The sequence below is a fragment of the Aliiroseovarius sp. B-4 genome, from assembly GCF_056857795.1.
Map to the genome: position 1 here is coordinate 57,165 of NZ_JBSXNV010000035.1, position 56,709 is coordinate 113,873.

A 56,709-nucleotide genomic window follows, 5' to 3' on the forward strand; every position below is an offset into this window, starting at 1 on the left:
CACCTTGGCAAACGCCTATGTCGTGCTGGATGAAGCGCAGAACGCGACGACCATGCAGATGAAGATGTTTTTGACCCGGCTGGGCGAAGGCTCGCGCATGGTGATCACCGGCGACCGCACTCAGATTGATCTGCCACGTGGTGTCGATAGCGGGTTGCGTGACGCCGAGGGACTGTTGAAAGGCATCGACAAGATCGCATTCAACTACTTCACCTCGAAAGACGTTGTGCGCCATCCGCTTGTCGCCAGGATCATCGAGGCTTATGACGAGGCGGCGCAGAAAGCGATGGCCAAAAAGACAGAGCGCGAGCGGCGCGATCGCTGATATGAACGTTGAACTGGTGATCGAAGATGAACGCTGGATAGCGGCGGAACTGGACCTGTTGGCTGGTCAGGCAGCGCTGGCCGTGACCGATCATCTATCCCTGACGCCGCCCGACGGCGAGGTGTTCGAGGTCAGTCTGCTGGCCTGTGATGATACACGGATCGCCGCGCTGAATGGTGACTTTCGCAAAAATCCCGCGCCGACCAACGTTCTGTCCTGGCCGTCCGAAGATCGGGCGACCGACCAGCCCGGCGGCGCACCGCATCCGCCATCGGACCCGGAACTCGGCGATATAGCCATTGCATATGACACCTGTCAGCGCGAAGCTGCTGCTCAGGGTAAGAAATTCCCCGCTCATGTGACCCATTTGTTGGTCCATGGGATGTTGCATCTGTTGGGTTATGATCACATAGACGACAAAGATGCAGCCCTGATGGAGGGGCTGGAGGTTGAAATCCTTGGCAAGATGGGCATTTCAGACCCATATGAAGGATAACCTGCGCAATTTCGCGCGAATATGGAAAAGGAAAGATGGGCGACACCGAAGACGGTTCTTCTGAGGCAGCGCAGAGCGCGCCAAGTGAAACCGAAAGTAGCAGGACCGGTTTTTTCGGTCGTATCGTTGGGGCACTCAGCCCCTCGGATACGGTGAACGAGCCACCTCAGAACGCACCCGCTGTCGCAAACGGCGTGTCCCCATTTGTCACACCTGGCATGATGAACCTGCGCCGTATGCGGGTCGAGGATGTGATGGTTCCCAAGGCAGAGATCGTCTCGGCCCCGTTGGATATTGAAAAAGACGAACTGGTTGCGCTGTTTCGCGAAAGTGGTCTGACGCGACTGCCCGTGTTTGACGGCACATTGGACACGCCAATCGGGCTGGTTCACCTGAAAGACCTTGCCCTGAATTACGGCTTCAACGGCAATGCGGGTGTCAAGATACCGGTCTTCGCGTTGCGCAAATTGTTGCGCCCGCTTCTCTATGCGCCACCCTCGATGCCGATTGGTGTTCTGTTGCAGAAGATGCAGACAGAACGGATTCACATGGCATTGGTTATCGATGAATATGGCGGCGTCGACGGGCTTGTAACCATTGAGGACTTGATCGAACAGGTGCTTGGCGAGATCGAGGATGAGCACGACCTTGAAGAAGGCGCTTTGTGGATCGAAGAGAAACCGGGCTGTTATCTGGCCGAGGCCAAGACGCCTCTGGACGAATTTGAAGCGGAAATCGGGTTTGGCCTTCATGGCGAAGACATCGATGATGAAGAGGTCGACACGCTGGGCGGTTTGGTGTTTGTGTTGTCCGGTCACGTCCCCGCGCGCGGTGAGGTGATCGCACATCCAGCCGGACCCGAGATCGAGGTTGTTGACGCAGACCCGCGCAGGATCAAACGTCTACGCGTTCGGATCCCAGCGAAACGCGATGACTAAGCCCAGCCGTCTGGCATCTGTCCGGGCGGTGATCGCCACCAGCATCATGGGTGCTGTGGCTGCGCTGGGACACGCCCCGTTTGACTGGCCCATATTCACCCTGATCGGGCTTGCCGCTGCAACTTACATCATCCTGAAAGGCGACCGTCCGAAGCAAGCCGCATTACGCGCTTGGGGTCTGGGCATCGGCTATTTCGGCGTGACGCTTTCATGGCTTGTTGAACCCTTTTTGGTTGATGCTGCCCGGTACGGCTGGATGGCACCTTTCGCACTTTTATTCATGGCGGCGGGTCTTGCGCTTCTCTGGGCTATTGCGGCGGGCCTGTCGCATCGTATCGCACCGACTTCTCTGCACTGGTTGTCGCTTGCGCTGGCCCTGACCGGGGCCGAGATGATCCGTGGATGGCTGTTTACCGGGTTTCCCTGGGGCAATCCGGGGCATGTCTGGATCGAGACGCCGTTTGCTCAATTGGCCGCGTATATCGGGGCCAGCGGATTGGGGGCGTTGACCCTATTCATGGCGGCGTTGATGGCGAAAATTGTGGAGCAGGGACAGGGTCTCCGCGCGCGCCTCATACTGTTGACGCTGGGTGCGGTCATCGCGATGGGCGCTTTGACCATCGGCGTGTCTCGGGGGCAGAAGCAGTTACCCGCGGATCGCGATGCAACATTGCGACTTGTTCAGCCGAACGCGCCGCAACACCTTAAATGGGATCCCCGCTACGCCTATGATTTCGTCACTCGTCAGATTGATTTTACCGCTGCCGACCCGGCGCCCGGGCAACCTCGCCCTGATCTGGTGATCTGGCCAGAGACAGCCGTTCCTACCTTGCTGGAATGGACTGACACTCTGCGCGTCGATATTGCCGAAGCGGCAAAGGGTGCGCTGGTCATGTTCGGTGTGCAACGCGGCGATGGGTTGCAGTATTTCAACAGTCTGGCGCTTGTTGGCCCGACCGGCGAGGTTCAGGCGACTTATGACAAACATCATCTGGTGCCGTTTGGCGAATATATCCCGCTTGGTGATTGGCTAGAGCAATTTGGCATAAGTGCTTTCGCTTCGCGCGTCGGAAATGGTTATTCTGCGGGTCCGGGCGCGCAGGTGCTGGATGTTGGGGTGGCAGGCTCAGTCCTGCCGCTCATTTGCTACGAGGCGGTGTTTCCGCGCGATATCCGGTCGGCACCCGAGCGGGCCGACTGGATCTTACATGCGACCAACGATGCGTGGTTTGGCGACTATTCGATGCCCTACCAACACCTCGCTCAGGCCCGCTATCGCGCGATCGAGTTTGGCCTTCCCGTTATCAGGGTTGCCAATACGGGTGTATCGGCGGTGATCGACCCGCGCGGTCAGTTGCGCGCAACAATACCGTTGGGGCAAGCGGGCTTTCTGGATGCGCGCCTGCCGGGTGCCGAGCCACCGACGCCGTATTCTCGCTATGGTGACATACCATTGGCGGTGCTGATCATTGTTGCATTGTGCGGCCTGTTTGCGCGGCGCGTCGTAAAAGCGCGTTGACCGCAGTCGGTTTGCCATGTAACGCCAAGGCATATCCCGCCACAACGGCTTCCTGACGTGGTGTGGGCTTAACCATCGGAGCACTTTTCATGACACGTAAGAACCACGTTTTCACTTCGGAATCCGTATCCGAAGGCCATCCCGACAAAGTCTGTGATCGCATCTCGGACGCCATCCTTGACGCTTTTCTGACTGAAGACCCGCAAGCTCGTGTGGCCTGTGAAACCTTCGCCACCACTGACCGCGTGGTCATCGGCGGCGAGGTGCGCGGCCCGGCCAGCGTGATCCAGCGAGTGGAAGATATCGCGCGCGAATGTGTCCGCGACATCGGCTATGAACAGGAAGGGTTCCATTGGGCCAACCTGAACGTCGACAGTTTCCTGCATGCGCAATCCGCAGACATCGCCCAGGGTGTGGACGCCGCCCAGAACAAGGATGAAGGCGCGGGCGATCAGGGCATCATGTTCGGCTATGCCACGATCGAGACCGACGACCTGATGCCGGCACCGCTGCAATACAGCCACGCCATCTTGCGTCGACTGGCAGAACTGCGCAAAGACGGCACCGAAGGCTGGATGGGTCCGGACGCCAAATCACAGCTTTCTGTGCGGTATGAGAACGACCTGCCGGTCGAAGTCACATCGCTTGTTTTGTCCACGCAACATCTGGATGCCTCGATGACCCCGGATGACGTGCGCGAACGTGTGGCCCCGCATATTCGCGACGTGCTGCCCGAAGGCTGGTTGACGGATAATACTGTTTGGCACGTGAACCCGACCGGCAAGTTCGTGATCGGCGGCCCGGATGGCGATGCAGGTCTGACGGGCCGCAAGATCATCGTAGACACCTATGGTGGCGCGGCGCCACATGGCGGCGGCGCGTTTTCCGGCAAGGATCCGACCAAGGTCGACCGCTCGGCCGCTTATGCCGCGCGTTATCTGGCGAAGAACATCGTGGCTGCCGGCATGGCGAAACGCTGCACGCTGCAACTGTCCTATGCCATCGGCGTGGCCCACCCCTTGTCCATTCTCGTGGACACCCACCGCACCGGCGAGGTTGACGAAGCAGAGATAGAGAGGGCGATAGATCAAGTCATGAATTTGACCCCCCGTGGCATTCGCGAACATCTTGGCCTGAACAAGCCGATCTATGAACGTACTGCCGCCTATGGCCATTTTGGTCGCGCCCCCGATGCAGATGGCGGGTTCAGTTGGGAAAAGACCGATCTCGTCGATGCCTTGCAAAAGGCCGTATGACCGGGATCGCCATTGTGAATGAACGCCAAAGGGCGGCCCGTCTCTTGACGCGGCCGCCCCTTGCACGGCATAGCCGCGGCCATGACACAAGATGACCCCACACAGAACAAGCACCGCTCGGGCGCGCCGTGGCGCAATTTCTATGGCCGCCTGAAGGGCAAAGGCCTGCGTGACAGCCAGCAGGAATACCTGGACAAGGATCTCGCCGCCCTCAGTCCCGGCGCGGTCGATTGGGACGATAATCCCGACCGGACTCCGCTTAACCTGAATGCCCTTTTCGACGCCAAACCCGTCTGGCTGGAAACGGGCTTTGGCGGCGGCGAACATATGGTGCATCAGGCCGCCACCAACCCGGAGGTGGGGATTATTGGCTGCGAGCCATACATCAACGGCGTCGCCATGCTTTTGGGCAAGATCCGCAAGGCGGGATGCGAGAACATTGCCGTGCATCCCGGCGATGTGCGTGACTTGTTTGACGTGCTGCCAGAGCACAGCATCGACAAAGCCTTCCTGCTCTACCCGGACCCATGGCCCAAGAAACGACACCACCGCCGCCGCTTCGTCACGCCCGAATACCTCAACCCCTTCCACCGCGTGTTAAAACCGGGGGCCGAGTTTCGCGTGGCCACCGACATCCCCGATTACGTGCGCCAAACACTGGAAGAGGTTCCGCGCGCAGGCTTTGAATGGCTGGACGAACGCCCCTCGGACTGGCGCGATCCCTGGGACGACTGGATTTCGACCCGCTACGAGCAAAAAGCCCTGCGCGAAGGGCGCATCCCGCACTATCTGACCTTCCGCCGGCTCTGACCACCCCGGTGTTTCTTCTGGCCCAAAATATCCTGGGGTGAGGCCACTCGAATATCGAGGGGCCGAGGGGCAAGGCCCCTTTCGCTCTGGCTTCACCCAAATGTCTACGCTATCAGAATTCGCAGATTACAGGAGAAGACACATGTCCGGACACGGCCCTGCCATCCCCATGACCTCGCGCAAATGCGGCCCGCTGAAGGGCGAGGCGCGCGTGCCAGGCGATAAGTCGATCAGCCACCGTTCGCTGATCCTTGGTGCGATGGCGGTGGGGGAAACTCATATCACCGGTCTTTTGGAAGGCGAGGATGTGCTGGGCACCGCGGATGCAATGCGCGCCTTTGGCGCTGATGTCGAACGCGTGGGCGAGGGCGAATGGCGTGTGAACGGGGTGGGCGTGGGCGGATTTGCCGAACCTGAACAAGTCATTGATTGTGGCAACGCGGGCACCGGCGTGCGCCTGATCATGGGCGCGATGGCAACACAACCGATAACGGCTACCTTCACCGGCGACGCTTCTCTACGGGCGCGTCCGATGGGGCGTGTCACCGACCCGATCGCACTTTTCGGGGCGCAAAGCTACGGGCGTGACGGGGGCCGTTTGCCCATGACCGTCGTGGGTGCACGCCAACCGGTCGCGGTGCGCTACACCACGCCCATGGCGTCTGCGCAAGTAAAATCGGCTGTGCTGCTGGCCGGTCTCAACGTGCCAGGAAAGACGGTGGTGATCGAAAAAGAAGCCACCCGTGACCACACCGAACGGATGCTGGCAGGTTTCGGGGCCGAGATCACCGTGGAAGACACCGACGAAGGTCACGTGATCACCCTGACCGGCCAGCCGGAGCTAAAGCCGCAATCCATTGTCGTGCCGCGTGACCCCAGCTCGGCTGCGTTTCCGGTCTGCGCTGCGCTGATTGTGCCGGGATCAGAGGTGCTGGTGCCCAACATCGGGCTGAACCCGACCCGCGTCGGTCTGTTTTATACACTGCAAGACATGGGCGCGGACCTGACGTTTGAGAACGAGCGCACAGAGGGTGGCGAACCCGTCGCCGATCTGCACGCGCGCTATTCGCCCCATATGAAAGGCATAGTGGTGCCCCCGGAACGGGCCGCCAGCATGATTGACGAATACCCGATTCTGTCGGTCGTCGCGGCCTTCGCCACCGGCACCACCAACATGCCCGGCGTGCATGAACTGCGTGTGAAGGAAAGTGACCGGATCGACGCCATGGCCAAGGGTTTGCGCGCCGCTGGCGTCGTGGTTGAAGAAGGCGAGGATTGGTGGGCCGTGGATGGGATGGGACCGGAGGGCGTGCGTGGTGGGGCTACCGTTGCCACGGTGCTGGACCACCGCATCGCGATGAGCTTTGCCTGCCTTGGCATGGCATCGCAGAAACCCATCCATCTGGACGATGGCAGTCCGATCGCCACCAGTTTCCCGGGGTTCGAACCTCTGATGGCGGGTCTGGGTGCCCAATTGGTCAGGACGAACACATGACCCGGTTCACGGTTGCCATAGACGGACCTGCCGCTGCGGGAAAAGGCACAATTTCCAAGGCCGTGGCCGCGCATTTCGGGTTCGCTCATCTGGACACGGGGCTTCTGTATCGGGCGGTCGGGGCGAAAGTGCTGGCGGGCGGTGATCCGGTGCAGGCAGCGAAGGCGCTGACTCCAAAGGATCTTGAGGGCGATTTGCGCACTCCCGAGGTGGCGCAGGCTGCCAGCCGGGTTGCGGTCCTGCCTGACGTGCGCGCGGCGCTTGTCACGTTCCAGCGCGACTTTGCGGTCCGCGATGGTGGGGCCGTGCTGGACGGGCGCGATATCGGCACCGTGATCTGCCCGGATGCGCAAGCGAAGCTTTTTGTCACCGCCAGCGCCGAAGTGCGTGCCGAGCGACGTTATCTTGAACTGGCCGACAAGGGTCTGGACGTCACACGCGAAGACGTGCTGGCCGATGTGATCGATCGCGACAAGCGCGACAGCGACCGCGCCGAAGCGCCGCTGAAACCTGCCGATGATGCAATTACCATCGACACATCCGAAATGTCGATCGACCAAGCTGTCGCGAAAGCTGTGGCGGTGATCGAGGCATGCCGATAGCTCATAGCAGGCATGTGGGCGCGCTGGTTGCCACCGTTAATGTGGGTTCATAGCTGTCTTGTTCATCGGAATGTATCCGACAAAAAACGGACAGGTAAGACATGCTCGACAAATTGAACTGGCGCTATGCCACCAAGAAGATGGACCCCACGAAAAAGGTTTCGGAAGACAAGTTGAACAAAATTCTGGATGCCATCCGCCTTGCGCCAACGTCGTCGGGCACGCAGCCATTTGAAGTTCTGGTCATTACCAATGACGAGGTTCGCCAGAAAATTCGTCCCGTTGCGTGGGATCAGGCACAGATCACCGAAGGCTCGCACCTGTTGGTGTTTGCGGCGTGGGACAACTACACCGAAGACCGCATCGATGCCGTAACGGCCCAGATGGCGGAAGAACGCGGTGCCGAAAACCCGATGCTGAGCCAGTATTACAAGAAACTCAAAGCCACATATTTGCCGCGCGACGCGCAGACCAATTTCGAACACGCAGCCCGTCAAGCCTATATCGCGCTGGGTTTTGCCCTTGCGGCGGCTGCGGAAGTCGAAGTTGACAGCACCCCAATGGAAGGGTTTGACCCTGCCAAAGTCGACGAAATCCTTGGTCTGCGCGAACAAGGTCTGCGGTCTGTTGTGTTGCTGCCGCTTGGCTATCGTGACGAAAGCGGCGACTGGTTGTTGCCGCTGAAGAAAGTCCGCAAGCCAGACGAGCGTTTCCTGCGCCGGATCGACTGATCGCGCATTTGGGAACGCTCTGTAAAACAAGGGGGATCTTTGCAATCCCCCTTGCTTTATTGGCAGAATCCCCGTATTTCCCGCCTCTGTCGACAAGGTGAAAACACCGCGATAGCAGGGATACGAGCAGGGTCGGAGATGCCGGCCCTCTTTGTTTTGCGGCTAACCTGTTGACCAAATTGGAAAATCCAAGACCTGCGGAGCCAACCGCACGGCCCGAATAGCACTTGTAAAGGAACAAATCGCATATGTGCGCTAAAGCAACCATGGAGGAATTCGAAGCCCTCCTGAACGAAAGCTTCGAAATGGACACCCCCGAAGAGGGTTCGGTTGTCAAAGGCAAGGTCATCGCCATCGAGGCCGGCCAAGCCATCATCGACGTCGGCTACAAAATGGAAGGCCGCGTTGATGTCAAAGAATTCGCTAACCCCGGCGAAGCCCCTGAAATCGCAGTTGGTGACGAGGTAGAAGTTTACCTGCGTTCCGCCGAGAACGCGCGTGGCGAAGCCGTCATCTCGCGCGAGATGGCCCGCCGCGAAGAAGCATGGGACCGTCTGGAAAAAGCATATGCCGACGACGCACGTGTCGAAGGTGCCATCTTCGGTCGCGTCAAAGGCGGCTTCACGGTCGATCTGGGCGGCGCTGTTGCGTTCCTGCCCGGAAGCCAGGTTGACGTGCGCCCGGTGCGCGACGCTGGCCCCCTGATGGGTCTGAAGCAGCCATTCCAGATCCTGAAAATGGACCGCCGCCGTGGCAACATCGTTGTGTCGCGTCGTGCCATTCTGGAAGAAAGCCGTGCCGAACAGCGTGCGGAAGTCATCGGTAACCTGACCGAAGGCCAGGCAGTTGACGGTGTCGTCAAGAATATCACCGAATACGGTGCATTTGTTGATCTTGGCGGTGTTGACGGTCTGCTGCACGTCACGGACATGGCGTGGCGCCGTGTGAACCATCCTTCGGAAATCCTGACGATCGGAGAGACCATCAAAGTTCAGGTCATCAAGATCAACAAGGAAACCCACCGCATCTCGCTTGGTATGAAACAGCTGCAAGACGATCCTTGGGATCTGGTTGCTGGCAAATACCCGCTGGAATCGACCCACACGGGCCGCGTGACCAACATCACCGACTACGGTGCGTTTGTCGAACTGGAGCCGGGCGTTGAAGGTCTGGTGCACGTATCGGAAATGTCGTGGACCAAGAAGAACGTTCACCCCGGCAAGATCGTTTCGACAAGCCAAGAAGTCGAAGTCATGGTGCTGGAAATCGACAGCGCCAAGCGCCGCGTGTCGCTTGGTCTCAAGCAGACCATGCGCAACCCGTGGGAAGTGTTTGCAGAAACGCACCCCGAGGGCACCGAAGTCGAAGGCGAAGTCAAGAACATCACCGAATTCGGTCTGTTCATTGGTCTCGACGGCGAAATTGATGGCATGGTTCACCTGTCCGACATCTCGTGGGACGAACGTGGCGAAGACGCGATCCAGAACTTCAAGAAGGGCGACATCGTCAAGGCTGTTGTCTCGGAAGTGGACACCGACAAAGAGCGTATCTCGCTGTCGATCAAAGCGCTGGACGGTGATCCCTTCGCCGACGCGATTGGTGGCGTGAAGCGTGGTTCGATCATTACTGTTGAAGTGACCTCGATCGAAGATGGCGGTATCGAAGTGGAATATGAAGGCATGAAATCCTTCATTCGCCGCTCGGACCTGTCGCGTGACCGTGCCGAACAGCGCCCCGAACGTTTCCAGGTCGGTGACAAACTCGACGTTCGCGTGACCAACGTGGATTCGAAATCGCGCCGTCTGGGTCTGTCGATCAAAGCGCGCGAAATCGCGGAAGAAAAAGAAGCCGTCGCACAGTACGGTTCCTCGGATTCGGGTGCATCATTGGGCGACATTCTGGGCGCCGCACTGAAACAGGACAACTAAGTCCGGCCCTGAAGATCCAGAAGCAGCCCCGTGCTATGCGCGGGGCTGTTTTGCGTCGAATCAACGGCTTATGCTGCGCTGCAACAAAACGGCGGCTGCGACCCCGAAGTGATTTGCCACTGCGGCATCGGCCCGAAAATCCCGAAAAAATCGCGCGTTTCCCGCCAAAATTGCTCGTTCAGCATGGCAATGCTTGTATCTCGCGCGGCGGTTTGCTCCTATAATCCGTGACAGAATAAGGATGCAAAATCCATTACATAGCCAATTGGGGGGACCAGAATGATCCGGTCGGAATTGATCCAGAAGATCGCGGATGAAAACCCGCACCTTTATCAGCGCGACGTTGAGCGCATCGTCAACACGATCTTTGAAGAGATTATTGAAGCGATGGCCAAGGGGGACCGGGTTGAACTGCGCGGCTTTGGCGCATTTTCCGTCAAAAAACGGGATGCTCGTATCGGGCGCAATCCCCGGACGGGTGAGTCGGTCGAGGTCGAGGAAAAGCATGTTCCCTTTTTCAAGACCGGCAAGCTGCTCAGGGACCGTTTGAACGGCAAGTAAGAGGTATCTATGCGATACATCCGTTACGCATTTCTGGCGACCCTTGCGGTCGTCCTGATCACAGTCGCGCTGGCAAATCGGGCGACTGTAACTCTGAATCTGCTGCCTCAGGAACTTTCCGGGTTCCTGGGATATAGCTGGTCAATGACCCTGCCGCTTTTCGTCGTGATCTTCGCTGGCGTCATTGCGGGCGTGCTGATCGGCTTCGTCTGGGAATGGTTCCGGGAACACAAGATCCGCGCTGAAGGTGCCCGCACCCGCAAGGAACGGGATCAGTTGGCGCGCGAGGTAAAGACCTTGCGCGACCCCAAGACGCGCACGGGTGACGATGTGTTGGCCCTGATCGACGACACCAAGTGATCTGAACCTCATGTGCGCAAGTGTAAAAATCTGCGGGCTGTCCGACCCGAGGCATGTTGATGCTGCGGTGACGGCAGGTGCGCGCTATCTGGGGTTCGTGTTCTTTCCGAAAAGCCCACGCAATGTGTCGGTTGGACACGCCGCCGCGTTGATGGCCGATGTGCCGGTTGGTGTGGCGAAGGTCGCACTGACGGTAAATGCCGATGACGTGCTGCTGGACCGGATCGTGTCGGAAACCGTGGTCGACATGTTGCAGCTTCACGGGGCGGAAAGCCCGGAGCGTGTGGTCGAAGTCAAAGCCCGTTACGGTCTGCCGGTGATGAAGGCCATTGGAATTGCCGGGCCTGACGATGTCGGGCAGATAGAACTTTTTGCCGGGGTGGCAGACCAGTTGCTGATCGACGCCAAGGCCCCGAGGGGCGCGGACCTTCCCGGAGGCAATGGCATCTCGTTTGACTGGCGGCTCGTGCAACGCAAATACTGGCCGTGCCCGTGGATGCTGGCCGGAGGGTTGACGCCGGACAACGTCGCCGAGGCCATTCGGCTGACCGGGGCCAAACAAGTTGATGTCTCGTCGGGGGTTGAATCCGCGCCGGGGATCAAGGATGACAGGCTGATCGCGGCCTTCTGTGCCGCCGCACAAGCCGCCGCTTAAGGGGAGTGAGCCCATGGCCAACGATCTATTCAACAGTTTCATGAACGGCCCCGATGAAAAGGGCCGGTTCGGCGATTTCGGCGGGCGCTTCGTGTCCGAGACGTTGATGCCCCTGATCCTTGATCTTGAGGCAGAATATGAAAACGCCAAGACGGATGACAGTTTCTGGGCCGAGATGCAGCACTTGTGGACCCATTACGTGGGCCGCCCCAGCCCGCTTTATTTTGCTGAAGGTCTGACCAAGCACCTGGGTGGCGCAAAGGTCTATCTGAAACGGGATGAGTTGAACCACACCGGCGCGCACAAGATCAACAATGTGCTGGGGCAAATCCTGTTGGCCCGCCGCATGGGCAAGACCCGTATCATTGCTGAAACCGGGGCCGGGCAACACGGCGTGGCCACGGCCACGGTCTGTGCCAAATTCGGTCTGAAATGTATCGTTTACATGGGTGCCCACGACGTGCAGCGTCAGGCCCCCAATGTGTTTCGTATGCGCCTTCTGGGGGCCGAAGTTATTCCCGTCAGTTCGGGTCGTGGCACGCTGAAGGACGCGATGAATGATGCGCTGCGTGACTGGGTGACAAACGTGGCCGACACATTTTATTGCATCGGCACGGCGGCTGGGCCACACCCCTATCCCGCTATGGTGCGCGACTTCCAGTCGATCATCGGCAAGGAAGCCAAGGAACAGATGCAGGCTGCCGAAGGTCGGCTGCCTGATACGTTGATCGCGGCCATTGGCGGTGGGTCGAATGCCATTGGTCTGTTCTATCCATTCCTGGACGATGACAGCGTGCGGATCATCGGCGTCGAGGCAGGCGGCAAGGGTGTGAATGACAAGATGGAGCATTGCGCGTCCCTGACCGGTGGACGCCCCGGCGTTCTGCACGGCAACCGCACTTTCCTGTTACAAGACGAAGACGGGCAAATCCTGGACGGCTATTCGATCTCGGCAGGGCTGGACTATCCCGGCATCGGGCCGGAACACAGCTGGTTGCACGAGATCGGACGCGCCGAATATGTGGCGATCACGGATAAAGAGGCGCTGGATGCGTTTGAACTGTGCTGTCAGACCGAAGGGATTATCCCTGCGCTGGAGCCCTGTCACGCGCTGGCACATGTGATGAAGATTGCGCCAGATCTGCCCAAGGATCACATCATCTGCATGAACATGTGCGGCCGGGGCGACAAGGATATCTATACCGTCGCCAAATATCTGGGGTTCGACATGTCCGACACGGAAGGTCGCGACGCCGACTGATCCGGGTCAATCCAACGCAGCGGCAATCGTCCGAAACATGGCGATGTTGGCGTCGTTGACGCCCTCTTCGCGAAACTTGCGGTCGGCGCTGTTCAGTGCAATCACAACATCGCGCGATGTGTCGATGAAGATATACTGGCCATATATCCCGCGCGCGAAATACTCGCCGTCAGGCGCGTTGGGGGCGATCCACCACTGAAACCCATACCGCTGTTCGTCCGTCGGCGTCGGGGCAGAGGGAACGGTCGAGGCCGCAATCCAATCTGCCGGCACGATCTGTTGCCCGTTCCAATGTCCGTCCTGCAAGAACATCTGCCCGAAGCGGGCATAGTCACGCGTGCGCAGGTTCAGACCGCCCAGCACGAAGGCCACGCCATAGCCGTCGGTAACGTAATAAGGGTCGGCTTCGAAGCCCATTTTCTGAATGACATGGCGTTCCAGCAACTCGGGGATGGACTGACCGCTGGCGCCCCGGATCACCATGCCGATTACATGCGTGTCGATCGAAACATATTGCCAGGTCTCGCCCGGTGGCGCGAAGGTTTCGGTCAGGCTTGCGACAAAGTCATCCATCGACTGCCCCAGCGCCAACACACGGCCCATTCGGTTGATGTCGGAATTGAAGTCCAGATAATCCTCGTTGAAGACGACACCCGACGACATGTTCAACACATTGCGGATCGTTGCGCCTTCATATGCGCTGCCTTTCAGTTCTGGTGCGTAAAGTTCAACCGGATCATCCAGTGAGCCAATCGCCCCTTGCTCCACCACGATCCCTGTCAGCGCGGACAGAAAACTTTTGGCAACCGACCAGCTTATGCGGCGGTCTTCCGGGCCTGTGCCAAGGTGATAGCTTTCGTGCCGCACCGCGCCGTTTTTCAACACAACCAGCGCCGTCACAGACCGTTCTGCTATCCAATCCTCGGCCCCGTCAGGCAGTGTCAACGGTGTGCCCTGGGGCAACGCGGCAGGTTCTGTGCCGCCGCGCGACATCGTTCTGGTCAGAAACGCCTGATCCATGTTTGAAAAGTTGTGAACGATTTTGTCTTCTGAAAACAAGGAATTTACAGCGATAAGCCTGTTGATCCCATCCCGTTTCCAAATCGCCGCAGCACCGATCAGCACAACGATGACCAACAAAGCCTGCAACAGACGTTTCAAGACGGTGCGCATGTGACTCCACGATTTTTTTGGTCAGGGTGCCGCCCAATCGACCCAACGTCCATGGAAATCGACACGACCAAGCGTCAACGTGTGACCCTCGGGCCAAAGCGTCAGGTGAAGAGCTGCGCCTTTGCCAAGCTGGTCGTCGGCTTCCATGGCAAGATGTGCGACCGGGCCGTGTTGAGCCGCGGTTTCAATGGCTGCTTGGCAACGCGATTGCGTCTGCGGCGGGAAATATTGCCAGGCAATGGTGTGGTAGACGAGCGTGAGGTGATCAGGGGTGACAGTTATTAACTGATCCTCAAGCCAGTCGGCAGCGTCGCCTGCGTCCACCCGAGCCTCAAGCACATCCATCACAGCGCGGGTGTGCAACAGACGTTCGGGCTGATCGGACCAAAGATACGAGATCAGGCGCAGGGCATCGTCCGGCTCGTGCGCATTCATCGGCATCAGGTCCACGCCGCGCCGGTCGATGATAGTCGGAACCTTGCCTGTCGGCAGATCGCCCCGCCAGTCGGGTGTTAGGGTGATAACGGGGTCGGGCGGGCCAATCTGTCCATCCGGCAGGACCAGTGCAAACCGATCCCACATCAGGTTCAGTCCGGCGCTCGCGCCCAGTTCATACATACGGATCGGCAGGTCATAGCGTGCGGCCAGCCAATGTCCCGCGGCGATCAGAACGGCCGCGCGGCGCACTTCGTTGGTTTGCGGAGGATTGTCGAGCCATTGGTCCAGAAGCGCGGTGTGATCGTTCAGCGCCCCCTGGATCGCGGCCCAAAGGCTGGCGTCCGCGGGCGCGGGGTTCGGCGGGTACTTAGCTTTCAACGCAGGGCAGGCTCCGGTCAGCACCAAGGCGTGCAGCCCGGCCAGCAGGCGTAAAGGCACCGAATGCCCTCGAGGACCGATTTCACCGGGCCAGTTGAACATGCGATCTGTCAGCGGCGTGCCGGGCTGAATCCTCTCGGCAAGCAGGTCCAGCACGCGCGCGGTGAAGGGTGAACCAAGATGCCTGTTGCTGCCCGCCTGATGACGCAAAGCGTCGCGTAAACTCATGAAGACTTATCCATCAACCGTTGAAGCGGGCTGCGGGTTTCCTTGGGTTCAGCATTCGCATCTGGTTTGGATGGCGATGCTGGTGCGGGGGTGGATTTGGTGTCAGGTTTCGGTTGCGAAGTGGACGAGCGCGGCGGATTGACCCGCCGCCCGACGGCGTTCATGAACTTGCCGCTGTCCCCTTCTGCAAGGTCGGGAGCCCCGTCGGCACAGCCGCGCAGCACATCATCCAGCCAACCTTCATCCGCCTTGGCGAAATCGCGCAGAACATAAGAGGAAACCGCGTTCTTGTTGCCCGGATGCCCAATGCCCATCCGCACGCGGGTATAGTCTGGCCCGATATGAGCGTGTAGTGAGCGCAGGCCGTTGTGTCCCGCATGGCCGCCACCCTGTTTGACGCGCACTTTGCCGGGGGCCAGATCAAGCTCGTCATGGAAAACGACGATGTCATTCGGTGTCAGCTTGTAAAACCGCATCGCCTCGCCCACCGATTGGCCGGACAGGTTCATGAAGGTCTCGGGCTTCAACAGCAGCACTTTCTCGTGGCCCAGTTGCCCCTCGGAAAGTGCGCCTTGAAACTTGCCGCGCCAAGGGGCAAACCCATGGTCCTGCGCAATGCTGTCCAGCGCCATGAAGCCGATATTGTGGCGGTTGCCCGCGTATTTTGGGCCCGGATTGCCAAGCCCCACAAACATTTTCATCTTCGACCTTTCCTGCTGGACTTTCTACCCGCGCACCGGACATGGTGTGGCACTGTTAAACTAAAGATCACCCACACGGGTTGCAATCACCCCTGCGTATCGCGATCGGAGACCCCTTTGCCCCGGTATTCGATAGATGGAATTGACCTTGATATTCCGCTCCATTGTCTGAACGACAATCTTAAACAGCAGTTGCAGAATGAACATTACGAATGGAAAGAGGTCAACGGGCTGAAACGACACCTGAAGAAGGGTGATCGGGTGCTCGATTTGGGAGGTGGGGCTGGCTATATCGCCATTCAGGCCGCGCGTATTGCTGGGGCAGGAAATGTCGCGACGGTAGAAGCCAGTGCCGAGATGGTGCAAGCCATCGGCCGAAACCTTGTGCTGAACCACGCTGAAGCCGTTCGTGTTTTGCATGGGGCTGTGGTGCCTGACGACTTTTCAGGAGGAAGTGTCGAATTCGACGTCAAGCCAGCCTTCTGGTCCTCGGCCATTGCAGTGGGTCCGCGAAAAGGGGCGGCGCAACGGATTCAGGTGCCCGCCCTCAGACTAAGCGATCTGCTGCACGCGTTCGAACCAAATCTGGTGATCATGGATGTGGAAGGGGCGGAGCGGGACCTGGCACGCCAGGACTGGCCGCTCATGGTGCAGTTGGTGATCATGGAAATCCATCCACAAACTTATCCACCCGCTGGCATCCAAGAGATTTTCGATGGCATGTCGAAAGCCGGCTTTGCCTATATGCCGTGGGGGTCGCGGGGCAATCTGGTCGTGTTTCAGCGCTTGCCGGGTAAGGGTATGGGATGCTGAAGCAAAAAAGCGGGCCCCGCAGGACCCGCTTAACTGTCGTCCGGCTGGACTGATTTACTCTTCCGACTTCATTTCGGTTGCTTCGACTTCGTCGGCTGCGACCTCTTCGGTCTCTTCCGCTTCGTCATCTGCCGAGCGCAGTGAACTTGGGGCCGAGATGTTGGCAATCACGAAGTCACGGTCGACGGTGACTTTCGCGCCTTTCGGCAGGTCCACGTCCGAGATGTGGATGACGTCGCCCACTTCGCGGCCGGTCAGGTCAACAACGATCTGCTCGGGGATCTCACCCGCCATGACGTTCAGTTCGACTTCTGGGCGCACAACGGTCAGAACGCCGCCTTTTTTCAGGCCGGGGGCTTCTTCTTCGTTGGTGAACTCAACGTGAATGAACAGGCTGATCCGCGTGTTGCGGTGCAGGCGCATCAGGTCAAGATGGGTCGGCAGGTCTTTCACAACGTCACGCTGAACGTTCCGGCAGATGACACGAAAGTCATCTTCGCCCTCGACCTTCAGGTTCCAAAGGGTCGAAAGGAACCGACCAGCGCGCAGCTTTTTCAGCAGCTCGTTGAAAGGGATGTTAATCGGTAGCGGGTCTTCACCACCACCATACACGATACCGGGTACGAAGCCTTCGCGGCGAGCTTGACGAGCGGCCCCCTTGCCTGTCCCCGTCCGTACCGTGGCTACTAGATCAGGAATCTGTTTTGCCATGGAAATTCTCCAGTTTGTTGATGCGGGATTCCTCCAAGGGTGTAAGTCCCGCGGTTGAAGCCGTGCCTATAGACTGATGGCCGTCAAAAGAAAAGAGGATTCTTGCCCGGCGGGTCTTGTGAAATGGACTGCTCGTGCCGGTTCCGGGCCTGTGTCCGCTTCGCCTGCTTTGCCCGGCAGACCAATGCATCGGTTGCAGATTTCCGCCCGAAGGCCTGACGCGCATTGCGGACAAAGGTATCACGTTCTGCCCGCGCGCGTGCAAGGTCGGAATTGAGCTTCGTCAGCTCCCGTTCGACCCAGCGTTGCCAGGTGCCGTAATGCCCGCTGGCCAATGAGAGCGGCAGGGCGTCATCCGACCCGGATGCAGGCGCGGCATAAAGCCGACCGCGCAGGTCTGAAATGCAACTTTCCAGATCCTCAATGTCACGGTTCTGGCGTGCAAGCGCGGCCATCGCCGCGTCATGTTGCAGGGCGGCCAGAACCGCCAATTGCGTCAGTTGGTCAGTCATTTAGTAGCCCCGAACATGTCGCGCGCACGACTGCGCATCTTCTCGGCGAAACGGATCGCGGCGGCGACGGCCTTGTAGTGATCGGGTGGAACTTCGTCACCAATGTCGACCGTGGCATAAAGCGCCCGCGCCGTTGGCGGGTCACTGTGGATCGGCACGCCGTTTTCACTTGCCGTCTCGCGGATCCGCGCGGCAATCTCGTCAACGCCCTTCGCAATGCAGATCGGGGCGGCACCGGGCATCCGCGACCATTTCAGGGCCACGGCGTAATGAGTGGGGTTTACGACAACCACGTCAGCGTCAGGCACGTCGGCAAGCATCTGGTTCATGGCAATGGCATAGCCTTTCTGTCGTCGCTGCCCCTTCATGTGGGGGTCGCCCTCGTTCTGCTTGATCTCGTCCATCAGATCCTTATGGGACATGCGGTTCTTGCGCAGATGCTCCTTATGTTGCCAGAAATAGTCGATGCCACCGATGACCAGGGCGATCACAAGTACAAGCGCGAAAAACTCGACACTCAGATCAAGCAGGACGACCGTCGTCATTCCTGCACTCAGTGACATGGTGGACAGAATTTCGGGCAGCTTCACCCAGATGAACATACCCAGCATCAGCGCATAGATCGTCAGTTTCACAAAACTTTTGGCAAACTCAAACAGGCCGGATCGTCCGAATTTGTTCTTGGCGTTCGACAAAAGCGATAGACGATTCAGTTTCGGTTGGAGCTTTTCCGGTGAAACGATAAAGGTTCGCGTCGCGATGGCGAGCAAAAGAACTGCTGTTGCCGGGGCCAGAAACCACGGCGCAAGATGTTTGCCCAGCCCCACCAAAAGAGATGCGGAAAACGGTGCGCCACCGCGAAAGACCTCGTCCGCGATCTGGTCTGGCCGAGCAAGAATTCCAGCCAATAATTCGCCAATATCCTTCAGGCTTGTCGCCCCCAGTGATGTCGCGACCAGCAATATGGCAAGATATGACGTGGCTGTGTTCAACTCGGCGGATCGCGCCACCTCGCCACGCTTGCGAGCATCGTCCAGTTTCTTCTGCGTTGGTTCGTGCTGTTTGCTGTCGTCATCATCCGTCCCGGACATCACCGACCTCCGAACGGGTTAGCAAGTATTGTTTCAAGCGCCGCTTGCCAGACGGGCAACAACAGGGGTGCGGTCAGCAACAACAGGATCAATCCGCCTGCCGTGATCGCAGGGGCGCCAACAAAGGCCACCATCAACTGAGGCATCGCCCGGTTGATGACGCCAAGCGCCACATTATAGAGCAATGACGCGATGACGAAGGGCGCAGCGAGGGTAAAAGCCAGTGAGAATGCCCGCGCGATCTGCACAATTCCCCAGTCAGCGAACGCCTGTGTATCGGGAAACTGACCGATCGGAAAGACGCGATAGGTCAGGATCAGGCCCGTCGCCAGCTTGACATGCAGGCCGAGCATCACGGCCAGTGCCAGCCCTGCCACAACCAGAACATGCCCGATCGCAGGTTGCGGATCGGCATTCGCGCCCCCGATTAATTGCGCCAGCGATGTCGATTGTGCTGCGATGCTGCCCGCGACTTGAAGCGCCATGATCATCAGACGGATCGCAATGCCGAACCCCAACCCGATCACCGGTTCCGATATATAAACAAGCGGCTGAAGCGGCGGCGTGGTTCCGATGTCCGCCATGACACCGGGCGCGACGATCATCGTAAAGGCGAGCGACAGAAACAGACGCACCCGCGCCGGAACGGATTTTTCGCCAAACGCGGGCAGGACGGCCATCGCCGCCCCGACCCTGAGAAAAACCACCAGGCCCTGTTGCAAAAGCAGTGGCGCCAAGGTCGCGATTTGATCCAGTGCCGCGATCATGCGGGGATCATCCCAACCAGCGACGGTTTGGCTTCGGTACCGATTTCTTCGAATGACAGAACGGGGTTTGCGATACCTTTGGCAGACAGCACTGTTTTCAAGAACCGTCGTCGCCGGGACGAGGTCACGACGGCAGGGTATATGCCGTTCTCGCCAGCCCGCGCGATCTTGTCGGCCACGGAATTTGCAAGCCGGTTAAATTCTTCTGGCGGCAATGCGACATCGCTGCCAGCATCGCTGTCAAGCTGATGGGATTGAAACATAGCCTCCCATTCTGGTGCAAGTTGAACAAGCGGCACGGTTCCGTCGTCACGTTTCAATTCCGCGATCAGTTGAAACCCCAAGCGCTGGCGAACATGCTCACAAATGCTGTCTGGCGAGCCATAGACAGGACGTGCTTCGGCAATGGTTTCGATGATCAGGGGCAGGTTCCGGATCGAAACACGCTCTTCCAGCAATAACCGCAGGACGGTGTGAAGCAGGTCTAGCGGTACTTTTTCCGGCACCAGTTCGTCCAGCAGACGGCGATTGGCCTCGGCCCGGGTTGCGTCGGACAGGTTCACGAATTCGTCCAGCAGCCGGCGCAACGCCTTGAACCCGAGCAGCCGCGGGAAGTTGCGTTTCATCACCTCAAGTAAATGGGTCGCAAGAACTTCGGTTGGTGCAATGACGGCGCAGCCTGACAATGCGGCTTCTTCCTGTCGGTCAGTGCTGATCCAACGAGCGGGCGCGCCGTAAACCGGCTCTTTCACGTCGTCGCCGTCGGGCAGGTTGTCGTCTGGGCCGGACAATATGACCAGCGCGCGATGCGCTTGCAAGATATTGCGCGCCTGCTCGACCCCCTGAATCCTGATCGCATAGGTGCCAGCGGGAAGTGCGCTGTTATCCGTCAGCCGGATTTCCGGCAAGATCAGCCCGAATGAACTGGCAATGTGATTTCGAATGCTGGCAATTCGGGCGTCCAGACCGGTGGCGGGATCCAAGACCATCGACACAAGGTCAGGCGCAAATTCAACGTGGATATCATCCAGATCAAGAATGTCTCCCAGGCTTTCAACCGGGGTGGCCACGTCGTTGTCAACAAGGTTAGAGGTCGCTTTTTGCGCTTCCGCAAGCTGTATTTGGTGCCCCTTCCAACCGGCTGCCCCCAATGCGGACGCACCCAGAATGAACGGCAAGAAGGGCAGCCCGGGAACCAGACCGAACAGCGCCATCAGAACTGCCACAGTGACAAGCGCAGACGGATATCGCCCAAGTTGTGAAAACAGGGCCAAGTCTGTTGAGCCGGAGGTTCCACCGCGCGCCAGCAGCAGCGCCGAGGCAATTGATATGATCACAGCCGGGATTTGCGTCACCAACCCGTCGCCGACGGTCAGGATGGCATAGGTCTGAAATGCGTGTGCGACCTCCATGTCGTGAACCACCACGCCGATCACCAAGCCCATGACCAGATTCAGGAATGTGATCAATAGACCTGCCACCGCATCGCCTTTCACGAATTTCGAGGCACCATCCAAAGAGCCAAAGAAGGTGGTTTCTGCCTGCTCTTTTTCGCGCCGCGATTTGGCTTCAGCGTGGTCGATGGCGCCCGCGGACATGTCACTGTCGATTGCCAACTGCTTGCCTGGCATCCCGTCCAACGCAAACCGCGCGCCCACTTCTGCCATTCGCGCCGCGCCTTTGGTGATGACGATGAAGTTGACGATCAACAGAACGCAGAATACCACGAGGCCAAGCAGGATGCTGCCACCCATGACGAAGCTGGCGAACCCCTCGATCACGCTGCCCGCCGCCGACGTACCGGTGTGGCCCTGTCCAATGATCAGTTTGGTAGACGAGACGTTCAGCGACAGACGCAGCATCAGCGATGCCAGCAACACCGTGGGGAAGGCCGAGAAATCCAGTGGTCTTTCGATAAACAATGTGACCGTAAACATCAGAATCGCCAGTGCAAATGATGCAGCAAGCCCGACATCCAACACCCAGGCCGGCATCGGCAGGATCATCATGACAATGATCGCCATCAAGACCAGAGCCAGCAGGATGGTGGGGCGGAAGATGTCTTTGATAGTCAGCATGGGCGGGGCTTCCCGGTGACACAGGCAGACCGGCAGACCAGTTCAGAGACGCGGGTCAAGTTATCAGTATTGTGATGTGGTGCGGATTGGGCGAGAACTTTGCAATCAAGGGAAAGAGCTTGGTTGGGCGGGAAAACGAGCCCGCGCAGACAATCTGGGTCGACCGGAAGACGATCCGGTGTCACCCCGTGAACGAACCCGTCCAGCGGGTCACGGGACCTGACGTACCGTCGATCCACCTGCATTCTGATTGCAGACTGCTTCCCTGCGATGCCGCCCAGGGTCCGGTGCGGATAGGTGTCGTTCGGATTTGATTTAGGCATTGAGATGCAGGTCCTGCTTCTGTCTGCCACTCAAACTACTCAGCCATGCTTAACAAGCAGTAACCACGGCTCCACTTATGATGTTGGCGCGCGCTGCAAGGCTTCTTCGATGCGCGCGCGGATTGTCTTGCTGTCTTGGATCATGGTTTCATAGGCTTCAAGAGAGATTTCTGCATCAGGGTCATCTACAAAGCTATGCGAAAGACGATCCGTAGGGACGCCGCGCGCGGCCTTCTGGTCGGTTGCCAGCTGCGCGGTTTCGCGAAGCTTTTGCGATTCGGCGTCATTCAGTCCAATCAGATAACCAAGCGCGACTTTGGCCTGCCCATCGCTTAGGGCAGCCTTGGCGATCAGCACGCGGGCCTCGCGCCCCGGCGGGGTGGGCTGGTTGGTCAGTATATCTTTCGTCGCCGCTGTAAACCCCAAGCCAAGCAACCTGTCCGCAATCGATATCCGCGTCTCTTCATCGGCGTCCGCCCACATGGATGACCCAATGATATTTCGAAGGAAAACGCCGTCGGCAGCGGAGTTGGTCAATGCCATGCCGAACTCATTCAAGATTTGAAGATGGCGGTCATTGTTGCGGTCTGGGAAACGGTCGAACGTGCGCAATTTCGCCTGAACATCGCCGAAACGCGCGCTGTGGATAAGCCCCCGGACCTCCGCAATCGCCAGGTCGACACCCTTGGCCGACGCCTTGTTTTCATGCGCCAATGAGGTGAGAAGCTCCAGCGTTCGGTCTGGAATGCCCGTCTGCGTTGCAATGTGGTTTTCGATCAGCAAAAGAATAGCATCGACGGCGTTCTGATCATCCGTTTCGACGATTTCGGTCAGCCGATCACGAGCCTCAGAGTTTTGCCCGGTTTCCAGCGACAGTTGAGCCTCCGCGAGTGTATTGTCGGTGTTGGACGTTTCGATGCCGCGTTGAGTGATGCGATTAATCTCGATTGACGTGTCGGTGTCCCCGATGGCCAGGAATTTTCGCATCGCCATTGGCCCAAGAAGAGTCCGAAGATGGCGCGGTAGGATCGAAAACTCGGAAATCACAGCCGCGGTGTTGATGGGTAGATCTCGGGGCAGGCGAGGCTGTGAAAGCACCGCCCACAAGGCTACCGGTCCGTCGCATGTCAGCTGTGTTGCCATTCGGGCGTGTCCCGCTGCACTGCCGGTATCGACGATCTCGGCCATCAATTGCAGGTCATCATCATCGGTCAGAATACCCCGATATCTTTTCAGATAGGATTGCGCTTCCGCCCCGAGGGTCAAATAAATCTGATGCTGTATGAACGACCGGAAGATGTCAGGATCCAGCCTGTCGAGTTCGGTCGTCAGCTTGTCCCGATAAGTTGCGAAGTCCAGCTTTTCTTGATCATTTCCGCCCCAGTCGGCGATCGTAAAGGATTGAGCCGGGAGACAAACCGAGCTGTTATCCGGCGCGTTCGAAATCGACGTCGATCGATCAGCGTCGCGGTCGACCGAAGTTTGAATGCTGATATGGTCCGTGGCTGACGGAGGTTCGAACTCAAGCGCTGGGGTTTCAACTGCGGCAAGAGGTTGTGTCTCACGTGGCGTGCTTTCGCTTTTGTCTGAAACTGGAGGGTCCGGGATCAAGGGCGCATCCAAAAGACCTTGCGATGCGGCCCGAGCCAGTTGTTCGAGAAGGGATTTTTCGGTCAATGGGCGCAGACTGACGGGGGCTGGACCCGAATGTGAAGGATCGCCTGCACCTTCGAGGGCAGGCTGTTTGAGCGTTTCAAGCGCCTCGCTTCCGTCCGACACACCGGCGATCACTCCGGCAATCGGAAGCCCGCGGCGAGCGTGCAGTGCGCTGGGTTGATTGTCTAGTTTCGGATTTTCAAGACCAAACAGCCCATTCTGCGAGGGAATCGGCTCCTGGCGTTCGGGGGCGTCGACAATATCAATCACAAACTGCCCACCTGGCAGTGTTTGAGTGACCGCATCACAAGGGCAGTTGACAATGATATCCAAACCGCCGCCATCACGTGACGTCAGATCGGCGATCCTATCGCGCGGAATCATGTCAAAAACGCTGTTGGTCCTGAATCGATCCGCATCATTCCCGGACGTAACCCGAAAGCCTTCTGCGGTTCGTGTCAGTGCTGGCCTGTCAGACCGGCTCGTGTACACCACCAATCGCGAGAATTCCTCGTGTTCACCTGCTTTGACCTTGATGTCTTTTGCCGCCAAGATTGTCGGCCAACAAATCAGCAGGGAGAGCAAGATGAGACGTTGGGACATCAGGCGACCTGCTTGACCTCTTTCAAGGCCTCCTCAAGTTCGGTGAAACTGGGGCGGTGGTGCCCGGGTGTGTTCTGTCTGCCTACCTCGATACAGATATTGACGGAATGATTGTATAAGTTGGCGACCAGCACCTCGCGGATCAGCTGATAGAAATGGGCGTCTTCCTCGACCACGGTTTTGACCTTCGTCGAAAACGGCCCGACCAAACCGTAGGCCAGAAAAACGCCCAGAAACGTCCCAACCAGAGCGCCACCGATCATCTTTCCCAAGATTTCAGGTGGTTGGTCAATTGACCCCATCGTCTTGATGACCCCCAAAACGGCCGCGACAATGCCAAGGGCAGGCAACCCGTCGGCAACGGTTTGCAATGCGTGACTGGAATGCAGTGCGTGATGCAGATTGGCGTCCATCCGTTTTTCAAGAACTTCCTCGACCTGGTGAGGGTCATCGTAGTTCATTGTCGCCGAGCGGAGCGTGTCGCATATAAGATCCACGGCCTCACGATCTTCAAGGATCTTCGGGTAGCGACTGAAAATGGCACTGTCCTGCGGATTTTCGACATGTTCTTCAAGGGCGACGGCGTTTTGCCGGGCCTGTCGGATCAGTTCGAACAAGAGGCACAGAAGATCGCGATAATCGCCTGGCTGCCATTTCGGGCCTTTGAAGACCTTTCCAATGTCTTTCATTGTGTGTTTGATTGCCGCCATATCGTTCGAGATAACGAATGCACCGGCAGCCGCCCCGCCGATCATGGTAAACTCGAACGGCAAGGATTTCATGATGATCCCCATCTTTCCGCCAGCGGCCAGATAGCCACCAAACACCATCACGAAGATCAATGCGATACCAACAAATCCGATCATCTTGTGCCTCTTGAACTGGTTACTTTGCGGTCATGTCTTCATCACAGATAAGAGTTAACAAACCCCCGCCGCTCTCTAGTTTGTCGGCGCATCCGAGTTGCGACCAGCAAACACAACGCTGATGGCATAGGCGGATTGTGGATCAAGGCCTGCCAATATCTGTGCGGCGATGGGTGGTTTCATACGTGACAGAAAGCCTGCGGCAAATTCCGGGTCCATAGTCTCGAACAACGGAATGGCTTGTTTGGGCTTCATGTTTTCGTAAAGGGTGGTCAGGCGGGTCAGATCATCAGAAGCTGCCGTATTCGCGGCGGCCATTGTGGCGGCCAGGGCCTTCTCGGCAGTCACCAGCGCCTGCAATTTTTCGTCTAAGGTGTCTTCAGCGTTCGAAAGAATTTTCAATCGCTTGTCCAGAGCGGTTTCGTTTTCGACAAGTGTCTGTTCGCGGGCTTGAAGCGCTTTCAGAACCGTCTCGATATCCGTTTCGGTGGTGCAGATGGCGGGTTCCCCGTGACTGGCCGATGTCCCGCGCAGCAGGTTGTTTACGTCATCCGCGATGGCCATGCCAAACCCGCCCAAACGGACCAGTCCCGATGTCGCGAGCAGCAGTGCCAGCGTCAACAGAATGTGTCGGCTGGTGGCGCGGCGGCGAAATTTGCTACGTTTGGATCGTGCCCACATCATTCCGCCGCTTTCATCATGCGATGGCTCACGAACATCGGTGCGAGCTCATTTTCCTGAGCCATATTCTGCTGGAAGTTGTGTGGCTGATGCGCGTCGGTTTTGTGCGGTTCCGGTGCTTGCATGTGGTCGCTGTCGGGTAGATCGTGCAGACTTGCCATCATCAACTCCAACTTTTGTGCCGACGCCTCGGCCCGCTCCGTCAGATCGGTCAGAATATCGGCACTTTCGCCTGCGGCGTCTCGCGCGCTGTTTAGCATGGTGGTCATATCGTCTACTTGCGCGGACAGCACCGCAACCGCACCGCCCATTCCATTTTGCAGGTTGTTAAACCGGCGCAAACGCCGTGATAAAACCATGCAGTAGACGGCGGCACCGATAGCACCGATGCCCAGCATGATGTCGGCCAGAATTTCCATACTCATGCCTCCCTATCAATTAAGGACGAATTCGAGGATCAGAAGGTCGCGCACGCGTCCTTCGCCCGTGACCAATTGCACGCGTCGCAGCATTTGCGCGCGAAGTTCGATCAGGGCCGCCGGGTCTTCCAGCACCGTAATGTCAACCGCCCGAAGGTAGGCGTTGAGTACGTCAATCACGCGCGGTAGAAGATGGGAGACATCCGCTTCATACCCCGGCACAACTTCCAGCGACCCACGAAACCGCAAGTGGCGGCTCTTGCCGGAGCTCCCAAGCGAAATGATCAACGGTTCCAACTCGACAAAGGCCACGGTGGGCAAATCGGCTACGGAAGCCACAAGCTTCTGTGTTTCGCCCTTTGTCCCTGCACCGCCAATCATCCCCGAATATGTCGCGAAAAACCCGCCACCACCCAGGACAATCGCCAGAATCACTCCGATCAACACACGTTTCCGGGACTTCTTTTTTGTCGACTCATCGGCGGTATCGGCTGTCAGAACGGCGTCGGTCATGTGGGCATCCAAAGAATTTTGTTCGATTCGTTATAAGCTGCTTCCCACTAACCAATTGTTAAGGGCGATCGGGGAAGACTGCGGAATGTGACGGGGGCAGAAGCCCGCTCGGTTAAAGGAGTTGCGTCTTGCAGCAGATCGCCTCGATATGGGTCAGCTTGGATATGCGGAAACGCATCATCGTGGTGGCCTCGACACTCGCGATGTTCGTTGCCGTGATCGGATTGTCCCGCATGGCGACTTCGACACAAATGACGTTGCTTTATGCGGGTCTGGAAAGCGGTGCTGCGGGAGAAGTCGTCAAGGCACTCGAGGCGCGCGGGGTTGTTTATGACATCCGCGGCGGGTCGATCTTCGTCGACACCTCGCAGCGTGACAGTCTGCGCATGACCTTGGCCAGCGAAGGTCTGCCAGCAAATGGCGGAAAAGGGTATGAACTGCTGGATGGTCTGAGCGGGTTTGGCACCACGTCACAGATGTTCGACGCCGCCTACTGGCGCGCGAAAGAGGGGGAGTTGGCACGAACCATCGTGGCAAGCCCGCTGATCCAGAATGCTCGAGTTCATATTGCAAATACGTCGACCCAGATGTTTCGCCAGCGCAACGAGCCATCGGCCTCGGTGACGGTGACAACGGCCAGCGGCGCGTTGCCAGGGGGGCAGGCAAAAGCCCTGAAGTTTCTTGTGGCGTCTGCCGTGCCCGGGCTGCTGCCGGAAAGGGTTTCGGTCATCGACAGTCGGGGGGGATTGATCGCAGCAGGGGATGAGAAAACTGACCTTCCCAGCCTTGCCTCTGATCGCGCGCTGATCCTGAAGCAGAACGTGGAGCGGTTGATAGAAGCACGCGTCGGGTTTGGGAACGCCGTGGTTGAGTTGAATCTGGAAACCGTGACCGAACAGGAATCTGTGAGAGAGCGCCGATTTGATCCCGAGACACGCGTCGCCGTGTCGACCGACACGCTTGAGACGTCGAACTCGGCCAAGGATAGCGAAGGCGCGGGTGTAACCGTGGCGTCGAACTTGCCCGATGGGGATGCGGCAGCCAGCGGCAATTCGTCGTCAAACACTTCCGAGACGCGCGAGCGTATCAACTACGAAGTGTCGGAAACCACCCGTGAGGTGATTACCGCGCCGGGCGCGATCAAGCGGTTGACTGTGGCGGTGCTGATTGACGGGATCAGAACTATAGATGACGCAGGAAACGAGGTATGGAGCGCCCGTAGTGCCGATGAGCTTGCCAGCCTGCGCGAACTTGTAGCGGGCGCGGTCGGCTTCGACGAAGCGCGTGGCGATCAGATCACGATCAAGTCGTTGGAATTCGAACCCGTGCCGACTGTCGGCAGTGCACCTGTCAGCGGGCTTCTGTCCGGTTTGACCATCGATGTAATGTCACTGGTCAAGGTCTTTGCTCTTGCGGTGGTCGCGCTGGTTCTTGGCCTGTTCGTGCTGCGCCCGATTCTAGCCTCTCGCCCGGCGGAGATCGCGACCGAGACCGCAACCGCAAGCGCGTCTGCAGCCATAGCGCCGCCGCCATCCGCCGCGCCGGGGTCAACCGATGCGTCCACCCTTCCCGCCGTGGTCGACACACCCGCGAGGGGTGAAATCGTTCCGGCAGATCTGTCGGAAATGACCGGTCCAGATCCAGTTGAGAGGTTGCGCAATCTGATCGCAGAGCGTCAGTCCGATACCGTTGAAATCCTGCGTGGCTGGATGGAAGAAGATGAAGAGGTCGCGCGATGAACAAGCCTCTTGTCTTGGAAGATTTCGAACAATCCGATCTGTCTGTTTCACATCCCGGCATCCGTTCTGTCGCCGAGGCTGAACTGGAAAAAATCCGGCTGACGTCATACGAGGCCGGGTACAGCGCGGGTTGGGACGACGCAGTGAAAGAAGCGAATGTCGACAAGGATCGCATCGAAGCCGAGTTCGCCCGCAACCTGGAAGACCTGGGATTCACGTTCCACGAGGCAAGAAGTCACGTCTTGGGCTCGCTTGAACCCCTGTTGCGCACCATTGTCGACACGCTGCTGCCCGAAGTCATGCGGGACGCACTGGGCCAGGTTATCAACGATGAAATCATGCCATTGGCGGCGCAAGCGGCGGATACCCCGATCGAGGTGCGTGTTTCCTCTGGCAGCCGAAAGGTTCTGGATCATCTGATGGATCGCGTCACAGCGACACCATTGCAGGTGTTTGAAGATGACACGTTACCGGAAGGTCAGGTGTTCCTGCGGTCGTCATCATCCGAGCGCTGCATTGATCTGACATCGGCTCTGGCACGGATCAAGGGCGCGGTTACAGCACTGTATGACATCAACGAAAAGGCTTTTGAACATGGCTGACCACCCGTCCTCGCCCGACCCCGGCACTGCCGCAAATCCCTTCGTGCAAGTCCCGATTGAGATTACAATCTCGGTTGGCCGCGCACGGCCCACGGTGAAAGAACTGCTGCACCTGACACAAGATACCGTGCTGCCGCTTGACAAACGGATCGAGGATCCGGTTGAGCTTTATGTTGGTGACAAACTGATCGCGCGCGGCGAGTTGGAAGAGATGGACGGAGACCCGCAAGGACGTCTTGCCGTCCGTTTGACCGAAGTTGCAGATCTGAAATCCGACCTATGACCGTTCGCCGGTTGGGTCAACCAGGGCGATGTCTTGCGGTCGTGGTTGCCATCGTGGCGATCCTGATCGGCACAGCTGGCATGGCTGGGGCACAGGACATCACCCTATCTCTCGGGGATGAAGGGTCGCTGGCGACACGGACCATTCAGGTGTTTGTTCTGGTGACTGTGCTGAGCCTTGTGCCGGGGCTGGCCATCATGGTCACGTGCTTTCCCTTTATTGTGACGGTCCTGTCCATTCTGAGGCAGGCGATTGGATTGCAGCAATCGCCCCCGAACATGTTGATCGTCAGTCTGGCGTTGTTTCTGACCTATTTCATCATGGAGCCGGTGTTTGTCGAAGCCTGGGCTTCGGGCGGTAAACCTTTTTCCGACGGTGCGCTTGAGCTTGAGCCGGCCTTCATGGCCGCGATTGACCCGTTCCGTGTTTTCATGGCTGCGCGCATTGACCCCGAGACTTTTGCCCATCTGGCAGCGCTGCGCGAACAGACCGCCGATGTTGTTGTCGGCAACGAAGCACCTCTGTCTCTGTTGGTGCCCTCGTTTCTACTGTCGGAAATCGAACGGGCCTTCCAGATCGGGTTCCTGGTCTTCCTGCCGTTTCTAGTTATCGACCTGGTGGTTGCCGCGATCCTGATGTCGATGGGTATGATGATGGTGCCGCCGGCGATTGTATCATTGCCGTTCAAGCTGGCCTTCTTTGTGGTTGCAGACGGTTGGACGCTGATATCCGGCGCGCTGGTCAGAAGCTATTTCTGACTCCGCGCCGCAATTTCATGCCTCCCAGTCGCCCGAGAACCCCCTAGGTATATGCAAGATAGAGCGGTCGACCGTGTTGATGTCGGTGTGACCACAGAACGCCATCGAGATGTCCAATTCATTGTGGATCACTTCAAGCGCCTTGGTCACACCTTCCTCGCCCATCGCACCCAGTCCGTAGGTATAAGCGCGGCCTATATAGGTGCCCTTCGCCCCCATAGCGATTGCCTTGAGCGCGTCCTGGCCCGAACGGATACCGCTGTCCAAATGCACTTCGATCTTGTCGCCCACCGCATCAAGCACCGACGGCAACGCGCGGATTGAACTGAGCGCACCATCCAATTGTCGTCCCCCGTGGTTGGACACGATGATGGCATCGGCGCCCACATTCAGGGCCTGAACCGCATCTTCCGGTTCAATGATGCCCTTGATGATGATCGGCCCGCCCCACATCTTTTTGAATTGGCGGATACGGTCCCAATTCAGTGACGGATCGAATGCCTCAGCTGTCCATGCGCTGAGCGAGGACGGATCGGTCACGCCCTTCGCATGGCCGACGATGTTGCCAAAAAATCGCCGCTGGGTGCCCAGCATGCCCAGTCCCCATTGCACCTTGGTCATCATGTTCGCGATCGACGCGGGGGTCAGTTTGGGCGGAGCTGAAAGCCCGTTTTTCAGATCCTTGTGGCGCTGCCCCAGAACCTGCAAATCCACCGTGATCACGATAGCAGAGCATTTTGCGGCGCGGGCGCGATCAAACAGGCGCTGCATATAGTCATCGTCTTTCAACGTATAGACCTGAAACCAGAAGGGGGTATTCGTGTGTTCGGCCACATCCTCGATAGAGCAAATCGACATGGTGGATAGTGTGAAGGGCACACCAAAGTTTTCGGCGGCGCGGGCGGCCTTGATCTCGCCATCTGCGCATTGCATCCCGGTCAGCCCAACCGGCGCAAGGGCCACGGGCATTGCCACGTCTTGTCCGATCATGGTGGATCGCGTGGATCGGTTGTCCATGTCTACCGCAACGCGTTGACGAAAATAGAGCTTGTCGAAATCCGAGCTGTTTTCGCGGAACGTCTGTTCTGACCAACTGCCGCTTTCGGCATAGTCATAGAACATCCTTGGAACCCTTCTGGCGTAGATACGGCGAAGGTCTTCGATTTCGGTGATGACTGGCATGATGCGCTCCGAAAAAATTGGTAAAGTTTTATTACCAGTTGTCGGCGAGCTTTGCAATCGCCCTGACTGTTGCGATTTCATCGCGCCCTTCACGACCAAATGCTCGCGCGGACAATTTTCTTAACAAAGCGAATCACCCATGCTAGCTTTGGGACAATAAAAAATAAAAATGGCAGGTTAACGGGCATGGAAACGGGCTTTAATGGCACGTTTGTCATCTCATGGTCGCAGACAGAAGTGGACGGAATGCCGGCGGCACCGGTTACGTCGCTTGGCGTGGGGTCGAATTGGCGCTGGACGGGATCACCGTTGCGCGTCGACGGACCACGCGAACTTCGCGATCTTGAGAGCGCAAGCGGAGAGCAGGACCAGCGCAGACGTGCAGCGCACAGTGTATACAAACTGGTCGGGGCAGCGATCGACCCCTCACGACCATTTGGATCGCATTCGGTCAACAGTCATCAACTGAATATGGGGTTCGAGGTCACAGACGGCCACGCAAGCTATGTCGCGACCTTGATCAACGGTGCGGATGATCAGGTGCTTCTGATGTTCGCGGGCGAAATGCCCCCGGCAAATACAGATTTTTGGGTGGTGCGTGCCAGTATGAGACCAACGCCGCAAAACCAATTGATTGAACAGCCGGCAGGCGTCATCTGTTTTGCCCCCAGCACTCGATTGCGCACCCATAGCGGTGAAGTCTGCGTGGAAGATCTGTGCGAAGGCGATGAGCTGCAAACCCGCGACAATGGCACCCAGAAAGTCCTCTGGATCGGCACCAAGCGCATTACCGGCGCCCGCATGTTTGCAATGCCAGCACTGCGCCCGATCCGGTTGCGCGCCGGTGCTATTCGGTCCGGTCAGCCGGATGCGGACCTGATCGTTTCGGGTCAACATCAGATATTGCTGAACGGAAAACGCGCGCGGGAGCTGTTCAACGAAGACGAGGTGCTGATCTCGGCGCGCGATCTGGTCGATGAACGGCGCGTGGTGGTCGACTATACGATCCGCGAAATCACGTATTATCATGTGCTCCTGGAAAATCACGAGGTCGTCTGGGCCAACGGCGTTCCGGCAGAAAGTTTCCATCCTGCGAACGCGGATCTGGAGACGTTGGATCCTGAACAGCGCAGCCGTCTGGTCGCGATGTTCCCGCAACTGGACTTCGATCCCATGGCATATGGCGGATTTGCCCGTCGCAGCTTGAACCGGGGCGAGGCCGCGATTTTACGCGGAGAAATCGCCTGACGCAGCTATCGGGGCGTTGACACCACCACTCACGACGCTATAAGCCCCAAATCCGGTCCCGCAAGGGGCCGGTTTTCATTGGTGTTGGTGGCCCCTGCAAAGGGATGCCTGTCGGGCTTCGGCCAAAGGACAACGCCCTTCGATACTTTTATGAAGGAGACCAGCCGTGACCAAACGCACGTCTGCCAAGTACAAAATCGATCGCCGCATGGGCGAAAATATCTGGGGTCGCCCCAAGTCGCCGGTCAACCGTCGTGAGTACGGCCCCGGCCAGCACGGCCAGCGCCGCAAGGGCAAGCTGTCGGACTTCGGTCTGCAACTGCGCGCCAAGCAGAAGCTGAAAGGCTACTATGGCGACCTGACCGAAAAACAATTCCGCCGCATCTATGGTGAAGCCGAGCGTGTCAAAGGTGACACCGGTGAAAACCTGATCGGCCTGCTGGAACGCCGCTTGGACGCGGTTGTCTATCGTGCCAAGTTCGTGCCGACCGTGTTTGCGGCTCGCCAGTTCGTGAACCACGGCCACGTGCGTGTGAACGGCAAGAAAGTGAACATCCCGTCCTATCGTGTGCAAGAAGGCGACGTGATCGAAGTGCGTGACCGTTCAAAGCAAATGGCCGCCATTCTGGAAGCCGTTCAACTGCCCGAGCGTGACGTGCCGGATTATCTGGACGTTGACCATTCGAAACTGACCGCCACTTTCACCCGGACGCCCGGCCTGTCGGACGTGCCGTATCCGGTCGTGATGGAACCGAACCTGGTCGTCGAATTCTACGCGAAGAACTAAGCACAGCTTACCAAATCGCAGAGTTTTGGAACCCGCCCAGGTTTTTGGGCGGGTTTTTTCGTGCCTGGTGCAGATGCAACGAAGCCTCAGGCCGGGTGCGCATTGTCCAAACTGGCGCTTTCGCCCTTTCTCTGACACGCCGACCTCTGTAAATCACCTCGTAGGGGGAGCACCAAGATGACAAAGATCGAACCTCAACCGGGGATCATGCAAATCAAGCCCTATGTGGGTGGCGCGTCCAGTGTTGAGGGCGTCGCGAACGTGATCAAGCTCAGCTCGAATGAGAACCCGTTCGGGCCAAGCCCCGACGCCATCGAAGCGTTTCAGCGGGCGGGGCGCGAACTGCACCGCTATCCCAACACCGATCACGCATCTTTGCGCGCAGCCATTGGCGAGCTTCACAAGCTGGACCCGGACCGTATCATTTGCGGTGTCGGATCGGACGAGGTCATCACCTTCCTGTGTCAATGCTACTCTGGTCCGGGGACCGAGGTGATCTATACCGAACACGGGTTTTCGATGTACAGGATCTCGGCCCTGGCGGCGGGAGCCACACCGGTGAAGGTGCCCGAACGTGAACGAATGGTCGATGTCGATGAGATATTGAAAGCAGTCACCGAGCAGACGAGCCTTGTGTTTGTGACCAATCCGGGCAACCCGACGGGCACCATGGTCAGCCAGGCCGAGCTGGCGCGCCTGGCGCGCGAACTGCCTGATCACGTGTTGCTGGTTCTGGATGGTGCCTATGTGGAATATGTCGACGGGTTTGATGGCGGTGCGCGTCTGGTCAACAAATACGACAACGTATTCATGACTCGGACATTTTCAAAGATGTATGGGCTTGGCGGATTGCGGATCGGCTGGGGCTATGGCGCAGCCGAGGTGATTGACGTGCTGAATCGCGTGCGGGGGCCGTTCAACCTGTCGATGGCACAACAAGCCGCCGCTGAAGCCGCCTTGCAGGACCGAGACCATGTTGCCCGCTGCCTGTCGGAAAACACGCGCCTTCGGTCGTGGCTGGCTGAAGCGCTGGCCGAACTGGGGGTGCCATCAGACACCTCATGTGCCAACTTCATCCTCGCCCGCTTTGCCAGCGCCGAAGAGGCCACGGACTGCAACGCTTTCCTGCAGGAACAAGGGATTATCGTGCGGATGGTGGCAGGCTACGGTTTGCCGCATTGTCTGCGCATCACCATCGGTGATGAAGCCTCGTGCCGCAGGGTGGCGCATATGATCGGGCGCTTCAAAGGTGGTGTTCCCGGGTCAAAGCTGATGCTGCTTGAGGAAGACCGGCTGGATGATGAGGCGGCGTCATGAGTGTGCTCTACAACCGGGTCGCCCTGATCGGGCTTGGCCTGATCGCCTCGTCTATGGCGCATGCGATGCGTCGTGCAGGGCTGGCAGGTGAGATCGTCGGCACCGCCCGGTCTGCCGAGACCCGCGACATTGCCCGCGAACTTGGCTTTTGTGATCGCATTGTCGACACTGCCGTTCTGGCGGTCGAAGGCGCGGATCTGGTCGTTTTGGCTGTTCCTGTGGGCGCAATGGGGGCAGTGGCGGCAGAGATAGCGCCGCATTTGCAACCCGGTGCGACGGTAACGGATGTCGGGTCTGTGAAACGCGCGGTTATCGAAACGGTTGCCCCTCATTTGCCCGATCATGTGCATTTCATACCCGGCCACCCCTTGGCGGGGACGGAACATAGCGGCCCCCGGTCGGGATTTGCCGAGCTTTTCGACAACCGTTGGAACATTCTGATCCCCAATGGTGCGGATGAGGCGGCGACGGAGAAGCTGATTGATCTGTGGAAGGGAATGGGCGCGAATGTCGAAACGATGGATGCCGACCACCATGATCTGGTGTTGTCCGTGACCAGCCATACCCCGCACCTGATTGCCTATACCATGGTGGGTGTCGCCGATGACCTGTCGCGCGTCACGGACAGCGAGGTGATCAAGTTTTCAGCGGCGGGTTTTCGCGACTTCACGCGGATTGCGGCCTCGGACCCGACCATGTGGCGGGACGTGTTTTTAGCCAATAAAGACGCCACGTTAGAAATACTTGGCCGCTTTACTGAAGAGCTTTTTGCCTTGCAACGCGCGATCCGCATTGGGGACGGCGAGGCATTGTTCGACTATTTCACTCGAACCCGGGCGATCCGTCGTGGTATCATCGAAGCCGGACAGGACACGGACGCGCCCGATTTCGGACGGACGGGCAAACACAAGTGATCTGACCCGCTGGGCGCATGTGAAGGAGCAGTGATGATCACAGGATGTATCAGGCAATGGCTTTTGCACAGAACTGCGACTGGTATCGTGCTGGGTTGCGGTCTTAGCCTGTCGGCAGTCGCATCTGCGCCTGATACATCATCGCGGCCTGAGCCGCGACCAAAGACCGTCACCGTGACGACCATCAGTTCCTCTGGCACAGCGTCGTCTTTGAACACAGGGCGACCACAGGCCCGCCCCAATGAACTGGGGGCACCGGTCGCTTTTGCGGCGATGCTGCCGACAGCGTTTGCGGTGCGCACCTCGTTGCGTCCTCAGTTGCGACCAAAGGGGTTTACCCGGAAGATCGCAGCGTCTACGCCCAAGCCGGTAAATGCAGATCGTCGAGGTCGCATCTGCGGTGTGAACGAGATCAAGGGGCAGGCGATTTCAGCCATCCCCGGCAAGATCCGCGGCTGCGGTGTGTCAGACCCGGTGCGTGTGACAGAGGTGTCAGGCGTGAAGCTCAGCCAACCTGCGGTGATGGATTGCACCACCGCGAAAGCCTTGAATACATGGGTGCGCGAGGGGGTGTTTCCGGCGGTGGGCCGCCTTGGCGGCGGACCCAAATCTTTGCGTGTCGTGGCACATTATGCTTGTCGCACGCGCAACAACCAGCCGGGCGCAAAGGTCAGCGAACATGGGCGCGGCCGGGCCATCGACATCGCGGGGGTAACGCTCAAGAACGGTGCGGCGATTTCGGTTTTGAAAGAGTGGCGCGATCCGCGTAAGGGCAAGGTCTTGAAGAAAATGCACGCAGCTGCCTGCGGACCGTTTGGCACAGTGCTTGGCCCCAATTCGGACCGGTTCCACAAGGATCACCTGCATCTGGATACAGCGCGGTATCGCAGCGGGTCTTACTGTCGGTGATCTGGGTGATAATTGGGGGCTTGCCGCTGAGCGCGCTTCCCCCGCGCGAAAGGGTGACGGCTTTTACGCGGGTTCAGGATTGTGTGTTTGCCATAGCCCCTGATCTGACCTGAAGCCTTTTGCTTCGTGGTCGAATGATATCTCGCCACCCGCCACGCCATATGTCCGGCCATCCGAACGCATCATTGCCTTTCACGCCGCCAATTGTTGCCGTAGGATCGGCAGATGGTGATCGACGGCGCCCCGTCGGCAATCTGGAAACGGCATTCACCATCTGAGAAGCCTCTTTCAGGCGCTTGTCGGGGCTGGTTTCCAGAACGAAGGCCATCGACGCTCGCATGCTGGCCTTGTTTACAGCAAAGGCGGATGGATTGCGGAGCTGGCGACCTGACCAAAGACGAGGCCGCCGCCATTGTCGGACTTGCCCCCTTTTTTCGATTCTCGCCCGTTTTGGTCGGGGTCGGGGCACCTATCGGGGCCAGTTACCATATGGCGGCACTCTCTGTCCGGCGTAGCAACCTGGGAACTGCCAACATTCGCCGCATCATAGCAAAACCGCCAGGGCGAGGGACTTTTCTGTTGTCAGAACCTAGGAAATCAAAGTCTGCCTTCTTCGGCTTATCAAGTCTTTGAACTGTCCCTACATTGTTGAAGAAGCTTGGGAATTTACGTATTCCAAGTACACCACCGCCAAGATGACAAAATAACAAGACTTGGCTGCGAGGTCGCATTTGCCAAGGCGACCCGATCGTATTTCCAGCGGCCCTAGATCACGGGCATTCCACAACCCAAGCCACGGCAAAAAAGTGTCCGGGAGCCAGCATAGGTTGACGTAACGTAAATTTAGTCCAAGATAAAACAATTAAATAACGGAGATTTTTATGCCACCTCATCCACCTCCTCAATATTCACCTCTCGATATCACCAAGGGATTTGTCGACGCGGTTACAATTTGGTCCGATTTCTTGCGTGGCAAACGCACCAAGAGCGAATGGGGCGTGTACGGAGCCTATTCGTTCCTGGACTCCATTGGTTTTGACATACCCAAACAACCCATTTCAGTCGATGATCTCAAAAGACTCGAAGTCTTGGCCGAAGCGGCTGAAAAGGTTCGAGGCAACAAGATGGGAACGACGACGCGCGACCTCAACCAGATGAAGAAGAAAATGCGGAATACAACGGATACTCTGTCCAAGTATTTTGAAGCCAACTGCAATGTCGCGTTCAGCGTGGATTTGGATGCGAGCGGTGTCATAGAGAACGCATGCAATTCTATCGATACCGCCGTAGGTGTCGCTCAAAGCGAATATGATACGGTTGACGGGCTCCTCGACCAATATGACACAACCCAGAACGACCCCAAGATCAACAATTATGAACAAATTGGGGACGCGCTGGACAACAACAATGTGTCACAGGAGGAGCTCGATATCGTCGGCGAAAGTAGCATTGATCGCGATTATTGGACCCCGCCCGAGCCCGCGTATTTCGACCGGACATTCGGGGCCATGCCCGAATAATTACGACTTTCCTAGTTGTGCATCACGAATACTTAACATGAATGGATTTTCCTATGTCGCATGTCCCCTTGCCAATGAAAAGTGTGAACCTGCCACCACTCTTGTCGGATTTCAGTCAGGATGTGAAGGCCAAGGGCCCACATTCCGGCACAGCGCTTGGTACACAGCATTTCAGCGGTCGTCTGAATGCAAAGTTCACTGTTCAGAGCCAAGAGTTCTTGAAAACTGCCAAAACCACCACTGAAAAACGCATGATACATGTCGATCTCGATGGCAGTGAGTTTGGTGCGCCGACCAATATGAAGGACCAAGATGACTACAGAGGGTTTTTCGTCGAATGGATCCACTACAAGATGTGGATTCAAAAGCACGGCGAGAGCCCGGACCCAGCCAAACCGCTCAAAGGGTGGGATATCCTGCGCGAAGCCCCCAATACATCTAACCAGACCGGCAGCGTGACCTCCTCGATCAGTTTCGGTCTTGATGCGTCTGGCGGGGTCATGGGCGATATGCCGATGGGGACGGTTGGTGCACATATCGGTGTTTCGAACAGCCACACTCATTCGCTGAAAGACTTCACCTTCATGCAGCATTCAAGCGGCAAAGTTTTGGCCCACGAAATCAACATGACAATGACCGGCGATGGGAGCCCGTACAAAAGCGCGAGCGATCTCATAAACCAATGGCAGAGCCCATTTGTAGGGATCAGATTAAGATCATTACCCAACCTAGCAAAATCGAACGTACCATTGATTGGTCAGGGCGTCTGGATGAACGAAAACGATGCAGCACTGACTGACAAGGTTACAGTTCATATTGCCGTCACACCTCATTGGTTGCTTACCGAGGGGATGTATGACGGCAGTTTACATCACTGGAACACGGCGTTCGGTGGCACGTTCAAATACAAGCAGGAGATCGACTTCACGCTTCTTGGATGAGCCATTCCTGCCAGCATCAACCTTGATTTCGGCAGAAAGGTGCAACGCTGTCTTGGCGATATGTGCCGGGGGCAGGGATCTCCTATCCTGGCATCATCAAGAGACGGGAACGGTTCCGGACGCAAGCTGCGTAGCCTGTCTGGAAGCGGTATGGAGGTGCCACCAAATTTCCGGTTTTCGCGAGGTTGCACTCTTGGTGGGCCCTCGCGGGCCATTACCGACGTTTTCAAAGAGTATGCGAAGCGATCTTCGGCACCTCGCTTGGACGGCTTGGCATGCTCAAGATGAAGAGCGCGCAGTAGCAAACCGGACGTTCATACGCACCGCAGCAGCGGTTTTGTTGGGTCTCTGCCCGAACTCGCCGCGAAAAAGGCCAACGGCAGCGCTGCTGAAATCCCATGGGCAAAGAGCGTTCCGATATTTGGCGTCGACACGCTCTTTGGTCATGCTTCCTGGGTGTCAGATGTTGATCGAGCAACGCGGTAGATGTTTATGGCCAGAGGAAGATCGGGTATCAGGCCAGGTCGCCATCTGTGGTGATCCGGGTTTTTCCACGCAGGTAAGGGTGCAATGCGCTGGGAATGCTGACCGATCCATCCTGCTGCTGACCGTTTTCCAACACTGCGATCAGCGCGCGGCCTACGGCAAGGCCTGACCCGTTCAACGTATGGACGAACTGCGGTTTACCTCCATCTGCGGGTTTGTAGCGCGCGTTCATGCGGCGGGCCTGGAAGTCACCCGCCAGCGAGACCGAGCTGATCTCGCGATATTGATTCTGGCCGGGCAGCCAGACCTCGATGTCATGGGTGCGTTTCATGCCAAAACCCAAATCTCCGGTGCACAGCACCACGGTGCGGTAGGGCAGGCCAAGGCGTTCCAGAATATCTTCGGCACAGCGGGTCATACGCTGGTGTTCGGCATGCGAATCTTCAGGTCGGGTGATCGACACCATTTCAACCTTCTCGAACTGATGCTGACGCAGCATGCCCGCCGTGTCACGGCCAGCCGACCCGGCTTCGGACCGGAAACACTGGGTATGGGCGACATAGCGGCGGGGCAGGTAGCTGTCGTTGATGGTCACGCCATTGACGATATTGGTCAGCGTAACCTCGGCGGTCGGCACCAGCCACCAGCCATTTGTGGTTTGATAGCTGTCTTCGCCGAACTTGGGCAGTTGCCCGGTGCCATACATCATATCTTCCTTGACCAGAACCGGGGTCCAGGTTTCGGTCAGGCCGTTTTCTTCGGTGTGCACGTCCAGCATGAATTGCGCCAGCGCCCGATGCAGGCGGGCGACGGCACCTGAAAGCACCATGAAGCGCGAACCAGACAGTTTTGCAGCGGTTTCGAAATCCATGCCGGTTTTGACGGCTGGAAGCTCGTAATGCTCCAATGGCTTGAAATCGAATTCTGCGGGCGTGCCCCAGCGGTTGATCTCGACGTTGTCGTTTTCATCGGCGCCGTCGGGGATGTCGTTGCCCGGAATGTTGGGCAGGCCCATCAGAAGATCGGTCAGCTTGGCGTCCAACGCCTTGGCCTCATCGTTCAATCTGGCAATTTCGGACTTCTTGTCCGCCACCAGCGCACGCAGGCGTTCAAATTCCGCCTCGTCGCCCGAGGCTTTCGCGGCACCGACAGCCTTCGCGGCCCTGTTGGCATCGGCCTGCGCGGTTTCGGCGGCAAGGATCGAGGCACGCCGGGCTTCGTCAATTGCCAGAATTTCACCCGACATGGGCGACAGGCCGCGACGGGCCATTCCGGCGTCGAAGGCTTCGGGGGTGTCGCGGATCAGACGAATATCATGCATGGGGGCTTCCTTGGTTTTCTTGTCCGGCATATGCCAGATGCAGGGGCAGGGGGGAAGGGGGAATGATCATCACCCGCTTGCTGGACAACCCCAAGACCCCCATATAGTGTGCGCCAACGTTTGGGGCCGAGGCCCGCTTGAGAAGGGATATCCACATGTTTGCCACTCCTGCTTTTGCACAGGCCGCGGGCGCGCCCGCCGGTGGGCTTTTGAATTCGATTCTGGTTCCGATGTTGCTGGTATTTGCGATCATGTATTTCTTCATGATCCGTCCGCAGCAAAAGAAAATGAAAGAGCATCAGGCGATGCTGGGCGCGCTGCGCAAAGGGGATCAAGTGATCACTCAGGGTGGTCTGATCGGTAAAGTTCTCAGGGTCAAGGACGATTCCGAGGTCGAGGTCGAGATCGCAACAGGTGTCAAAGTGCGCGTGGTGCGATCGACAATCGTCAAGGTGATCGGAAAAACCGAACCGGTCGAAAGCTGACCTGGCAAACCAGCCGCCACAAACAACGACGACAAACGCATATAAGGCAGGGGCAGATGCTTCAAATCGCAACTTGGAAACGTCTTGTGATCTGGGGGCTAACGGCCCTTGGCTTGTATTTTGCAGCGCCCAATGGCTTTTACAGCCGGGTTGAGCAGCATAACGATGCGGTCTCGAAAATCGAGACAACGGGGGCCACCGCTGAGCTTGAGGCGGATCGGTCCGCCTGGCCGGATTGGGCGCCAAATTCGCTGGTCAATCTGGGGCTCGATCTGCGCGGCGGCGCGCATTTGCTGGCCGAGGTGCAGGTTGAGGATGTATATGCCGCGCGGATGGATTCCCTTTGGCCAGAGGTGCGGGATGTGTTGCGCGACGAACGTGCAACAGTGGGCACCATCCGCCGTCAGGATGGCGCGGATGATGAACTGCGCGTCAAGGTTTCGCAACCCGAGGGGCTGCCGCGCGCGATCGAACTGGTGCAATCATTGGCGCAACCGGTGGTCAGCCTGTCCGGGGTCGGCTCGACTGATATCGAGGTGGCACCAGGGCGCGAAGGGGAGTTGGTCGTCACCCTGTCCGAAGCCGAACGCGTCGCCACCGATGATCGCACTATCCAGCAAACGCTTGAAATTATTCGCCGCCGTGTCGACGAGGTTGGCACACGTGAACCCACGATCCAGCGTCAGGGCGACGCGCGCATCCTGATTCAGGTGCCGGGGATCGGCAGCGCGTCCGAACTGAAGGAAATCATCGGCAAGACCGCGAAGCTGACATTCCACCCGGTGGTCAGCCGCTCGACCGAAGCAAGCACAACACCCGGACCGCGCAACGTGCTGTACCCGTCGCTGGATGAAGACGGCGTGTTTTACGTTCTGGAACAAACGCCTGTTGTAACGGGCGAAGAGTTAAGCGACGCACAGCCGGCCTTCGATCAAAATGGCCAACCTGCGGTGAACTTCCGGTTCAACGTGTCCGGCGCGCGCAAGTTCTGCGACTATACCGGTGCCAATGTTGGCGCGCCTTTCGCGATCGTGCTGGACCAAGAAGTGATTTCGGCTCCGCGCATCAACGAACAGATTTGCGGCGGATCGGGGATCATCACCGGTAGTTTCTCGATCGAGGAATCAACCAATCTGGCCGTGCTTCTGCGTGCTGGTGCCTTGCCCGCTGAACTGACTTATGTCGAAGAACGAACCATTGGGCCAGAACTGGGACAAGACAGCATCGACGCGGGCAAGGTTGCTTCGATTGTGGCCTTCGTTGGGGTGCTGGCCTTCATGATTGCCGCTTATGGCTGGTTTGGTGTAATCGCCAACGTGGCGCTGATCCTGAATGTCGGGATGATCTTCGGCCTTCTGTCGATGATCGGGGCCACGCTGACCCTGCCGGGGATCGCCGGGATCGTGTTGACCATCGGGATGGCGGTGGACGCCAACGTGCTGGTGTTCGAACGCATAAGGGAAGAGTTGACATCGGGCCGCGGCCCGGCCCGCGCCATCGAGCTAGGCTATGAAAAGGCTTTGTCGGCCATTCTGGACGCCAACATCACGACCTTCATCACCGCTGTTATCCTGTTCATCATGGGGTCCGGTCCTGTGCGCGGCTTCTCGGTCACGCTGGCGCTGGGGATCCTGACGTCGGTCTTCACCGCGATCTATCTGACACGGTTGATGCTGATCATGTGGTTTGAACGCAAACGCCCGCGCCAACTTGAGGTCAAGGGGATCCGCATCGTGCCAAAAAATCGCGTGTTCGATTTCTTCCGCACCTCGATCGCGACATTGGGCGCGTCTGGTCTGGCCATGATCGCGTCGGTGCTGCTGTTCCTGATCGTCGGTCTGAATTTCGGCATCGACTTTCGGGGCGGAACAACGATCCGCACCGAAAGCACGCAGGTCGTGGATGTGGGGGTCTATCGTGAGGCTTTGGCACCGCTCGGGTTGGGCGATATCTCGATCGCGCAAGTCTATGGCGTGAACTTTGCCGAAGATCAGCACGTGGCCCAGATTCGCATCGAAGCGCAGGAAGGTCAGGAGGCGATTACGCCCGAGACCATCCAGACCATCGAAGATGCCCTGATGCAGGTCGATCCTGCGATCACCTTCCCCAGCGTGGAAAGCGTCGGGCCGAAAGTGTCGGGCGAGTTGGTGACAACCGCCGTGCTGGCTGTTGTCGCGGCGATAGCAGCGGTTTTGGTCTATATCTGGCTGCGCTTTGAATGGCAGTTCAGCCTGGGCGCGGTCGCGGCCCTTGTGCATGACGTGGTTTTGACCATCGGGATATTCAGCCTGCTGGGTATCAAGTTCGATCTGGCCATCATCGCAGCCCTTCTGACAATTGTCGGCTATTCGCTGAACGACACCGTGGTTGTCTTCGACCGGGTGCGCGAGAATCTGCGCCGCTACAAGAAAATGGACCTGAAGGAGGTGTTGAACCTGTCGATCAACGAGACATTGTCGCGCACGATGATGACCTCGCTGACCACGCTGTTGGCGCTGATCGCGCTTTACGTTCTGGGTGGCGATGTAATCCGAGGGTTCGTTTTCGCGATGATCTGGGGTGTCGTTGTCGGGACCTATTCGTCGATCTTTGTTGCATCGGTGATCTTGCTGAAGCTGGGCGTGAAACGCGACTGGTCCAAGCCGGATGCCAATGCGGGCAACCAGTTTGCAGACGTAGATGCCTGATTTGCTGGCCGAAGCCCTGGCGTTGCCAGGGCTTGGCTGGCTTGTTACCACAGCATTTATTGCCGGGCTGGTACGTGGGTTTGCCGGGTTCGGCACGGCGCTGATCTTTCTGCCGGTGGCGGCCCAGATCATTGATCCGGTCTGGGCTGTGACGGTTCTGATCGTAATGGATTTGGCCGGACCCGCGCCCGCCATCCCGCGTGCCCTGAAGGACGGACATCTCAAAGATTTGATGCGATTGGTGGTGGCCACAGCACTGGCCCTGCCATTCGGACTGGTGGCGCTTTTTGCCGTCGATCCCCACCTGTTCAAGCTGGCGGTGTCGGTGATCAGCCTGATCATGCTCGCGGCCCTGATGACCGGAAAACGATATGGCGGAGAAGTCACACCCCCCGTCGTCTGGACCACCGGTGGCATCGCGGGCGTGCTGGGCGGGGCAGCAGGCATTCCCGGCCCGCCGGTCATTCTGCTTTACATGGCCTCGTCCCACCCGGCACGGGTGATCCGTGCCAACACGACCGTCTATCTCTTTTTCTTCGATCTGATGATGCTGGCGGGGTTTTTCTTTGCCGGACGGCTGGCGGGGATGCCTTTGATTCTTGGGGTGATCGTCATGTTGCCGAACTTGCTGGGTAATCTTGTCGGCGGTGCGGTCTTTCACCCTGGATACGAATCCCTCTATCGTGGCGTGGCCTATATGATCATTGCAGCGTCCAGCCTGTCTGGCCTTTACGCCGCCCTGTTCTGACTCAACCCGCCAACGTGCAAGGACCCGATATGCAGCTTCATGAAGTCAAATATGACAGCGCCCAGCCGGTTGATGGCTATGGCCCCGGTTTCTTCCGCGTGGCAGGCGAGGTGATTCAAGGTGCGATCCTTGTGACCGAAGACATGGCAACCAATTGGGATGGCCCCGAAGACTTGGCACCGCTGCTGGCGCTGGCAGGCAAGATCGACGTCTTATTCTATGGCACCGGGGCCGATCCCGCCCATCCGCCCGCCGCTCTGCGCAATGCCCTGGAAGAGGCCGGCATTGGGGTCGAGGCGATGGCCTCTGCGCCAGCCTGCCGCACCTATAATGTGCTGATCTCGGAAGCTCGGCGCATTGCGCTGGCCGCCCTTCCGGTCTAAGGCTTCTGACATGGAAATGAGGGTCGATAACCTGTCCGTCGCGCGCGGCGGTGTGCCGGTGCTGGAACGGGTAAGTTTCACCCTGTCCGCCGGACAGACGCTGATCCTGCGCGGGCCAAACGGGTCGGGAAAAACCACGCTTTTGCGCACCTTGGCGGGTTTGCAGCCTCCGATCGCGGGGCAGGTATCGGCGGACCCCGAAAATATCACCTATGGCGCCCATGCAGATGGATTGAAAGCCACATTGACGGTCGAGGAGAACCTGCGGTTCTGGGCTTCGGTGCATGGCATTGGCAGCGTCGACGCCGCAGTGCAGGGGTTCAATCTGCGGGGGTTGACCCATCGTCCCGCAGGCAATCTGTCGGCGGGTCAGAAGCGCCGGTTGGGACTGGCCCGATTGCTGGTCACGGGGCGACCGATCTGGCTTCTGGACGAACCGACCGTTTCGCTGGACACAGCATCCGTCGGTTTGTTTGCCGATGCAGTGCGCGCCCATGTCGCGGGTGGCGGGGCGGCCCTGATTGCGACCCATATCGACCTTGGGCTGAAGGCGGATACGTTTGACGTCGGCCCGTTCCGCGCCAATGGAGACCGCGCCGCACCCAACCAGCAACGCGACCGCTATGCAGATTTTGACGAGGCGTTTTCATGATTGCTCTGTTGGTTCGCGACCTGCGTCTGGCGATGCGTGCCGGCGGTGGCTTTGGTCTGGGCTTGGCGTTTTTCCTGATCGTCTCCACTCTTGTGCCCTTCGGCGTCGGACCAGAGGCCGCGATCCTGTCGCGAATTGCGCCCGGCATTCTTTGGGTCGGTGCACTGCTGGCCTGCCTTCTGTCTCTCGACCGCATTTTTCAACTGGATTTCGAGGATGGCTCGCTGGACCTGCTCGCCACCGCGCCGATCCCGATGGAGGGCACGGTTGCCATCAAGGCGCTGGCGCATTGGCTCGTCACCGGTCTGCCGCTGACGCTGGCTGCGCCAGCCTTCGGGGCGCTGATGAACCTGCAAACGCCCGGGCATTACTGGATTTTCATCACACTGCTCATTGGCACGCCGGCGCTGTCGATGATCGGCGCGTTTGGCGCGGCGTTGACGGTTGGGCTGAAGCGTGGCGGGCTTCTGTTGTCGCTGTTGGTTCTTCCGCTTTATATTCCAACCCTGATCTTCGGCGCCGAGGCCGCCACCCGCGGCACCGCGGGGCAGTCTGCCCTTACGCCGCTTTTGATGATGGCGGGCATCACCGCTGGATCGGTTGCGCTTCTGCCTTTCGCTGCCGCAGCTGCCCTGCGCATTAACCTGAGATAGGTCAAGTCGCCGTGAGGATGAACCCCCTATGCTTGCGCAAATCATAGCCACCGAATAGAGGAAGCAAATGTCACTTTGGGAATTCGCAAACCCGGTCAAGTTCATGGCGCTCAGCGGCAAGGTGTTGCCTTGGGTGATCGGCTTGGCTGCGATCACGCTGATACCGGGCCTGATCTGGGGTTTCTTCTTCACGCCAGAGGCCGCCAACTTCGGCAACTCGGTCAAGATCATCTATCTCCACGTGCCCTCGGCGATGATGGCGATCAATATCTGGGCGATGATGCTTGTCACGTCACTGATCTGGATTGTGCGCCGCCACCATGTTTCGGTGCGCGCCGCCAAGGCGGCGGCTTTGATCGGTGTTACGATGACAGTGATTGCCCTGATCACCGGTGCGATCTGGGGCGAGCCGATGTGGGGCACCTATTGGGCGTGGGATCCGCGGCTGACCAGCTTTCTGATCCTGTTTCTGTTCTATCTGGGCTACATGGCCCTGTGGGCCGCGATCGAGAACCCGGACACCGCCGCAGATCTGACGTCGGTCCTGTGCATCGTTGGTTCGGTCTTTGCGATCCTCAGCCGCTATGCCGTGAATTTCTGGAATCAGGGGCTGCACCAAGGCGCATCCTTGTCCTTGGACAAGGAGGAGCACGTGGCAAATGTCTATTACTTTCCACTGCTTTTGAGCATAGCAGGCTTCATTCTGCTGTTCGTGGCCCTCGTGCTGATCCGCACCCGGACCGAGCTGCGCCTTGTCCGCCTGCACCGTTTGGAAATCCGTGAAAGGATGAAAGATGCTTGACTTGGGCAAATATGCTGGTGCGATCCTGTCTTCATGGGGGATTACTCTCGCGCTTTTGATCGCGTTGATCCTTGTCACCTGGCGCCGTTCGCACCATGTGAAACGGGAGCTTGAAGCGGCCGAAAAGAGGGCGTTACAAAATGACCCAAGATAACACTAAGTTCCCGCTCTACTATGCACTTCCTCTGGTAATCGTTATGGGTATTGTTCTGCTTGGGGGGTGGAAAATGTTCTTCGATAGCGGCAATGATACGCTGCCGTCTACGAGAGAAGGCGGGGTTGCGCCCAGTGTTGATCGTTTGTCCGCTTTTGACGGGGCCGAAGGTTTTACCCATGACGATCTGAAATCCGCCGGGGTCAAGCTGGTGAACTTCTGGGCCAGTTGGTGTGCGCCTTGCCGCGCGGAACACCCGCAGCTTCAAACGCTGGCCGACGAGGGTGTGGTGATCAATGGGATCAACTACAAAGACGACCCGGTAAACGCGCGCCGATTCCTTGAGGAACTGGGCGATCCGTTCGCAAAATTGATGGCCGATACCGAAGGACGTACAGGTCTTGAATGGGGTTTGTACGGCCTGCCGGAAACCTTCATCATTGCTGCCGATGGCACCGTGGTGAAGCGCTTTGCGGGTCCGATTACCGAAAGCATTTTGGAAAGCGTAATCCGCCCCGCGATAGATGACGCCGCCAGCCGTTAACCAGCGGCGTTCAACATCAGGATAAACGCGCTGAACGCGACTGTTTCCAGAAGTGGGAGCGGGAATTGGCGCAAGAAATTATACATAAAACAGACGGGTCCATTGGCGATCTAACAGGCGTTTCAAATTGGTCAGTGAAATATTCCGATCCGAGGGAATACTAGCACTTCCGAACCGGAGGAAACAATTAATTCCTTCAAAAAAGTGACGCTTCTTACCGCCAGATTAACCCGCTATCTTGATCCTGACTGTGTTTCTGATCACAACATCTCAATGTCATCTGTTCAACTGCCGCCGACCTGTTCACCTGGTAAATGCGCACAAAAAAACGCGCCCTGAACAGGGCGCGTTGGTGTTTGTTGAACTGGGTCGGATTAAGACTTGGCAAGGTTGCGCAGCACATAGTGCAGCACGCCGCCGTTTTCGACGTATTCAATCTCGACTTCCGTATCGATCCGGCATTTCAGTTCGATCGACTTGGTCGATCCGTCGGCAAATGTGATCTCGCACGGCACGTTCGACAGCGGTTTCAGATCACCGGCCAAACCTCTGATCGACACGGTTTCGTCACCGGTCAGACCCAAGGATTTGCGGGTGTCGTCGCCGGTGAACTCGAACGGAATCACGCCCATACCAACGAGGTTGGAGCGGTGAATGCGTTCGAACGACTCGGCGATTACGGCCTTGACGCCCAACAGGCTTGTGCCTTTCGCCGCCCAGTCACGCGACGAGCCTGCGCCATACTGTTCGCCACCAAAGACCACCAGCGGGGTGCCAGCTTCCTGATAGGCCATCGACGCGTCATAGATCGACGTCTGCTTGCCATCCGGGCCTTTGGTGTAGCCACCTTCGACGCCTTCCAGCATCTCGTTCTTGATGCGGATGTTGGCAAACGTGCCGCGCATCATCACCTCGTGGTTGCCGCGACGCGACCCATAAGAGTTGAACTCGCGTGGGGCCACTTGCCGTTCGGTCAAATACTGACCGGCGGGCGAGGTGACAGGGAAGCTGCCCGCAGGCGAGATGTGGTCGGTGGTGATCATGTCACCCAGAACCGCCAGCACTTTCGCGCCTTCAATGTCCGAGATCACGCCAGCATCCTTCGACATCCCTTGGAAATAAGGCGGATTCTGGATGTAGGTCGATGAGGCCGGCCAGTCATAGGTCTCGGCGTCCGTTGTTTCGACCGATTGCCATTTCTCGTCGCCTTTGAACACGTCAGCATATTTCGACTGGAACGCATCACGGGTGACGGTCTGTTCCACCAGTTCCGCCACTTCCTGCGTCGTGGGCCAGATGTCTTTCAAATAGACATCGTTGCCGTCCTTATCTTGCGCGATCGGATCGTTGGCGATGTCGATATTCATGTCACCGGCAAGCGCATAGGCAACCACCAAGGGGGGCGAGGCCAGATAGTTGGCACGCACGTCAGGCGAGATGCGGCCTTCGAAGTTCCGGTTGCCCGACAGGACCGAGGTGGCGATCAGGTCGTTTTCGGAGATAGCTTCCGACAGCTCTTTCTGGATCGGACCCGAGTTGCCGATACAGGTGGTGCAGCCGTAACCCACCAGGTTGAAGCCAACGGCGTCCAGATCTTCTTGCAGGCCAGCGGCCTCAAGATAGGCGGACACGACCTGCGACCCGGGAGCCAGTGAGGTTTTCACCCAAGGCTTGCGGTTCAGACCCAGCGCGCGGGCTTTGCGCGCCACAAGACCTGCCCCGATCATCACATAGGGGTTTGATGTGTTGGTGCAGGACGTGATCGAAGCGATCACGACAGACCCATCGCGAATCTTGTAGTCTTCCCCTTCGACCGCAGCCGATTTACGCGGATCTGCGGGTGCTTTCGGCGTCGGACCCTCGGCTGCCATTTTGGCAGCTTCCGGGTCGTCGTCGATGCCGCGATATTCGTTCACCACGTCGAGGAAAGCTTTCGCAGCCTGATCCAGTGGGGTGTAGTCCTGCGGACGTTTGGGGCCCGAGATGGCAGGTACGATGGTGCCCATGTCCAGCGACAGCGTGTCGGTATAGACGGGGGCGTAATCGGCACCGCGCCAGAACCCGTTTTCCTTGGCATAGGCTTCGACCAGTGCGATACGCTCTTCGTCACGGCCGGTGGTGCGCAGGTAACGCAGGGTTTCATTGTCGATCGGGAAGAAGCCGCAGGTGGCACCGTATTCCGGCGCCATGTTGGCGATGGTGGCCCGGTCGGCCAGCGGCAGACGGTCCAGACCTTGGCCATAGAATTCGACGAACTTGCCGACCACACCTTTAGCGCGCAGCATTTCGACGACTTTCAGCACAAGATCAGTGCCCGTGGTGCCTTCCATCATCTCGCCGGTCAGTTCGAAGCCGATAACTTCGGGGATCAACATCGAGATCGGCTGACCCAGCATCGCGGCCTCGGCCTCGATCCCGCCGACACCCCAGCCCAATACGGCCAAGCCGTTGACCATGGTGGTGTGGCTGTCGGTGCCGACCAGCGTGTCGGGGTATGCGACCTGCTCACCGTTCTGGTCTTCGTCGGTCCAGACGGTCTGGGCCAGATACTCAAGGTTCACCTGATGACAAATGCCCGTGCCGGGGGGCACGACGCGGAAGTTGTTGAATGCCGACTGACCCCATTTCAGGAAGGTGTAACGCTCCAGATTGCGTTCATATTCGCGATCCACGTTCATCTGGAACGCGCGCGGGTTGCCAAATTCGTCAATCATAACCGAGTGATCAATGACCAGATCAACCGGATTCAGCGGGTTGATCATCTGGGCGTCGCCCCCCAGCGCCTTGATGCCATCACGCATTGCGGCAAGGTCAACAACGGCAGGAACGCCGGTGAAGTCCTGCATCAGAACGCGGGCGGGGCGATAAGCGATCTCGCGCGGGTTCTTGCCACCTTTTTCAGCCCACTCGGCGAAGGCTTTGATGTCATCCACGCTGACCGTGCGGCCACCGTCTTCGAAGCGCAGCATGTTTTCCAGAACGACTTTCAGTGCCGCAGGAAGGCGCGAGAAATTACCAAGGCCCGCAGCCTCGGCGGCAGGGATCGAGTAGTATGCGATGGACGAGCCACCGGCCTTGAGCGTCTTGCGCGTCTTGGCGGTGTCTGAACCTACGATAATGGTCATGGAATGGCTCCCTTATGGTCAGGATACAGGGTTGGGCTGGCTTGCATTTGCCCCAAAAACGGGGGGTGACGCAAGAAGATTCCGGGGTTTTGTATACGATTGCACACCAGAAATCGACCCCATTCCCGACTTATCGGCGAAAACTGTAACAAACCCCTCGCAAAACCTTGATTGGCAGCGTCTTGGTGGGCGCGCTATCTAGAGATTGACCCAAACGGAAAAGAAACCTGATGAGAGCAGTTCTACCGCTGATCCTGATATGCGCCGCGTGGTTTGGTGCGTCGACTGCAACCGCGCAACAGCGCCCGGTTACGGTTGTCGAACTGTTCACATCACAAGGATGTTCGTCGTGCCCGCCCGCTGACGCGCTGTTGGGCAAACTGGCCGAATATGATGACATCCTGCCTTTGGCGCTTCACGTCGATTACTGGGATTACATCGGCTGGAAAGACACGTTTGCGAAAGCGGCGAACACCAAAAGACAAAAGGCTTACGCTTATGGCTTTGGCACGCGGTCCATCTACACCCCGCAAATGGTCATAGGCGGGATCGATCAGGTCGTGGGCAGCCACGCCGTTAAGGTGATGGATTTGATCCATCGTCAACAGGCCAAACCGCAGCGCGTGGTGTTGCTGACGACCCGCGTGGGAAACGGGGGGCAACGACTGCGGATCGAACGTATGACCCATCTGGGCCTTCCGGCTCAGATGCTTGTCCAGATCGTGCGCTTTCTACCCAAGGCGCAGGTGGACATCAGCCGTGGTGAAAATGCCGGTCTGTCGATCGCATCGACAAATGTGGTTACGGATATTCAGAGTGTTGGGGCCTGGGACGGGATGGAGGCTGTCGAGTTCGAGCTTCCTAGCCCCATCGCACCTGACGGGCAGGCAGCGGCAATCATCCTGCAAGCCGCCAGAAAAGGCGGGTATCCCGGCGAAATCCTGGCCGCAATCAAAGTTGAGTGATCGCTGACAGCCTGGGCGATTCCGGACTATTCTGCGTCGGGCAATTGCCAGCGATTATGGATCCACAGGAATTGGTCCATGTTCTGGCGCACCCGTGCTTCGAACCGGTCATTGAATTCCTGCATCATCGTTTCGGCGTCGCTGTGGGCGATCGGGTCTTCCACGACAATGTTGAAATCCAGACCGTTGTCCTTGCGAATGGCAAATACGGGAATGAATAGCGTATTGTATTTCAACGCCATTTCCGCAACTGCCAGCGTGGTCATGGCGGGTTGACCGAAAAAGCTGAGCTTTGCGCCCTGATCTTCGCGCTGGTCCAGCAGGATTGCCAAAAGCCCACCCTTGCGCAAATGTTTGACCATCTCGGCCATGCCCCGGCGGGATTGCTCGAACGCCTTACCTTCGAACCCTTCCATCCGCGCCTTGTAACTTTCATTGAAATAGGCATTGGACATCGGACGAAATAGCGCCCCGGTGTTATAGCCCGCCTGAATGGTCACGGCGCGTGCGGCGTCGTAGTTCCCGAAATGCCCGGAAATTGCGATGATCGGCCGGCCGTCTGCCTTTGCCTGCTCCATAGCGGTCAGACCGGGACCGGAGAGTTCGGTGGATTTCAGTCGGTTATAGAACGTGTTCCCAGACCACATCTCGGCCAGAAACCGACCGGCATTGGTTAAAACCGCATCCACCATTTGATCGACCTGATCGGAGGGCATATCGGGACAAGCCAGCGCCAGATTGTTGCGGATGCGCTTGTCATATCCCGCAATGGGGCCAACCACATGCGCGGCCAGCCAGCCAACCGCCGGCAGGCGCCAGCGATAGGGCAACAGGCGTGGCAGGTTCAACACGCCAGACAGCGCCACATGTGTCAGATAGGGGCCAACCCCCCGTTTTTCTTGCACCATCTGCCTGTCTCCCGAGGCGCTGCGCAATGGTCCTGCGCGCGCTGCATCTATCGGTGCTCAGACATACAAGCGGGGGCGGGGGCTCGCAAGCTCTTGCCGCATGGGGTCGGCAGATCACTCGTCGTCATCGTCGGCGATAAGTGTGATTTCTCCGGCGGCTTCAAGCTCGCGGATCTGTACGACGATGGCGGCCATTGCGGCTTCACCCTCTTTCGGTTTCACGTCGCCGCGTTCGGTCATTTCTTCCCTTATCTGTTCGGACATTCGCTTGGAGATGGCCCCAAGGATGAATTCGGCGATCGGCTCCAGATCGCCGGTGGCCGCCACCAAGGCCGTGACCAGAACGGCCTGGTCCACATCCCGAGTAACCTTTGGAATATCTGTTGGTGCGATGCGGGCAGGAATGTCGGCAAAGGTGAAAATGGCCTTGCGAACTGCTGTGGCAAAGATTGTGTCATCTTGGTCCAACCCGTTCAGCACATCGTCACGCGTGGCAGCAGGCGAGGCGTTGAGGATTGCCCCAACCCGCTCGACCGGCCCATCGTCGAAGGCTTTCGGGGGCTGAGTGCCCAGCTGATCCGCCAGCGAACGACCGATCCGCTCGACTACATCGGGGGCGATGGCCCCGGTTTGCGATACGGCATAGGCCACCTTGCGCGCCCGCGGGCCGGACAACTGCCCCAACAACTCTGCGGCGACCGACACCTTGAGCTTGGACAGAAGCACCGCCGCGATTTCGGTGCTTTCCGTTTTCAAAATGTTTAACAGAAGCTCTGGATCAAGCCCTGCAATCGTCGCCCAGGGATCGCCGGTGAGCTGTACGCCCGCCATTTTGCGCATCCGTGCCGCAGTCGATGGGCTTATGGCACCGTCGAGAATCGACAGCGTTCCTTCGATCCCGCCGGGGAAGGCGAGGCCGATATCTTCGATCTCGTGCACAAACTCATCAATGACGGATTTCAGCGTAGCGCGGTCGATATATCGCAGGTCGGACATCTGGCGGATCAATTCGGCCTGCAATCCTTCGGGCAAATCCTGCAAGGCTAAAACAGCCCCTTCCGCCAGCAGCAGGCGCACAATGATTGCGGCCTTTTGCTTACGCGTCAAAACCCGTGTCACCGCCGAGGCGCGGCCAGGCGGAGCAATCCCCTTCGATGGGATGGAATCCTTTTTCGACACGCCGATATTCGTCGGCATGATGTCGGTATGTTCGATATCCAATGCGGTCAACGCGCGGCCTCGTTCGTCTGGTTTGTGCCAGACTGCCACGGTCGAGTTAAGGCGGGCTTACCGCCTCTGCGAATTAGCTGGAAACGGCGTCAACACAGGCTTTCGTTGCGTCATCCCAAGTTTGCCCTGTGTCGCAGCTGGCTACTTTTTGCTCGCCACGTGGGCAGCCCGAGGCAATGGACAATGTCGGCAATACAGTCAGCACAAGCGCACAGAGTAGGGTCTTCAATTGCATTGAGGCCTCCTTTCGGAAGTCTCATCATAACATGAAATAGGGTGATTCCCAAATCGGGATGTTTGGCATAAAGCGCTTAGACGTCGCCGAACACCCGCTTGAAGATCGTGTCGACATGTTTGGTATGATAGCCAAGGTCGAATTTCTCTTCGATCCCGTCCGTGCCGAGCGCTTTGACCACATCGTCATCGGCCAGCAGCTCTTCTTTGAAGTCACAACCGGTTTCCCAGACTTTCAGCGCATTGCGCTGCACCATGCGATAGGCGTCCTCGCGGCTGACGCCAGCTTGGGTCAGGGCCAGAAGCACGCGTTGCGACATGACCAGACCGGGGAATTTGTTCATGTTCGCCATCATGTTATCAGGATATACCAACAGCCTGTCGATGACCGAGGTAAGACGTGCAAGCGCGAAATCCAGCGTGATGGTGGCGTCGGGGCCGATATTGCGTTCGACCGAGGAATGCGAGATGTCGCGTTCGTGCCAAAGCGCCACGTTTTCCATCGCGGGCACCACGGTCATACGAACCAAACGGGCCAGACCGGTCAGGTTCTCGGTCAGGACCGGGTTCTTCTTGTGCGGCATGGCCGAGGAGCCTTTCTGGCCCATCGAGAAGAATTCAGCCGCTTCCAAGACCTCGGTTCGCTGCATGTGGCGGATTTCGGTGGCGACATTTTCGATCGAACTGGCGACAACACCCAGCGCGGCAAAGAAGGCCGCGTGGCGGTCGCGCGGGATGACTTGCGTGCTGATCGGCTCGATTTCCAGCCCCATCATTTTGCACACATGCTCTTCGACGGCAGGGTCAATATTGGCGAATGTGCCCACCGCGCCCGAGATGGCGCCAGTGGCAATCTCATACCGGGCTTTTTCCAGACGGTTCAGGTTGCGGTCCATCTCGGCATAAAAGCGCGCGAAGGTCAGGCCCATCGTGGTGGGCTCGGCATGAATGCCGTGGCTGCGGCCGATGCGGATCGTGTCCTTATGCTCAAACGCGCGTGTCTTCAGCGCGGCAAGCAGGGCTTTCATGTCCTCGATCAGAATATCGGAGGCGCGGACCAGTTGCACGTTGAAGCAGGTGTCCAGCACGTCGGATGACGTCATGCCCTGGTGCACGAAGCGGGCTTCTTCGCTGCCGACATGTTCGGCAAGGTGGGTCAGGAAAGCGATGACGTCATGTTTGGTTTCAGCTTCGATTTCGTCGATGCGGGCGACGTCAAACGCGACATCCTTGGCTTTCCAGACCGCCTCGGCATTCTCACGCGGGATCACACCCAGATCGGCCTGCGCGTCGCAGGCATGCGCCTCGATCTCGTACCAGATCCTGAACTTGGTTTCGGGGGACCAGATGGCGACCATATCGGGGCGGGAATAGCGAGGGATCATGCGGGCAGACCTTTTTCGTTGGAGCAGTCGACGCTTTCATAGACTGCCGCGCTGCAGCGAACAAGAGAGGGCTCTTTGGAAAGGGGGGAAGGGGCGTTGCCCCTCTGCGCTGCACGCATTCACCCCAGGATATTTTGGGCCAGAAGAAACCCCGGTCAGTCTGTTTGTGGTGCGCGATTCTAGCGGATGCGGATTACCGGGGCAGTGCCGATCGGGATGGGGCCAAGAAACATACGCCCGTCTGACAGGCGCAGGGGCACGTCCAGCGTGTTTTCGTCCCCGGACAAACCCGCCACGAATTGCAGCGCGCCGGTGACGGTTGAGACAAGCTCTGGGGCAAGGGTGCCAGACGCGCGGGCAATTTCGATCATCTGGCGCCAGTTGCGGGCTTTCACCGTCACGTTCCCGGTTGGTATACCTTGAGCATCGACATCAACTTCGCCCGCCAACCAAAGCTCCAACTCGCCCCATTTTGCCTTCATCTCGTTCAGGTCGATATACGAGATTTGTGGCCGAGCTGTTTCGATGGCTGCACGGTCCCATGGCGCGGTGAAATCCACATTGGCTCTGAGCGTGATACCTTCGAAGACGGGGGGCAGAAGGTCATTCGCGTCCAGTGACTGGACGAAAGACGAAGCAGGGGTCAGGTTCGTCGCCTCGAAATAAATCTCGTGCCGGTTGTTACCGTTCTCCAGTCGGCGGGTCGCCAGTTGGCCGCGCTCCATTGAAGATGTCCATCCGGCGGTCGAGGACATCGTGATATCCGCCAGAACGATTGAGCTGCGTTCCAGGCTCAGGTCAGCTGTCGGGGCCACTATGATAGAGCCTTTGACGTCGCTGCCTGAGAACTCGACCCGTT

57 protein-coding genes and 1 riboswitch (2 of these 58 running past the window's edge) are annotated in these 56,709 nt (G+C 58.2%); of the genes, 36 read left to right on the top strand and 21 right to left on the bottom strand.

The features are described from left to right. From AC13C8_RS08170 to trpB, 14 genes are all read left to right on the top strand, one after another. Positions 1 to 325 carry the 3' portion of a PhoH family protein gene (locus tag AC13C8_RS08170; RefSeq protein ID WP_091428458.1) on the top strand. 728 nt of this gene lie to the left of the window's left edge, so 325 of the gene's 1,053 nt are visible here — the last part of the coding sequence; the start codon falls outside the window, past its left edge; it ends in the stop codon at positions 323 to 325. A 1-nt stretch (position 326) separates the two neighbouring features. After that, positions 327 to 821, top strand: a complete 495-nt coding sequence (gene ybeY / locus AC13C8_RS08175; RefSeq protein ID WP_482846999.1) for an rRNA maturation RNase YbeY — start codon at positions 327 to 329, stop codon at positions 819 to 821. Positions 822 to 856: 35 nt separating this feature from the next. Further along, positions 857 to 1,759 carry a hemolysin family protein gene (locus tag AC13C8_RS08180; protein ID WP_091428462.1) on the top strand — a complete coding sequence of 301 codons (903 nt, stop codon included), beginning with the start codon at positions 857 to 859 and terminating at the stop codon, positions 1,757 to 1,759. Next, the gene (lnt, locus tag AC13C8_RS08185; protein ID WP_091428463.1) at positions 1,752 to 3,278 is read left to right on the top strand and encodes an apolipoprotein N-acyltransferase; all 1,527 of its coding nucleotides are present in this window, start codon (positions 1,752 to 1,754) and stop codon (positions 3,276 to 3,278) included. The genes AC13C8_RS08180 and lnt overlap by 8 nt, the downstream gene beginning before the upstream one ends. A 33-nt stretch (positions 3,279 to 3,311) precedes the next feature. Beyond that, positions 3,312 to 3,361: riboswitch (SAM-SAH riboswitch) on the top strand. Positions 3,362 to 3,367: 6 nt separating this feature from the next. Further along, the gene (gene metK, locus AC13C8_RS08190) at positions 3,368 to 4,534 is read left to right on the top strand and encodes a methionine adenosyltransferase (protein ID WP_091428465.1); all 1,167 of its coding nucleotides are present in this window, start codon (positions 3,368 to 3,370) and stop codon (positions 4,532 to 4,534) included. Positions 4,535 to 4,615: 81 nt separating this feature from the next. Further along, entirely contained in the window at positions 4,616 to 5,344 is a 729-nt protein-coding gene (gene trmB, locus AC13C8_RS08195; RefSeq protein WP_482847000.1) for a tRNA (guanine(46)-N(7))-methyltransferase TrmB, read from the top strand. A gap of 142 nt (positions 5,345 to 5,486) precedes the next feature. After that, positions 5,487 to 6,839, top strand: a complete 1,353-nt coding sequence (gene aroA / locus AC13C8_RS08200; RefSeq protein ID WP_482847001.1) for a 3-phosphoshikimate 1-carboxyvinyltransferase — start codon at positions 5,487 to 5,489, stop codon at positions 6,837 to 6,839. Next, entirely contained in the window at positions 6,836 to 7,441 is a 606-nt protein-coding gene (cmk, locus tag AC13C8_RS08205; RefSeq protein WP_482847002.1) for a (d)CMP kinase, read from the top strand. Before aroA ends, cmk begins: the two co-directional genes overlap by 4 nt. Before the next feature lie 101 nt (positions 7,442 to 7,542). Then, a complete protein-coding gene (locus AC13C8_RS08210; protein WP_482847003.1) occupies positions 7,543 to 8,172 on the top strand; it encodes an NAD(P)H-dependent oxidoreductase in 630 nt (209 codons plus the stop codon). A 248-nt stretch (positions 8,173 to 8,420) separates the two neighbouring features. Beyond that, complete coding sequence (gene rpsA / locus AC13C8_RS08215) at positions 8,421 to 10,100, top strand: 30S ribosomal protein S1 (protein WP_281242420.1); 1,680 nt, start codon at positions 8,421 to 8,423, stop codon at positions 10,098 to 10,100. 279 nt (positions 10,101 to 10,379) lie between these two features. Further along, positions 10,380 to 10,661: an integration host factor subunit beta gene (gene ihfB / locus AC13C8_RS08220; RefSeq protein ID WP_091428481.1), complete on the top strand. Its 282-nt coding sequence runs from the start codon at positions 10,380 to 10,382 to the stop codon at positions 10,659 to 10,661. A 9-nt stretch (positions 10,662 to 10,670) separates the two neighbouring features. Then, positions 10,671 to 11,021: a LapA family protein gene (locus tag AC13C8_RS08225; protein ID WP_091428483.1), complete on the top strand. Its 351-nt coding sequence runs from the start codon at positions 10,671 to 10,673 to the stop codon at positions 11,019 to 11,021. Between the two features lie 10 nt (positions 11,022 to 11,031). After that, complete coding sequence (locus AC13C8_RS08230) at positions 11,032 to 11,676, top strand: phosphoribosylanthranilate isomerase (RefSeq protein WP_482847004.1); 645 nt, start codon at positions 11,032 to 11,034, stop codon at positions 11,674 to 11,676. A 13-nt stretch (positions 11,677 to 11,689) separates the two neighbouring features. After that, positions 11,690 to 12,937, top strand: a complete 1,248-nt coding sequence (gene trpB / locus AC13C8_RS08235; protein WP_482847005.1) for a tryptophan synthase subunit beta — start codon at positions 11,690 to 11,692, stop codon at positions 12,935 to 12,937. Between the two features lie 6 nt (positions 12,938 to 12,943). Here the strand turns inward: trpB and AC13C8_RS08240 are convergent, their stop codons facing one another. From AC13C8_RS08240 to pth, 3 genes are read right to left on the bottom strand one after another with little or no spacing between them, the layout of a single operon-like run. Further along, positions 12,944 to 14,110: a serine hydrolase domain-containing protein gene (locus AC13C8_RS08240; protein WP_482847006.1), complete on the bottom strand. Its 1,167-nt coding sequence runs from the start codon at positions 14,108 to 14,110 to the stop codon at positions 12,944 to 12,946. A gap of 21 nt (positions 14,111 to 14,131) precedes the next feature. Further along, positions 14,132 to 15,154 carry a DUF2332 domain-containing protein gene (locus AC13C8_RS08245; protein WP_482847007.1) on the bottom strand — a complete coding sequence of 341 codons (1,023 nt, stop codon included), beginning with the start codon at positions 15,152 to 15,154 and terminating at the stop codon, positions 14,132 to 14,134. Further along, positions 15,151 to 15,855: an aminoacyl-tRNA hydrolase gene (gene pth / locus AC13C8_RS08250; RefSeq protein WP_482847008.1), complete on the bottom strand. Its 705-nt coding sequence runs from the start codon at positions 15,853 to 15,855 to the stop codon at positions 15,151 to 15,153. The genes AC13C8_RS08245 and pth overlap by 4 nt, the downstream gene beginning before the upstream one ends. 117 nt (positions 15,856 to 15,972) lie before the next feature. Between pth and AC13C8_RS08255 the strand changes: the two genes are divergently transcribed. Beyond that, positions 15,973 to 16,668 carry an FkbM family methyltransferase gene (locus AC13C8_RS08255; RefSeq protein ID WP_482847009.1) on the top strand — a complete coding sequence of 232 codons (696 nt, stop codon included), beginning with the start codon at positions 15,973 to 15,975 and terminating at the stop codon, positions 16,666 to 16,668. 54 nt (positions 16,669 to 16,722) lie between these two features. On the opposite strand, the gene AC13C8_RS08260 is transcribed toward AC13C8_RS08255, so the two are convergent. From AC13C8_RS08260 to AC13C8_RS08305, 10 genes are all read right to left on the bottom strand, one after another. Next, positions 16,723 to 17,379: a 50S ribosomal protein L25/general stress protein Ctc gene (locus AC13C8_RS08260; protein WP_091428492.1), complete on the bottom strand. Its 657-nt coding sequence runs from the start codon at positions 17,377 to 17,379 to the stop codon at positions 16,723 to 16,725. A gap of 83 nt (positions 17,380 to 17,462) precedes the next feature. Continuing rightward, a complete protein-coding gene (locus tag AC13C8_RS08265) occupies positions 17,463 to 17,891 on the bottom strand; it encodes a hypothetical protein (protein WP_482847010.1) in 429 nt (142 codons plus the stop codon). Then, positions 17,888 to 18,982, bottom strand: a complete 1,095-nt coding sequence (locus tag AC13C8_RS08270) for an EscU/YscU/HrcU family type III secretion system export apparatus switch protein (protein WP_482847011.1) — start codon at positions 18,980 to 18,982, stop codon at positions 17,888 to 17,890. Before AC13C8_RS08270 ends, AC13C8_RS08265 begins: the two co-directional genes overlap by 4 nt. Then, entirely contained in the window at positions 18,982 to 19,749 is a 768-nt protein-coding gene (locus AC13C8_RS08275) for a flagellar biosynthetic protein FliR (protein ID WP_091428498.1), read from the bottom strand. The genes AC13C8_RS08270 and AC13C8_RS08275 overlap by 1 nt, the downstream gene beginning before the upstream one ends. Continuing rightward, the gene (gene flhA / locus AC13C8_RS08280) at positions 19,746 to 21,827 is read right to left on the bottom strand and encodes a flagellar biosynthesis protein FlhA (RefSeq protein WP_482847012.1); all 2,082 of its coding nucleotides are present in this window, start codon (positions 21,825 to 21,827) and stop codon (positions 19,746 to 19,748) included. Before flhA ends, AC13C8_RS08275 begins: the two co-directional genes overlap by 4 nt. A 398-nt stretch (positions 21,828 to 22,225) precedes the next feature. After that, on the bottom strand, positions 22,226 to 24,076 hold the full coding sequence (locus AC13C8_RS08285) for a hypothetical protein (protein ID WP_482847013.1): 1,851 nt from the start codon (positions 24,074 to 24,076) through the stop codon (positions 22,226 to 22,228). Between the two features lie 332 nt (positions 24,077 to 24,408). Then, a complete protein-coding gene (motA, locus tag AC13C8_RS08290; RefSeq protein WP_091428505.1) occupies positions 24,409 to 25,275 on the bottom strand; it encodes a flagellar motor stator protein MotA in 867 nt (288 codons plus the stop codon). A gap of 75 nt (positions 25,276 to 25,350) precedes the next feature. Beyond that, a complete protein-coding gene (locus AC13C8_RS08295) occupies positions 25,351 to 25,959 on the bottom strand; it encodes a MotE family protein (protein ID WP_482847014.1) in 609 nt (202 codons plus the stop codon). Then, positions 25,956 to 26,375 (bottom strand): hypothetical protein, encoded by a 420-nt coding sequence (locus AC13C8_RS08300; RefSeq protein ID WP_091428507.1) that lies wholly within the window; start codon positions 26,373 to 26,375, stop codon positions 25,956 to 25,958. Before AC13C8_RS08300 ends, AC13C8_RS08295 begins: the two co-directional genes overlap by 4 nt. A 15-nt stretch (positions 26,376 to 26,390) precedes the next feature. Further along, positions 26,391 to 26,888: a flagellar basal body-associated FliL family protein gene (locus tag AC13C8_RS08305; RefSeq protein WP_482847015.1), complete on the bottom strand. Its 498-nt coding sequence runs from the start codon at positions 26,886 to 26,888 to the stop codon at positions 26,391 to 26,393. 128 nt (positions 26,889 to 27,016) lie between these two features. Here AC13C8_RS08305 and fliF point away from each other — a divergent pair, with 128 nt between their 5' ends. From fliF to fliP, 4 genes are read left to right on the top strand one after another with little or no spacing between them, the layout of a single operon-like run. After that, positions 27,017 to 28,627: a flagellar basal-body MS-ring/collar protein FliF gene (gene fliF, locus AC13C8_RS08310; RefSeq protein WP_482847016.1), complete on the top strand. Its 1,611-nt coding sequence runs from the start codon at positions 27,017 to 27,019 to the stop codon at positions 28,625 to 28,627. After that, positions 28,624 to 29,229: a FliH/SctL family protein gene (locus AC13C8_RS08315; protein WP_091428513.1), complete on the top strand. Its 606-nt coding sequence runs from the start codon at positions 28,624 to 28,626 to the stop codon at positions 29,227 to 29,229. The genes fliF and AC13C8_RS08315 overlap by 4 nt, the downstream gene beginning before the upstream one ends. Next, positions 29,222 to 29,512, top strand: coding sequence for a FliM/FliN family flagellar motor switch protein (locus tag AC13C8_RS08320; RefSeq protein WP_482847017.1), 291 nt, complete (start codon positions 29,222 to 29,224; stop codon positions 29,510 to 29,512). The genes AC13C8_RS08315 and AC13C8_RS08320 overlap by 8 nt, the downstream gene beginning before the upstream one ends. Continuing rightward, positions 29,509 to 30,270, top strand: a complete 762-nt coding sequence (gene fliP, locus AC13C8_RS08325) for a flagellar type III secretion system pore protein FliP (RefSeq protein ID WP_091428520.1) — start codon at positions 29,509 to 29,511, stop codon at positions 30,268 to 30,270. The genes AC13C8_RS08320 and fliP overlap by 4 nt, the downstream gene beginning before the upstream one ends. Positions 30,271 to 30,285: 15 nt before the next feature. Here the strand turns inward: fliP and AC13C8_RS08330 are convergent, their stop codons facing one another. After that, entirely contained in the window at positions 30,286 to 31,452 is a 1,167-nt protein-coding gene (locus tag AC13C8_RS08330; protein WP_091428523.1) for an alpha-hydroxy acid oxidase, read from the bottom strand. 186 nt (positions 31,453 to 31,638) lie between these two features. Here AC13C8_RS08330 and AC13C8_RS08335 point away from each other — a divergent pair, with 186 nt between their 5' ends. From AC13C8_RS08335 to AC13C8_RS08365, 7 genes are all read left to right on the top strand, one after another. Beyond that, on the top strand, positions 31,639 to 32,700 hold the full coding sequence (locus tag AC13C8_RS08335) for a Hint domain-containing protein (RefSeq protein ID WP_482847018.1): 1,062 nt from the start codon (positions 31,639 to 31,641) through the stop codon (positions 32,698 to 32,700). A gap of 166 nt (positions 32,701 to 32,866) precedes the next feature. Further along, positions 32,867 to 33,487, top strand: a complete 621-nt coding sequence (gene rpsD / locus AC13C8_RS08340; protein ID WP_091428528.1) for a 30S ribosomal protein S4 — start codon at positions 32,867 to 32,869, stop codon at positions 33,485 to 33,487. Positions 33,488 to 33,664: 177 nt separating this feature from the next. Then, the gene (gene hisC / locus AC13C8_RS08345) at positions 33,665 to 34,804 is read left to right on the top strand and encodes a histidinol-phosphate transaminase (protein WP_091428530.1); all 1,140 of its coding nucleotides are present in this window, start codon (positions 33,665 to 33,667) and stop codon (positions 34,802 to 34,804) included. Continuing rightward, entirely contained in the window at positions 34,801 to 35,718 is a 918-nt protein-coding gene (locus tag AC13C8_RS08350; RefSeq protein WP_091428532.1) for a prephenate/arogenate dehydrogenase family protein, read from the top strand. Before hisC ends, AC13C8_RS08350 begins: the two co-directional genes overlap by 4 nt. Positions 35,719 to 35,892: 174 nt before the next feature. Then, a complete protein-coding gene (locus tag AC13C8_RS08355) occupies positions 35,893 to 36,627 on the top strand; it encodes an extensin-like domain-containing protein (RefSeq protein ID WP_482847019.1) in 735 nt (244 codons plus the stop codon). 881 nt (positions 36,628 to 37,508) lie between these two features. Next, on the top strand, positions 37,509 to 38,147 hold the full coding sequence (locus AC13C8_RS08360; protein WP_143064278.1) for a hypothetical protein: 639 nt from the start codon (positions 37,509 to 37,511) through the stop codon (positions 38,145 to 38,147). A 41-nt stretch (positions 38,148 to 38,188) separates the two neighbouring features. Continuing rightward, positions 38,189 to 39,088 carry a hypothetical protein gene (locus tag AC13C8_RS08365; protein ID WP_482847020.1) on the top strand — a complete coding sequence of 300 codons (900 nt, stop codon included), beginning with the start codon at positions 38,189 to 38,191 and terminating at the stop codon, positions 39,086 to 39,088. Positions 39,089 to 39,602: 514 nt separating this feature from the next. Here AC13C8_RS08365 and serS read toward each other — a convergent pair. Then, positions 39,603 to 40,895 (bottom strand): serine--tRNA ligase, encoded by a 1,293-nt coding sequence (gene serS / locus AC13C8_RS08370; protein ID WP_482847021.1) that lies wholly within the window; start codon positions 40,893 to 40,895, stop codon positions 39,603 to 39,605. Between the two features lie 155 nt (positions 40,896 to 41,050). Here serS and yajC point away from each other — a divergent pair, with 155 nt between their 5' ends. The 9 genes from yajC to AC13C8_RS08415 all read left to right on the top strand — a co-directional run bounded on the left by yajC (position 41,051) and on the right by AC13C8_RS08415 (position 48,003). Beyond that, the gene (yajC, locus tag AC13C8_RS08375; protein ID WP_091428544.1) at positions 41,051 to 41,380 is read left to right on the top strand and encodes a preprotein translocase subunit YajC; all 330 of its coding nucleotides are present in this window, start codon (positions 41,051 to 41,053) and stop codon (positions 41,378 to 41,380) included. Positions 41,381 to 41,436: 56 nt separating this feature from the next. Next, positions 41,437 to 44,067, top strand: coding sequence for a protein translocase subunit SecD (gene secD / locus AC13C8_RS08380; protein WP_482847022.1), 2,631 nt, complete (start codon positions 41,437 to 41,439; stop codon positions 44,065 to 44,067). Beyond that, complete coding sequence (locus AC13C8_RS08385) at positions 44,060 to 44,815, top strand: sulfite exporter TauE/SafE family protein (protein WP_091428551.1); 756 nt, start codon at positions 44,060 to 44,062, stop codon at positions 44,813 to 44,815. The genes secD and AC13C8_RS08385 overlap by 8 nt, the downstream gene beginning before the upstream one ends. Positions 44,816 to 44,844: 29 nt before the next feature. Beyond that, positions 44,845 to 45,198: an Mth938-like domain-containing protein gene (locus tag AC13C8_RS08390; RefSeq protein ID WP_091428555.1), complete on the top strand. Its 354-nt coding sequence runs from the start codon at positions 44,845 to 44,847 to the stop codon at positions 45,196 to 45,198. Between the two features lie 10 nt (positions 45,199 to 45,208). Continuing rightward, entirely contained in the window at positions 45,209 to 45,850 is a 642-nt protein-coding gene (gene ccmA, locus AC13C8_RS08395) for a heme ABC exporter ATP-binding protein CcmA (protein ID WP_482847023.1), read from the top strand. Then, positions 45,847 to 46,503 carry a heme exporter protein CcmB gene (ccmB, locus tag AC13C8_RS08400; RefSeq protein ID WP_482847024.1) on the top strand — a complete coding sequence of 219 codons (657 nt, stop codon included), beginning with the start codon at positions 45,847 to 45,849 and terminating at the stop codon, positions 46,501 to 46,503. The genes ccmA and ccmB overlap by 4 nt, the downstream gene beginning before the upstream one ends. Before the next feature lie 67 nt (positions 46,504 to 46,570). Next, positions 46,571 to 47,305 (top strand): heme ABC transporter permease, encoded by a 735-nt coding sequence (locus tag AC13C8_RS08405; protein WP_091428563.1) that lies wholly within the window; start codon positions 46,571 to 46,573, stop codon positions 47,303 to 47,305. After that, complete coding sequence (gene ccmD / locus AC13C8_RS08410) at positions 47,298 to 47,459, top strand: heme exporter protein CcmD (RefSeq protein ID WP_482847025.1); 162 nt, start codon at positions 47,298 to 47,300, stop codon at positions 47,457 to 47,459. The genes AC13C8_RS08405 and ccmD overlap by 8 nt, the downstream gene beginning before the upstream one ends. Next, positions 47,446 to 48,003: a DsbE family thiol:disulfide interchange protein gene (locus AC13C8_RS08415; RefSeq protein ID WP_482847026.1), complete on the top strand. Its 558-nt coding sequence runs from the start codon at positions 47,446 to 47,448 to the stop codon at positions 48,001 to 48,003. Before ccmD ends, AC13C8_RS08415 begins: the two co-directional genes overlap by 14 nt. 374 nt (positions 48,004 to 48,377) lie before the next feature. Here AC13C8_RS08415 and acnA read toward each other — a convergent pair whose 3' ends face one another. Then, entirely contained in the window at positions 48,378 to 51,128 is a 2,751-nt protein-coding gene (gene acnA, locus AC13C8_RS08420) for an aconitate hydratase AcnA (protein WP_482847027.1), read from the bottom strand. Positions 51,129 to 51,358: 230 nt separating this feature from the next. On the opposite strand from acnA, the gene AC13C8_RS08425 reads away from it, so the two are divergent. Next, a complete protein-coding gene (locus AC13C8_RS08425; protein ID WP_482847028.1) occupies positions 51,359 to 52,093 on the top strand; it encodes a DUF1223 domain-containing protein in 735 nt (244 codons plus the stop codon). A 26-nt stretch (positions 52,094 to 52,119) separates the two neighbouring features. Here AC13C8_RS08425 and AC13C8_RS08430 read toward each other — a convergent pair whose 3' ends face one another. The 5 genes from AC13C8_RS08430 to AC13C8_RS08450 all read right to left on the bottom strand — a co-directional run. Further along, entirely contained in the window at positions 52,120 to 53,001 is an 882-nt protein-coding gene (locus AC13C8_RS08430) for a lysophospholipid acyltransferase family protein (RefSeq protein ID WP_091428572.1), read from the bottom strand. A gap of 114 nt (positions 53,002 to 53,115) precedes the next feature. Then, positions 53,116 to 54,270, bottom strand: a complete 1,155-nt coding sequence (locus AC13C8_RS08435) for a flagellar motor switch protein FliG (protein WP_482847029.1) — start codon at positions 54,268 to 54,270, stop codon at positions 53,116 to 53,118. Positions 54,271 to 54,304: 34 nt separating this feature from the next. Further along, the gene (locus tag AC13C8_RS08440; RefSeq protein ID WP_482847030.1) at positions 54,305 to 54,466 is read right to left on the bottom strand and encodes a hypothetical protein; all 162 of its coding nucleotides are present in this window, start codon (positions 54,464 to 54,466) and stop codon (positions 54,305 to 54,307) included. Between the two features lie 76 nt (positions 54,467 to 54,542). Beyond that, positions 54,543 to 55,850: an adenylosuccinate lyase gene (purB, locus tag AC13C8_RS08445; protein WP_482847031.1), complete on the bottom strand. Its 1,308-nt coding sequence runs from the start codon at positions 55,848 to 55,850 to the stop codon at positions 54,543 to 54,545. Between the two features lie 179 nt (positions 55,851 to 56,029). Beyond that, positions 56,030 to 56,709, bottom strand: partial view of a DUF2125 domain-containing protein gene (locus AC13C8_RS08450; protein WP_177179285.1) — the 3' portion only. 322 nt of this gene lie beyond the right edge of the window; 680 of the gene's 1,002 nt are visible here — the last part of the coding sequence; its start codon lies beyond the right edge, outside the window; the stop codon is at positions 56,030 to 56,032.

Excerpts from the sequence above, each read along its gene's own strand:
- ybeY (WP_482846999.1), top strand. The coding sequence starts at position 327 with ATGAACGTTGAACTGGTGATCGAAGATGAACGCTGGATAGCGGCGGAA.
- AC13C8_RS08180 (WP_091428462.1), top strand. The coding sequence starts at position 857 with ATGGGCGACACCGAAGACGGTTCTTCTGAGGCAGCGCAGAGCGCGCCA.
- lnt (WP_091428463.1), top strand. The coding sequence starts at position 1,752 with ATGACTAAGCCCAGCCGTCTGGCATCTGTCCGGGCGGTGATCGCCACC.
- metK (WP_091428465.1), top strand. The coding sequence starts at position 3,368 with ATGACACGTAAGAACCACGTTTTCACTTCGGAATCCGTATCCGAAGGC.
- trmB (WP_482847000.1), top strand. The coding sequence starts at position 4,616 with ATGACACAAGATGACCCCACACAGAACAAGCACCGCTCGGGCGCGCCG.
- aroA (WP_482847001.1), top strand. The coding sequence starts at position 5,487 with ATGTCCGGACACGGCCCTGCCATCCCCATGACCTCGCGCAAATGCGGC.
- cmk (WP_482847002.1), top strand. The coding sequence starts at position 6,836 with ATGACCCGGTTCACGGTTGCCATAGACGGACCTGCCGCTGCGGGAAAA.
- AC13C8_RS08210 (WP_482847003.1), top strand. The coding sequence starts at position 7,543 with ATGCTCGACAAATTGAACTGGCGCTATGCCACCAAGAAGATGGACCCC.
- rpsA (WP_281242420.1), top strand. The coding sequence starts at position 8,421 with ATGTGCGCTAAAGCAACCATGGAGGAATTCGAAGCCCTCCTGAACGAA.
- ihfB (WP_091428481.1), top strand. The coding sequence starts at position 10,380 with ATGATCCGGTCGGAATTGATCCAGAAGATCGCGGATGAAAACCCGCAC.
- AC13C8_RS08225 (WP_091428483.1), top strand. The coding sequence starts at position 10,671 with ATGCGATACATCCGTTACGCATTTCTGGCGACCCTTGCGGTCGTCCTG.
- AC13C8_RS08230 (WP_482847004.1), top strand. The coding sequence starts at position 11,032 with ATGTGCGCAAGTGTAAAAATCTGCGGGCTGTCCGACCCGAGGCATGTT.
- trpB (WP_482847005.1), top strand. The coding sequence starts at position 11,690 with ATGGCCAACGATCTATTCAACAGTTTCATGAACGGCCCCGATGAAAAG.
- AC13C8_RS08240 (WP_482847006.1), bottom strand. The coding sequence starts at position 14,110 with ATGCGCACCGTCTTGAAACGTCTGTTGCAGGCTTTGTTGGTCATCGTT.
- AC13C8_RS08245 (WP_482847007.1), bottom strand. The coding sequence starts at position 15,154 with ATGAGTTTACGCGACGCTTTGCGTCATCAGGCGGGCAGCAACAGGCAT.
- pth (WP_482847008.1), bottom strand. The coding sequence starts at position 15,855 with ATGAAAATGTTTGTGGGGCTTGGCAATCCGGGCCCAAAATACGCGGGC.
- AC13C8_RS08260 (WP_091428492.1), bottom strand. The coding sequence starts at position 17,379 with ATGGCAAAACAGATTCCTGATCTAGTAGCCACGGTACGGACGGGGACA.
- AC13C8_RS08265 (WP_482847010.1), bottom strand. The coding sequence starts at position 17,891 with ATGACTGACCAACTGACGCAATTGGCGGTTCTGGCCGCCCTGCAACAT.
- AC13C8_RS08270 (WP_482847011.1), bottom strand. The coding sequence starts at position 18,982 with ATGTCCGGGACGGATGATGACGACAGCAAACAGCACGAACCAACGCAG.
- AC13C8_RS08275 (WP_091428498.1), bottom strand. The coding sequence starts at position 19,749 with ATGATCGCGGCACTGGATCAAATCGCGACCTTGGCGCCACTGCTTTTG.
- flhA (WP_482847012.1), bottom strand. The coding sequence starts at position 21,827 with ATGCTGACTATCAAAGACATCTTCCGCCCCACCATCCTGCTGGCTCTG.
- motA (WP_091428505.1), bottom strand. The coding sequence starts at position 25,275 with ATGATCGGATTTGTTGGTATCGCATTGATCTTCGTGATGGTGTTTGGT.
- AC13C8_RS08295 (WP_482847014.1), bottom strand. The coding sequence starts at position 25,959 with ATGATGTGGGCACGATCCAAACGTAGCAAATTTCGCCGCCGCGCCACC.
- AC13C8_RS08300 (WP_091428507.1), bottom strand. The coding sequence starts at position 26,375 with ATGGAAATTCTGGCCGACATCATGCTGGGCATCGGTGCTATCGGTGCC.
- AC13C8_RS08305 (WP_482847015.1), bottom strand. The coding sequence starts at position 26,888 with ATGACCGACGCCGTTCTGACAGCCGATACCGCCGATGAGTCGACAAAA.
- AC13C8_RS08315 (WP_091428513.1), top strand. The coding sequence starts at position 28,624 with ATGAACAAGCCTCTTGTCTTGGAAGATTTCGAACAATCCGATCTGTCT.
- AC13C8_RS08320 (WP_482847017.1), top strand. The coding sequence starts at position 29,222 with ATGGCTGACCACCCGTCCTCGCCCGACCCCGGCACTGCCGCAAATCCC.
- fliP (WP_091428520.1), top strand. The coding sequence starts at position 29,509 with ATGACCGTTCGCCGGTTGGGTCAACCAGGGCGATGTCTTGCGGTCGTG.
- AC13C8_RS08330 (WP_091428523.1), bottom strand. The coding sequence starts at position 31,452 with ATGCCAGTCATCACCGAAATCGAAGACCTTCGCCGTATCTACGCCAGA.
- AC13C8_RS08335 (WP_482847018.1), top strand. The coding sequence starts at position 31,639 with ATGGAAACGGGCTTTAATGGCACGTTTGTCATCTCATGGTCGCAGACA.
- hisC (WP_091428530.1), top strand. The coding sequence starts at position 33,665 with ATGACAAAGATCGAACCTCAACCGGGGATCATGCAAATCAAGCCCTAT.
- AC13C8_RS08350 (WP_091428532.1), top strand. The coding sequence starts at position 34,801 with ATGAGTGTGCTCTACAACCGGGTCGCCCTGATCGGGCTTGGCCTGATC.
- AC13C8_RS08360 (WP_143064278.1), top strand. The coding sequence starts at position 37,509 with ATGCCACCTCATCCACCTCCTCAATATTCACCTCTCGATATCACCAAG.
- AC13C8_RS08365 (WP_482847020.1), top strand. The coding sequence starts at position 38,189 with ATGGATTTTCCTATGTCGCATGTCCCCTTGCCAATGAAAAGTGTGAAC.
- serS (WP_482847021.1), bottom strand. The coding sequence starts at position 40,895 with ATGCATGATATTCGTCTGATCCGCGACACCCCCGAAGCCTTCGACGCC.
- yajC (WP_091428544.1), top strand. The coding sequence starts at position 41,051 with ATGTTTGCCACTCCTGCTTTTGCACAGGCCGCGGGCGCGCCCGCCGGT.
- secD (WP_482847022.1), top strand. The coding sequence starts at position 41,437 with ATGCTTCAAATCGCAACTTGGAAACGTCTTGTGATCTGGGGGCTAACG.
- AC13C8_RS08385 (WP_091428551.1), top strand. The coding sequence starts at position 44,060 with ATGCCTGATTTGCTGGCCGAAGCCCTGGCGTTGCCAGGGCTTGGCTGG.
- AC13C8_RS08390 (WP_091428555.1), top strand. The coding sequence starts at position 44,845 with ATGCAGCTTCATGAAGTCAAATATGACAGCGCCCAGCCGGTTGATGGC.
- ccmA (WP_482847023.1), top strand. The coding sequence starts at position 45,209 with ATGGAAATGAGGGTCGATAACCTGTCCGTCGCGCGCGGCGGTGTGCCG.
- ccmB (WP_482847024.1), top strand. The coding sequence starts at position 45,847 with ATGATTGCTCTGTTGGTTCGCGACCTGCGTCTGGCGATGCGTGCCGGC.
- AC13C8_RS08405 (WP_091428563.1), top strand. The coding sequence starts at position 46,571 with ATGTCACTTTGGGAATTCGCAAACCCGGTCAAGTTCATGGCGCTCAGC.
- ccmD (WP_482847025.1), top strand. The coding sequence starts at position 47,298 with ATGCTTGACTTGGGCAAATATGCTGGTGCGATCCTGTCTTCATGGGGG.
- AC13C8_RS08415 (WP_482847026.1), top strand. The coding sequence starts at position 47,446 with ATGACCCAAGATAACACTAAGTTCCCGCTCTACTATGCACTTCCTCTG.
- acnA (WP_482847027.1), bottom strand. The coding sequence starts at position 51,128 with ATGACCATTATCGTAGGTTCAGACACCGCCAAGACGCGCAAGACGCTC.
- AC13C8_RS08425 (WP_482847028.1), top strand. The coding sequence starts at position 51,359 with ATGAGAGCAGTTCTACCGCTGATCCTGATATGCGCCGCGTGGTTTGGT.
- AC13C8_RS08430 (WP_091428572.1), bottom strand. The coding sequence starts at position 53,001 with ATGGTGCAAGAAAAACGGGGGGTTGGCCCCTATCTGACACATGTGGCG.
- AC13C8_RS08440 (WP_482847030.1), bottom strand. The coding sequence starts at position 54,466 with ATGCAATTGAAGACCCTACTCTGTGCGCTTGTGCTGACTGTATTGCCG.
- purB (WP_482847031.1), bottom strand. The coding sequence starts at position 55,850 with ATGATCCCTCGCTATTCCCGCCCCGATATGGTCGCCATCTGGTCCCCC.